Annotated in this window: 62 protein-coding genes and 4 tRNA genes (2 of these 66 cut by a window edge); 15 read left to right on the top strand and 51 right to left on the bottom strand. The window is 70.2% G+C overall.

All coding sequences use genetic code 11. The annotated features are described in order from the left end of the window. From HFP48_RS19450 to HFP48_RS19570, 25 genes are all read right to left on the bottom strand, one after another. Nucleotides 1–2,070, bottom strand: the 5' portion of a protein-coding gene (locus tag HFP48_RS19450; RefSeq protein ID WP_210432767.1) for a DNA-directed RNA polymerase subunit beta. The gene continues 1,437 nt to the left of window position 1, outside the view; only the first 2,070 of its 3,507 coding nucleotides appear in the window; it begins with the start codon at nucleotides 2,068–2,070; the stop codon falls past the left edge of the window. 341 nt (nucleotides 2,071–2,411) lie between these two features. Beyond that, on the bottom strand, nucleotides 2,412–3,389 hold the full coding sequence (locus HFP48_RS19455) for a hypothetical protein (protein WP_168579893.1): 978 nt from the start codon (nucleotides 3,387–3,389) through the stop codon (nucleotides 2,412–2,414). A gap of 20 nt (nucleotides 3,390–3,409) precedes the next feature. After that, nucleotides 3,410–4,003, bottom strand: a complete 594-nt coding sequence (locus tag HFP48_RS19460) for a hypothetical protein (RefSeq protein WP_006931296.1) — start codon at nucleotides 4,001–4,003, stop codon at nucleotides 3,410–3,412. Nucleotides 4,004–4,098: 95 nt separating this feature from the next. Beyond that, nucleotides 4,099–5,346, bottom strand: a complete 1,248-nt coding sequence (locus HFP48_RS19465) for an MlaD family protein (RefSeq protein ID WP_029545063.1) — start codon at nucleotides 5,344–5,346, stop codon at nucleotides 4,099–4,101. Beyond that, entirely contained in the window at nucleotides 5,346–6,626 is a 1,281-nt protein-coding gene (locus HFP48_RS19470; RefSeq protein WP_006931303.1) for an MCE family protein, read from the bottom strand. The genes HFP48_RS19465 and HFP48_RS19470 overlap by 1 nt, the downstream gene beginning before the upstream one ends. Beyond that, nucleotides 6,623–7,873: an MCE family protein gene (locus HFP48_RS19475; protein WP_006931305.1), complete on the bottom strand. Its 1,251-nt coding sequence runs from the start codon at nucleotides 7,871–7,873 to the stop codon at nucleotides 6,623–6,625. Before HFP48_RS19475 ends, HFP48_RS19470 begins: the two co-directional genes overlap by 4 nt. Then, nucleotides 7,873–8,868: an MCE family protein gene (locus HFP48_RS19480; protein ID WP_003937627.1), complete on the bottom strand. Its 996-nt coding sequence runs from the start codon at nucleotides 8,866–8,868 to the stop codon at nucleotides 7,873–7,875. Before HFP48_RS19480 ends, HFP48_RS19475 begins: the two co-directional genes overlap by 1 nt. Then, nucleotides 8,865–9,944 carry an MlaD family protein gene (locus HFP48_RS19485; RefSeq protein WP_006931307.1) on the bottom strand — a complete coding sequence of 360 codons (1,080 nt, stop codon included), beginning with the start codon at nucleotides 9,942–9,944 and terminating at the stop codon, nucleotides 8,865–8,867. The genes HFP48_RS19480 and HFP48_RS19485 overlap by 4 nt, the downstream gene beginning before the upstream one ends. Then, nucleotides 9,941–11,308 carry an MCE family protein gene (locus tag HFP48_RS19490; RefSeq protein ID WP_006931309.1) on the bottom strand — a complete coding sequence of 456 codons (1,368 nt, stop codon included), beginning with the start codon at nucleotides 11,306–11,308 and terminating at the stop codon, nucleotides 9,941–9,943. The genes HFP48_RS19485 and HFP48_RS19490 overlap by 4 nt, the downstream gene beginning before the upstream one ends. Then, nucleotides 11,305–12,165 (bottom strand): ABC transporter permease, encoded by an 861-nt coding sequence (locus HFP48_RS19495; RefSeq protein ID WP_029545068.1) that lies wholly within the window; start codon nucleotides 12,163–12,165, stop codon nucleotides 11,305–11,307. Before HFP48_RS19495 ends, HFP48_RS19490 begins: the two co-directional genes overlap by 4 nt. A gap of 4 nt (nucleotides 12,166–12,169) precedes the next feature. Continuing rightward, nucleotides 12,170–12,970 (bottom strand): ABC transporter permease, encoded by an 801-nt coding sequence (locus HFP48_RS19500; RefSeq protein WP_006931311.1) that lies wholly within the window; start codon nucleotides 12,968–12,970, stop codon nucleotides 12,170–12,172. An 8-nt stretch (nucleotides 12,971–12,978) separates the two neighbouring features. Then, complete coding sequence (locus tag HFP48_RS19505) at nucleotides 12,979–14,076, bottom strand: ABC transporter ATP-binding protein (RefSeq protein ID WP_029545069.1); 1,098 nt, start codon at nucleotides 14,074–14,076, stop codon at nucleotides 12,979–12,981. A gap of 318 nt (nucleotides 14,077–14,394) precedes the next feature. Continuing rightward, nucleotides 14,395–14,781, bottom strand: coding sequence for a 50S ribosomal protein L7/L12 (gene rplL, locus HFP48_RS19510; RefSeq protein WP_006940888.1), 387 nt, complete (start codon nucleotides 14,779–14,781; stop codon nucleotides 14,395–14,397). 105 nt (nucleotides 14,782–14,886) lie between these two features. Further along, nucleotides 14,887–15,420, bottom strand: coding sequence for a 50S ribosomal protein L10 (gene rplJ, locus HFP48_RS19515; protein WP_006940886.1), 534 nt, complete (start codon nucleotides 15,418–15,420; stop codon nucleotides 14,887–14,889). Between the two features lie 372 nt (nucleotides 15,421–15,792). Continuing rightward, a complete protein-coding gene (gene rplA, locus HFP48_RS19520) occupies nucleotides 15,793–16,506 on the bottom strand; it encodes a 50S ribosomal protein L1 (protein ID WP_006940876.1) in 714 nt (237 codons plus the stop codon). 127 nt (nucleotides 16,507–16,633) lie between these two features. Then, complete coding sequence (rplK, locus tag HFP48_RS19525; RefSeq protein ID WP_003937618.1) at nucleotides 16,634–17,068, bottom strand: 50S ribosomal protein L11; 435 nt, start codon at nucleotides 17,066–17,068, stop codon at nucleotides 16,634–16,636. Nucleotides 17,069–17,138: 70 nt separating this feature from the next. Further along, on the bottom strand, nucleotides 17,139–17,978 hold the full coding sequence (nusG, locus tag HFP48_RS19530) for a transcription termination/antitermination protein NusG (RefSeq protein WP_006940874.1): 840 nt from the start codon (nucleotides 17,976–17,978) through the stop codon (nucleotides 17,139–17,141). Nucleotides 17,979–18,024: 46 nt separating this feature from the next. Then, nucleotides 18,025–18,450 carry a preprotein translocase subunit SecE gene (gene secE, locus HFP48_RS19535; RefSeq protein ID WP_006940872.1) on the bottom strand — a complete coding sequence of 142 codons (426 nt, stop codon included), beginning with the start codon at nucleotides 18,448–18,450 and terminating at the stop codon, nucleotides 18,025–18,027. 32 nt (nucleotides 18,451–18,482) lie between these two features. Then, nucleotides 18,483–18,555: transfer RNA gene (locus HFP48_RS19540), tRNA-Trp, on the bottom strand. 174 nt (nucleotides 18,556–18,729) lie between these two features. Further along, complete coding sequence (gene hadB / locus HFP48_RS19545) at nucleotides 18,730–19,155, bottom strand: (3R)-hydroxyacyl-ACP dehydratase subunit HadB (protein ID WP_006940870.1); 426 nt, start codon at nucleotides 19,153–19,155, stop codon at nucleotides 18,730–18,732. Beyond that, nucleotides 19,142–19,717 (bottom strand): (3R)-hydroxyacyl-ACP dehydratase subunit HadA, encoded by a 576-nt coding sequence (gene hadA, locus HFP48_RS19550; RefSeq protein WP_006940869.1) that lies wholly within the window; start codon nucleotides 19,715–19,717, stop codon nucleotides 19,142–19,144. Before hadA ends, hadB begins: the two co-directional genes overlap by 14 nt. 87 nt (nucleotides 19,718–19,804) lie before the next feature. After that, nucleotides 19,805–19,972, bottom strand: coding sequence for a 50S ribosomal protein L33 (gene rpmG, locus HFP48_RS19555; protein ID WP_003937613.1), 168 nt, complete (start codon nucleotides 19,970–19,972; stop codon nucleotides 19,805–19,807). A 58-nt stretch (nucleotides 19,973–20,030) separates the two neighbouring features. Beyond that, nucleotides 20,031–20,106, bottom strand: a tRNA-Met gene (locus HFP48_RS19560). A gap of 44 nt (nucleotides 20,107–20,150) precedes the next feature. Further along, nucleotides 20,151–20,223, bottom strand: a tRNA-Thr gene (locus HFP48_RS19565). A gap of 258 nt (nucleotides 20,224–20,481) precedes the next feature. Further along, nucleotides 20,482–20,567: transfer RNA gene (locus HFP48_RS19570), tRNA-Tyr, on the bottom strand. 147 nt (nucleotides 20,568–20,714) lie between these two features. Here HFP48_RS19570 and HFP48_RS19575 point away from each other — a divergent pair. Next, a complete protein-coding gene (locus tag HFP48_RS19575) occupies nucleotides 20,715–21,206 on the top strand; it encodes a YajQ family cyclic di-GMP-binding protein (protein WP_006940864.1) in 492 nt (163 codons plus the stop codon). Nucleotides 21,207–21,218: 12 nt separating this feature from the next. On the opposite strand, the gene htpX is transcribed toward HFP48_RS19575, so the two are convergent. Further along, on the bottom strand, nucleotides 21,219–22,079 hold the full coding sequence (htpX, locus tag HFP48_RS19580; RefSeq protein ID WP_006940863.1) for a zinc metalloprotease HtpX: 861 nt from the start codon (nucleotides 22,077–22,079) through the stop codon (nucleotides 21,219–21,221). A 108-nt stretch (nucleotides 22,080–22,187) separates the two neighbouring features. Continuing rightward, on the bottom strand, nucleotides 22,188–23,234 hold the full coding sequence (locus tag HFP48_RS19585) for a polyprenyl synthetase family protein (protein ID WP_072635738.1): 1,047 nt from the start codon (nucleotides 23,232–23,234) through the stop codon (nucleotides 22,188–22,190). Nucleotides 23,235–23,371: 137 nt separating this feature from the next. On the opposite strand from HFP48_RS19585, the gene HFP48_RS19590 reads away from it, so the two are divergent. Continuing rightward, nucleotides 23,372–24,643 (top strand): geranylgeranyl reductase family protein, encoded by a 1,272-nt coding sequence (locus tag HFP48_RS19590; RefSeq protein ID WP_050035601.1) that lies wholly within the window; start codon nucleotides 23,372–23,374, stop codon nucleotides 24,641–24,643. Nucleotides 24,644–24,665: 22 nt separating this feature from the next. Here HFP48_RS19590 and HFP48_RS19595 read toward each other — a convergent pair whose 3' ends face one another. The 4 genes from HFP48_RS19595 to menD all read right to left on the bottom strand — a co-directional run bounded on the left by HFP48_RS19595 (nucleotide 24,666) and on the right by menD (nucleotide 28,639). Next, the gene (locus tag HFP48_RS19595) at nucleotides 24,666–25,364 is read right to left on the bottom strand and encodes a demethylmenaquinone methyltransferase (RefSeq protein ID WP_006940858.1); all 699 of its coding nucleotides are present in this window, start codon (nucleotides 25,362–25,364) and stop codon (nucleotides 24,666–24,668) included. 16 nt (nucleotides 25,365–25,380) lie between these two features. Further along, nucleotides 25,381–26,523 (bottom strand): glycosyltransferase family 1 protein, encoded by a 1,143-nt coding sequence (locus HFP48_RS19600; protein ID WP_168579894.1) that lies wholly within the window; start codon nucleotides 26,521–26,523, stop codon nucleotides 25,381–25,383. A gap of 75 nt (nucleotides 26,524–26,598) precedes the next feature. Next, nucleotides 26,599–27,012 (bottom strand): DUF3592 domain-containing protein, encoded by a 414-nt coding sequence (locus HFP48_RS19605; RefSeq protein ID WP_043802286.1) that lies wholly within the window; start codon nucleotides 27,010–27,012, stop codon nucleotides 26,599–26,601. 7 nt (nucleotides 27,013–27,019) lie between these two features. Further along, nucleotides 27,020–28,639, bottom strand: coding sequence for a 2-succinyl-5-enolpyruvyl-6-hydroxy-3-cyclohexene-1-carboxylic-acid synthase (gene menD, locus HFP48_RS19610; protein WP_006940852.1), 1,620 nt, complete (start codon nucleotides 28,637–28,639; stop codon nucleotides 27,020–27,022). A gap of 104 nt (nucleotides 28,640–28,743) precedes the next feature. Between menD and HFP48_RS19615 the strand changes: the two genes are divergently transcribed. Beyond that, nucleotides 28,744–29,331, top strand: a complete 588-nt coding sequence (locus HFP48_RS19615) for a flavin reductase family protein (protein ID WP_029545089.1) — start codon at nucleotides 28,744–28,746, stop codon at nucleotides 29,329–29,331. A 35-nt stretch (nucleotides 29,332–29,366) separates the two neighbouring features. Beyond that, entirely contained in the window at nucleotides 29,367–30,215 is an 849-nt protein-coding gene (locus tag HFP48_RS19620) for a siderophore-interacting protein (RefSeq protein ID WP_006940848.1), read from the top strand. Nucleotides 30,216–30,285: 70 nt separating this feature from the next. On the opposite strand, the gene HFP48_RS19625 is transcribed toward HFP48_RS19620, so the two are convergent. The 3 genes from HFP48_RS19625 to HFP48_RS19635 form a co-directional block, all read right to left on the bottom strand. Further along, nucleotides 30,286–30,726, bottom strand: coding sequence for a hypothetical protein (locus tag HFP48_RS19625; RefSeq protein WP_006940846.1), 441 nt, complete (start codon nucleotides 30,724–30,726; stop codon nucleotides 30,286–30,288). A gap of 70 nt (nucleotides 30,727–30,796) precedes the next feature. Beyond that, a complete protein-coding gene (locus tag HFP48_RS19630) occupies nucleotides 30,797–31,780 on the bottom strand; it encodes an o-succinylbenzoate synthase (RefSeq protein ID WP_006940844.1) in 984 nt (327 codons plus the stop codon). Further along, complete coding sequence (locus tag HFP48_RS19635; protein ID WP_006940842.1) at nucleotides 31,777–32,415, bottom strand: PaaI family thioesterase; 639 nt, start codon at nucleotides 32,413–32,415, stop codon at nucleotides 31,777–31,779. Before HFP48_RS19635 ends, HFP48_RS19630 begins: the two co-directional genes overlap by 4 nt. 71 nt (nucleotides 32,416–32,486) lie before the next feature. On the opposite strand from HFP48_RS19635, the gene HFP48_RS19640 reads away from it, so the two are divergent. From HFP48_RS19640 to HFP48_RS19650, 3 genes are all read left to right on the top strand, one after another. Next, a complete protein-coding gene (locus tag HFP48_RS19640; protein WP_029545095.1) occupies nucleotides 32,487–33,380 on the top strand; it encodes a 1,4-dihydroxy-2-naphthoyl-CoA synthase in 894 nt (297 codons plus the stop codon). A 117-nt stretch (nucleotides 33,381–33,497) separates the two neighbouring features. Further along, on the top strand, nucleotides 33,498–33,947 hold the full coding sequence (locus HFP48_RS19645) for a hypothetical protein (protein ID WP_102800518.1): 450 nt from the start codon (nucleotides 33,498–33,500) through the stop codon (nucleotides 33,945–33,947). Between the two features lies 1 nt (nucleotide 33,948). Beyond that, on the top strand, nucleotides 33,949–34,329 hold the full coding sequence (locus HFP48_RS19650; RefSeq protein ID WP_168579895.1) for a VOC family protein: 381 nt from the start codon (nucleotides 33,949–33,951) through the stop codon (nucleotides 34,327–34,329). Between the two features lie 51 nt (nucleotides 34,330–34,380). Here the strand turns inward: HFP48_RS19650 and HFP48_RS19655 are convergent, their stop codons facing one another. The 5 genes from HFP48_RS19655 to HFP48_RS19675 all read right to left on the bottom strand — a co-directional run bounded on the left by HFP48_RS19655 (nucleotide 34,381) and on the right by HFP48_RS19675 (nucleotide 39,999). After that, nucleotides 34,381–34,737: a hypothetical protein gene (locus HFP48_RS19655; protein WP_168579896.1), complete on the bottom strand. Its 357-nt coding sequence runs from the start codon at nucleotides 34,735–34,737 to the stop codon at nucleotides 34,381–34,383. 2 nt (nucleotides 34,738–34,739) lie between these two features. Then, nucleotides 34,740–35,483 carry an ABC transporter ATP-binding protein gene (locus tag HFP48_RS19660; protein ID WP_006935879.1) on the bottom strand — a complete coding sequence of 248 codons (744 nt, stop codon included), beginning with the start codon at nucleotides 35,481–35,483 and terminating at the stop codon, nucleotides 34,740–34,742. Further along, nucleotides 35,480–36,217, bottom strand: a complete 738-nt coding sequence (locus HFP48_RS19665) for an ABC transporter ATP-binding protein (RefSeq protein ID WP_006935881.1) — start codon at nucleotides 36,215–36,217, stop codon at nucleotides 35,480–35,482. Before HFP48_RS19665 ends, HFP48_RS19660 begins: the two co-directional genes overlap by 4 nt. Then, nucleotides 36,210–38,495, bottom strand: coding sequence for an ABC transporter permease (locus tag HFP48_RS19670; protein ID WP_168579897.1), 2,286 nt, complete (start codon nucleotides 38,493–38,495; stop codon nucleotides 36,210–36,212). The genes HFP48_RS19665 and HFP48_RS19670 overlap by 8 nt, the downstream gene beginning before the upstream one ends. An 85-nt stretch (nucleotides 38,496–38,580) precedes the next feature. Next, nucleotides 38,581–39,999 carry an ABC transporter substrate-binding protein gene (locus HFP48_RS19675; protein WP_006935884.1) on the bottom strand — a complete coding sequence of 473 codons (1,419 nt, stop codon included), beginning with the start codon at nucleotides 39,997–39,999 and terminating at the stop codon, nucleotides 38,581–38,583. 275 nt (nucleotides 40,000–40,274) lie between these two features. Between HFP48_RS19675 and HFP48_RS19680 the strand changes: the two genes are divergently transcribed. From HFP48_RS19680 to HFP48_RS19705, 6 genes are all read left to right on the top strand, one after another. Continuing rightward, nucleotides 40,275–41,513: an inorganic phosphate transporter gene (locus tag HFP48_RS19680; protein WP_168579898.1), complete on the top strand. Its 1,239-nt coding sequence runs from the start codon at nucleotides 40,275–40,277 to the stop codon at nucleotides 41,511–41,513. Then, complete coding sequence (locus HFP48_RS19685) at nucleotides 41,510–41,773, top strand: hypothetical protein (protein WP_006935886.1); 264 nt, start codon at nucleotides 41,510–41,512, stop codon at nucleotides 41,771–41,773. Before HFP48_RS19680 ends, HFP48_RS19685 begins: the two co-directional genes overlap by 4 nt. Before the next feature lie 40 nt (nucleotides 41,774–41,813). Further along, a complete protein-coding gene (locus HFP48_RS19690) occupies nucleotides 41,814–42,152 on the top strand; it encodes a DUF3349 domain-containing protein (RefSeq protein ID WP_168579899.1) in 339 nt (112 codons plus the stop codon). A 12-nt stretch (nucleotides 42,153–42,164) separates the two neighbouring features. Beyond that, entirely contained in the window at nucleotides 42,165–42,464 is a 300-nt protein-coding gene (locus tag HFP48_RS19695; protein ID WP_006935891.1) for a DUF3349 domain-containing protein, read from the top strand. Beyond that, entirely contained in the window at nucleotides 42,461–43,603 is a 1,143-nt protein-coding gene (gene menE, locus HFP48_RS19700; RefSeq protein ID WP_072635818.1) for an o-succinylbenzoate--CoA ligase, read from the top strand. The genes HFP48_RS19695 and menE overlap by 4 nt, the downstream gene beginning before the upstream one ends. 85 nt (nucleotides 43,604–43,688) lie before the next feature. Continuing rightward, the gene (locus HFP48_RS19705; RefSeq protein WP_029545112.1) at nucleotides 43,689–44,558 is read left to right on the top strand and encodes a 1,4-dihydroxy-2-naphthoate polyprenyltransferase; all 870 of its coding nucleotides are present in this window, start codon (nucleotides 43,689–43,691) and stop codon (nucleotides 44,556–44,558) included. Nucleotides 44,559–44,578: 20 nt separating this feature from the next. Here the strand turns inward: HFP48_RS19705 and HFP48_RS19710 are convergent, their stop codons facing one another. The 6 genes from HFP48_RS19710 to HFP48_RS19735 form a co-directional block, all read right to left on the bottom strand. Further along, entirely contained in the window at nucleotides 44,579–44,962 is a 384-nt protein-coding gene (locus HFP48_RS19710) for a phage holin family protein (RefSeq protein ID WP_006935897.1), read from the bottom strand. Between the two features lie 51 nt (nucleotides 44,963–45,013). Continuing rightward, complete coding sequence (locus HFP48_RS19715; RefSeq protein WP_050035610.1) at nucleotides 45,014–45,568, bottom strand: Clp protease N-terminal domain-containing protein; 555 nt, start codon at nucleotides 45,566–45,568, stop codon at nucleotides 45,014–45,016. Nucleotides 45,569–45,574: 6 nt separating this feature from the next. Next, complete coding sequence (locus HFP48_RS19720; RefSeq protein WP_003937583.1) at nucleotides 45,575–45,790, bottom strand: hypothetical protein; 216 nt, start codon at nucleotides 45,788–45,790, stop codon at nucleotides 45,575–45,577. A 71-nt stretch (nucleotides 45,791–45,861) separates the two neighbouring features. Continuing rightward, nucleotides 45,862–46,599 carry a 1-acyl-sn-glycerol-3-phosphate acyltransferase gene (locus HFP48_RS19725; protein ID WP_029545118.1) on the bottom strand — a complete coding sequence of 246 codons (738 nt, stop codon included), beginning with the start codon at nucleotides 46,597–46,599 and terminating at the stop codon, nucleotides 45,862–45,864. Nucleotides 46,600–46,673: 74 nt separating this feature from the next. Beyond that, entirely contained in the window at nucleotides 46,674–47,765 is a 1,092-nt protein-coding gene (locus tag HFP48_RS19730) for a PLP-dependent cysteine synthase family protein (protein ID WP_050035611.1), read from the bottom strand. Further along, the gene (locus HFP48_RS19735; protein WP_006935907.1) at nucleotides 47,762–48,097 is read right to left on the bottom strand and encodes a DUF4229 domain-containing protein; all 336 of its coding nucleotides are present in this window, start codon (nucleotides 48,095–48,097) and stop codon (nucleotides 47,762–47,764) included. Before HFP48_RS19735 ends, HFP48_RS19730 begins: the two co-directional genes overlap by 4 nt. Nucleotides 48,098–48,259: 162 nt before the next feature. Between HFP48_RS19735 and HFP48_RS19740 the strand changes: the two genes are divergently transcribed. Next, complete coding sequence (locus tag HFP48_RS19740) at nucleotides 48,260–48,469, top strand: BldC family transcriptional regulator (protein WP_006935908.1); 210 nt, start codon at nucleotides 48,260–48,262, stop codon at nucleotides 48,467–48,469. A 126-nt stretch (nucleotides 48,470–48,595) separates the two neighbouring features. Continuing rightward, complete coding sequence (locus tag HFP48_RS19745) at nucleotides 48,596–48,796, top strand: hypothetical protein (RefSeq protein WP_029545121.1); 201 nt, start codon at nucleotides 48,596–48,598, stop codon at nucleotides 48,794–48,796. Here HFP48_RS19745 and HFP48_RS19750 read toward each other — a convergent pair. The 6 genes in view from HFP48_RS19750 to HFP48_RS19775 are tightly spaced (at most 53 nt apart) and all read right to left on the bottom strand, a layout consistent with a single transcriptional unit that may run on beyond the window. Next, nucleotides 48,778–49,890: a MinD/ParA family protein gene (locus tag HFP48_RS19750; protein WP_348983350.1), complete on the bottom strand. Its 1,113-nt coding sequence runs from the start codon at nucleotides 49,888–49,890 to the stop codon at nucleotides 48,778–48,780. The two genes, HFP48_RS19745 and HFP48_RS19750, sit on opposite strands and share 19 nt — an antisense overlap. Nucleotides 49,891–49,943: 53 nt before the next feature. Further along, nucleotides 49,944–50,927: a c-type cytochrome biogenesis protein CcsB gene (gene ccsB, locus HFP48_RS19755; RefSeq protein ID WP_029545125.1), complete on the bottom strand. Its 984-nt coding sequence runs from the start codon at nucleotides 50,925–50,927 to the stop codon at nucleotides 49,944–49,946. Next, complete coding sequence (locus tag HFP48_RS19760; RefSeq protein ID WP_168579900.1) at nucleotides 50,924–52,606, bottom strand: cytochrome c biogenesis protein ResB; 1,683 nt, start codon at nucleotides 52,604–52,606, stop codon at nucleotides 50,924–50,926. The genes ccsB and HFP48_RS19760 overlap by 4 nt, the downstream gene beginning before the upstream one ends. Beyond that, nucleotides 52,603–53,463: a cytochrome c biogenesis CcdA family protein gene (locus tag HFP48_RS19765; RefSeq protein ID WP_168579901.1), complete on the bottom strand. Its 861-nt coding sequence runs from the start codon at nucleotides 53,461–53,463 to the stop codon at nucleotides 52,603–52,605. The genes HFP48_RS19760 and HFP48_RS19765 overlap by 4 nt, the downstream gene beginning before the upstream one ends. A gap of 35 nt (nucleotides 53,464–53,498) precedes the next feature. Beyond that, nucleotides 53,499–54,116 (bottom strand): TlpA disulfide reductase family protein, encoded by a 618-nt coding sequence (locus HFP48_RS19770; protein WP_006935930.1) that lies wholly within the window; start codon nucleotides 54,114–54,116, stop codon nucleotides 53,499–53,501. Next, nucleotides 54,113–54,702, bottom strand: the 3' portion of a protein-coding gene (locus tag HFP48_RS19775; RefSeq protein ID WP_006935931.1) for a histidine phosphatase family protein. The gene runs 61 nt beyond the window's last position; 590 of the gene's 651 nt are visible here — the last part of the coding sequence; its start codon lies off the right edge, out of view — the gene reads right to left on this strand; its stop codon occupies nucleotides 54,113–54,115. Before HFP48_RS19775 ends, HFP48_RS19770 begins: the two co-directional genes overlap by 4 nt.

Genomic DNA, 54,702 nt, shown 5'->3' on the forward strand with positions numbered 1-54,702 from the left:
GGCGAGGACCTGGCCGGACTCGACGCGCTGGCCCTCGTCCACGATCGGCCGCTGGTTCGAGCAGGTGCCCTGGTTCGAGCGGTCGAACTTGCGCAGCCGGTAGGTGCGACGGGTGCCGTCGTCGGCCATCACGGTGATGAAGTCGGCCGAGACCTCCTCGATCACGCCCGACTTCTCGGTGACGACGACGTCGCCGGCATCGACGGCGGCACGCAGCTCCATGCCGGTACCGACGACCGGGGCCTCGTTGCGCACCAGCGGCACGGCCTGACGCTGCATGTTCGCACCCATGAGGGCACGGTTGGCGTCGTCGTGCTCGAGGAACGGGATCATGGCCGTGGCCACCGACACCATCTGCCGCGGCGAGACGTCCATGTAGTCGACCTCGGTCGCCGCGACGAACTCGACCTCGCCGCCCTTCTTGCGGACGAGGACGCGCTCCTCGGTGAAGCGGCCGTCGGCGTCGACCGGCGAGTTGGCCTGCGCCACGACGTGGCGGTCCTCCTCGTCGGCGGTCAGGTAGTCGACCTGGTCGGTGACGATGCCGCCCTCGACCTTGCGGTACGGGGTCTCGATGAAACCGAACGGGTTGACCCGCGCGTACACCGACAGGGAGCCGATCAGGCCGATGTTCGGGCCTTCCGGCGTCTCGATCGGGCACATGCGGCCGTAGTGCGAGTGGTGGACGTCGCGGACCTCGAGGCCGGCCCGCTCACGGGACAGACCACCGGGGCCGAGCGCCGAGAGGCGGCGCTTGTGGGTCAGGCCCGACAGCGGGTTGTTCTGGTCCATGAACTGCGACAGCTGGGAGGTTCCGAAGAACTCCTTGATCGCGGCCACGACGGGACGGATGTTGATCAGCGTCTGCGGCGTGATGGCCTCGACGTCCTGGGTGGTCATCCGCTCGCGGACGACGCGCTCCATGCGGGACAGGCCGACGCGGATCTGGTTCTGGATGAGCTCGCCGACGGTGCGCAGGCGACGGTTGCCGAAGTGGTCGATGTCGTCGACCTCGACGGGAACCTCGACGCCGCCGGGCGCCGTCATGGTGGTCTCGCTCGCGTGCAGGCGCACCAGGTACTCGATCGTGGCGACGATGTCTTCCTCGGTGAGGGTCGACGCCTCGATCGGCTGGCCGGCGTTCAGGCCCAGCTTCTTGTTGATCTTGTAACGTCCCACGCGCGCCAGGTCGTAGCGCTTGTCCTTGAAGAAGAGGTTCTCCAGCAGGGTCTGCGCGCTCTCCTTGGTGGGCGGCTCGCCCGGGCGCAGCTTGCGGTAGATGTCGAGCAGCGCCTCGTCGGTGCCGGCCGTGTTGTCCTTCTCGAGGGTGGACATCATGATCTCGGAGAAGCCGAAGCGCTCGACGATCTGCTCGTTGGTCCAGCCGAGGGCCTTGAGCAGCACGGTGACCGGCTGGCGGCGCTTGCGGTCGATCCGCACGCCGACGGTGTCGCGCTTGTCGACGTCGAACTCGAGCCACGCGCCGCGGCCCGGGATCACCTTGACGCTGTGCAGGTCCTTCTCGGTGCTCTTGTCGACCGCGCGGTCGAAGTACACGCCCGGGGAGCGCACCAGCTGCGAGACGACGACCCGCTCGGTGCCGTTGATGATGAAGGTGCCCTTGTCGGTCATCATCGGGAAGTCACCCATGAAGACCGTCTGGCTCTTGATCTCGCCGGTGTTGTTGTTGATGAACTCGGCAGTGACGAACAGCGGCGCCGCGTACGTCATGTCCTTGTCCTTGCACTCCTCGACCGAGGCCTTGACCTCGTCGAAGCGCGGATCGGAGAAGGACAGGGACATCGACCCGGAGAAGTCCTCGATCGGAGAGAGCTCCGCCAGGATCTCCTCGAGGCCACCGACGGCGGGGCCGTCACCGCGCTCGGCAGCGAGCGCGCGCCAGCGCTCCGAGCCGATCAGCCATTCGAAGGAATCTGTCTGTAGATCGAGGAGCCCAGGGACTTCGAGAGGTTCGCGAATCTTCGCGAACGACACCCTCTTCGGGGCTCCGGGGATTCCGGCAACTGCCTTGGTCTGGCTAGAGACTGCCAAGATGCGTCCTTCCAGCACCTCACGCGGGCCGCTCCAACCGGTGCGACCGCCGCTGTACCTGCTTCTTCATGTGGGGCGTTATCGCTGGTCGCAACCCGAACGACAACCCCACCACGAAGTCGGCGGAACGAGCCCCGAAGGGCAACGCTCCCGGCGATGCGGTCGAAGGATGGACAGGAGGCAGCCAGCGCAAAGTCCGAACTTACACCCAAAAGTCGCAGATGTCGAGCGACGGCACGAAAAGAAGCGCCCGACCCCGGGCGCCCAGGACGCGTATTCGTGCGTGCGTACCGATAGAGTGACCGCTCACGCCGCCCGCGTCAAGAGCAACCAGGCCGATTGTCCCGTCGGAACGTCCGTCACCGGTCCCGGATCTCGGAGACCAGCCACTTGCCGTCGATCCTCTCCATCCGCACCAGCAGCGGCGCCGACGCACTGCCCTGGGCGACCGCGTCGCCCGTCGCGCTGACGCTGATGAACGCCGCGACCTCGGCGCGGTCGTCGTCGAGCATCGACGCACCGATGTGGTCGATCCGCACCTCCGTCGCGGTGTGCGTCTGCACCGCGGCCTGCTTGGTGACCTCCGCGGTCAGGTCGAACTCCTCCCGCATCGGCGGGGTGAGGACCTCGCGGATCTCGGCGAAGTCCTGGTCGATCGTCTCGTGGTTGTAGCCGTGCATCGTCTCGATCGCATGGCCGGCGGCAGCGGTGACCTCCGCCGTCGCGGCGCTGTCGACCCACGCCTCGTTGCTCACCGTCGCACCGGGACGGGCGGCAGCGACCGCGGCGAACGCACCGAGTGCGACCGCGGCACCGCCGAGGATCGCCACCGGGCGCCAGCTGCCGCGCGCGACGGTGCCGCCGGGCTGCTCCCCCGGCTCCCGCTCCGCTCCGGCGTCCTCGACCGGTGCCGGCGTGCGCAGGCCGGGAGCGCTCTTGCGGGCCGTCTCGGACCCGGAAGCTGTGGGGGCTTTCCCGGCCGGCTCCACCGGGGCCGGTGTGGGCGCCTGCGGCGCGGTGGTCGCGGTCGTCGCGGGCCCGGTGGTCGCGGGCCCGGTGGTCGCGGGCCCGGTCGTCGCGGGCCCGGTCACCGCGGGCCCGGTCGTCGCGGGCCCGGTCACCGCGGGCCCGGTCACCGCGGGCCCGGTGGTCGCGGGCCCGGTGGTCGCGGACTCGGTCGTCGCGGACTCGGTCGTCGCGGGCTCGGTCGTCGCGGGCTCGGGAGTCGCGGGGCGGGCGGCACCGCCCGGGGCCGGGGTCCGGCCCGTTCCCGCGATCTTGGGCCGCCGGCCCCTCGGGGGACCCATCGGATTGGGCTTGCGACGCTGCGGGGGCACTACACACTCTCCTTCATGGCTCACTCGCCTCCGGCGGATCCGGGATCGGCCGGTGCAGGCGCAGGAGCGCCCGGGGCGGGCGCGGGATCGGCCGGCGGCGCGGGTTGCTGCGCTCCTTCCACGGGCCCGCCGCCGAGCTGCACCGAGTCCAGCGGCTGGATCGTCTCCGCCTTCCAGATGTCGCCGTCCTTGCGCATCGCCACGTTCACGGTGACCTTGTTCTCGACGAAGTTGTCGGGCCAGGTGGTCTTCACCGCCAGGACGATCAGGGCGTTCGCCGTGTTCGCGTCCGTGTCCAGCGCCGTCAGGGAGCCGAACAGCACGTTCGCCGACATGCCCGTGCCCGTCTGTGCCACCTGCTGACGGATCTGCTGCTCCGTCGCGGCCAGGTCGTTGTTCAGGGCCTCACCGGTGATCGACGAACGCATGTTCTCGATCGACCGGTCGACGTCGGCGGCGTCGACGCTGTTGAGGTTGATCGCGGCCTGCATCGCCCCGGACAGGGCGGCGTCCCGCGCATCGGCCGTCGGGCGGTCGGCGAGCAGGGCCCGCCCCCATCCGAAGCCGAACCAGGCGGCCGCCACGAGGGCGATCACCGCCAGCACGCTCACCACTGCCAGGACGATCCTGCGTATCTTGTCGCCGCCCGCCCCCGCCGTCTGCGGGGGACGGGACGTCGTGTCTGCGGTCACTGCACCAACCTACTTACCTACTTCGGGGTGACTCCGAGCAACGGCGCGAGCTGCGTCGCGATCGGATTCAGATTGAGCTTGTCCGGATCCTGCTTCGGCGTGAAGTCCCACGGCTGGATCGTCGCCGGGTCGGCGAACACGATCCGGTTCGCGCTCCGCACGCCGGTGACGCTGCCCTGCGGGGCCTCACAGGACGCCTCCGTGTTGAACGGAAAGTCCTGTTGGGTGTCGTCGAAGTTGGGATCCCGGCGCTGCATCTCGTCGAGGATCGCCTGAGTGCCCTCGTACCCGAGGGTGCACGACGGCGGGTTGTTCGTCTCGAGCAGGATGCCCTGCCGGACCGTGCCGTCGCCGGGCGCCACCGTCCCGGCGCTGGCCGCCACGGCCGGCAGGAACGCGAGCAGCGGCTGCAACGCGACCGCCTGCGGGCCGAGCTTGTCGCCGAGCAGCGCCAGGTTCGTCAGGTTCGCCGTCAGGCCGGGGCCCGAGTCCGCGACCAGCTGCGTGAGCTCCTCGCTCGCCGCCGTCCCGGTCTCGAGGAGGCGACGGACGTCCGGGTCGCTGTCGCGCAGCTGCGCGGTCACCAGGTCCAGATCCGCGCTGAACTGCCGGATCGCCGACGCCTGCACCGACTGGGTGTCGAGCACCGTTTGGCTGTCGCGGATCAGCGACACCGTCTGCGGCAGGTACTGCACTCCGGCGTCGCTGAGCTGGGCCAGGGAGTCCACGAGGGTCTGCAGCTGGCCACCGCGGCCGTCGAACGCCGCCCCCAGCTCGGTCACCACCGTGCGCAGCGAGTCCACCGGCACCGACCGGACGAGCGCGTTCGTGCTCACCAGCAGGTCCTGCACGGGCACGGGCACGTCGGTGGCGTCCTGGCCGATGACCGATCCCGCTTCGAGGTAGGGACCCTCGTCGGTATCCGGTTGCAGATCGACGTACTGCTCGCCGATCGCCGACCGGTTCGCCACCACGGCACGGGTGGACGCGGGGATCTGCGGCCCGCCGTTGTCGAGGAGCAGCGTGACGTCGATGCCGTCCTCGGTCAGGCCGAGCTCGCCGACCCGCCCCACCGGCACGCCCCGGTAGGTGACCTCGGCGTTGGTGAAGATGCCGCCCGAATCGGCGAACCGTGCGTGGACGGTGTACTGCCCGAACCCGAGCAGGTTGTCGAGGCGGACGTACCGCGCGCCGACGAACACCACCCCGAGCAGCGCGATCACCACGAACGCGACCAGCTGTATCCGCAGCATTCGCGATCTCATCATCGCCCTCCCCCGACTCCGAGCTGGTTCAACAGGCCCTCCAGCGGATTGGCCGGCGCCGGGTCGTCGCCGGTGTCCGCCGCCGCGGCCGGCTGACCGGGCAGCGTCACCCCCGGCGGCAGTTCGAGTCCCACGGGCAGCTTCGGCGCCGGCAGCACCGGCAGCAGCGAGACCGTCGGCCAGCCCGGCCTCGGCCCGTTGCCGTTGTAGTACGGGTTCGACGGATCCACGACGGGCTTGGGCTCGCCGAACTTCGGCTGCCGGTAGACCGGCTCGCCCTGACCGACGCCGAGCGAGGCCAGCGCGTCCCCGATCTGCAGGTCCACGGCGAGGAACAGGTTGACCGAGCCACCGAGGGCGATCTTCTCGACCCCGTCGGGGAACGGCACCGTCGGGATGAACGGCAGCGCCTTCACCAGATCGTCGCCGGAAGCGGCGAGCTGCTGCAGGGTGGGGCGCAGGGCCAGCAGGTCGGCGATGAGGTCCTCCTTGGACTGGTCGAGCACGTCGGTGCCCACCGTCCCCAGGCGGTCGAGCTGACCGAGCAGTTCGGTCAGCTGGGGCCGCTGCTGTTCGAGCACCGCGGTGGCCACCGGCAGGTCGTCGAGGATCGCCGCGATGCGGTCGTTCTGTTCCGCGACCCGGACGGTGAGCACATCGAGGCCGTCGAGGGCGCGGGTGATGTCGTCGCGCTGCTGGTTGAGACCGTCGATGAGCCGATCCGCCTGTTGCAGAAGGCTCTTCGTGGTGCCTTCCCGGCCCTCGAACGCGGTGGACAGCTCCTCGACCACCGGCTGCAGCTGGCCGACGCCGCCGCCGTTGAGCAGCAGCGAGAGGGCGCCGAGCACGGGCTCGAGTTCCGTGGCGTGCCGGGTCCGGTCCAGCGGAATGACGTCGCCGTCGGCGAGCAGTTCGCGCGACGGGTCGCTCGGCGGCGGACTGAGCTGGACGAACTTCTCGCCCAGCAGACTGGTCTGTTCCACCGCGGCATACGCGTTGGCCGGCAGCTCCACTGCCGAGTCGACCACGATCCCGACGTCGGCGGTCCACCCGTCGGGACCGACGGAGACCGTCTCCACCCGGCCGACGGGCACGCCGTCCACCTTGACGGTGGACTGCGGCACGAGGTCGAGCACGTCGTCGAACTGCACGGTCACGTGGATCGGGTCGGACCCGACGTCCGCACCACCGGGCAGGGGGAGGCTCGCGGCCCCGCCGCACCCCGACACCGCCAGGGCCGTCACGCAGGCCCCGGCACCGAGAATCGCCGAGCGTCTCACTGTCCGCCCCTCTCCAGGTCCAGGCGCGGTGACTCGACACCGGGCACCGTGCCGGGAACCACCCGGCGCTGGATGTTCTCGCCGCTCAGGACGCCGAACGGCAGGATCAGATCCGGCGTCCGGACGTCGTTGGTGATCTGCTCGGCGAGGCCGGAACACTGATCGATCAGCGGCTGCATCTGCCGGCCGAGCTGCTCGAACCTCGGGTCACCCGGCACGAGCCGACCGAGGTCGATGAGCTTGCACATCACGCCCGCCGGATCCTGCAGATCGGTCACCACCAGGCGGGAGGCGAGCGACCCGGACTCCGCGTCGTAGGAGTTGACGAGGTTGCTCACCGCCAGGGGCAGCAGGGTCAGCGAGTTCACCAGTGAATCCCGGTTGGCGGCAAGGTTGTTCGTCACCGGGACCAGAGCGTCCACGTTGTCCTTCAACGCCGCCTGATTGTCGTTGACGAACTGCGCGACCACCCCGAGCGACTCCGACAGCTGGTTCAGCGCTAGCCCGAGATTCTCCCGCTCGCCGGCCAGATAGCCCGACAGGTCCGACAACTGCGCGTTGAACTCGCGCACCTGCTGATCGTTGGCCGCCAGCGCGGACACGAAGATCTGCAGGTTCTCGATGGTGCCGAACAGGTCGCCGCGCGACTCGTTGAGCGTGCGCGACGCGGCGGAGAGCTGCTCGATGGTCTGGCCGAGCGCGGCACCGTTGCCTTCGAGATTCTCGGCGCCGGTCTCCACGAAGCGCGTCAGGGCGCCGTCCTTGTTGGCACCCTCGGGACCGAGCGCCCGCGACAGCTCGTCGACGCTGGCGTACAGCTGATCCACCTCCACCGGGGTGGCGGTCCGTTCCCGCGGGATGACGGCGCCGTCGGCCATCGTCTCGCCGCCGGTGTACACCGGGGCGAGCTGCACGTAGCGGTCCGCGACGACCGACGGGGTGATCTGCACGGCCTTGGCGTCGGCGGGGATGTCGACGCCGCGGTCGACCCGCATGTCCACCCGCACCTGGTCCCCTTCGGGGACGACCGCGGTGACCTTGCCGACCTCGACGCCGAGGACCCGGACACCGGACCCCTCGTACACCCCGACGGCCTTGTCGAAGTAGGCCGTGATCTCGGTGGTTCCCATGCGGTTGAAGACCCACCACAGCACACCGGCGATCAGTACCACGGCCGCGGTGATCGCGGCGATCAGCAGCACCATCGGGCCGCGCCGTGAGCCGCCACCGGACTCGGCATGCGACATCAGTTCTCTCCCAACGTGCGAACCGGATCGCGGTATCCGGGGATCTCCGGCAATCCGGGCGGAATGAGGTTCACGACGACCTGGTCGAACCAGCGGCCGTTGCCGACGACATTCGAGTACAGCCGGACGAACGGCTCGTACAGCTTCATCGCGCGGTCCAGATCGTCGTTGCGGTCCTGCAGGATCTGCACCACTCCCCGGAGCTGGTCGAGCGCCGGGCCGATCGTCGCCTCGTTGTCGCGGACCAGACCGGTCAGCTCGGCAGACAGCCGCTGCGTGCCCGTCAGCAGCTGCGAGATGGCCTGCTGCCGGTTGTTGAGTTCTGCGATCAGCAGGGCGCCGTCGCTGATCAGCCGGTTGAACTCCGCGTTGCGGTCGGCGAGGATCTGCGAGGTCCGGCCGGTCGCCTCGAGCAGCCGTTTGAGCTCCTGGTCCCGGCTCGCAACGGTCTGCGAGAGCCGGGTGACTCCGTCGAGCGAGGCCCGGATGTCGTCCGGTGTCTGCGAGAACGCCTCCGAGAGCGTGTCGAAGCTCGTGGCCAGCTGTTCCGAGTCGATCTCGCCCAGGGTGGTGGCCGCGGACGAGAACGCCTCGATCACGTCGTACGGGGCTACGGTGCGCGACAACGGGATCCGATCATCCGGGTCGAGCACCTCGGTGCCCCGCGGCTCGAGGGCGAGGTACTTCTGGCCGAGGATCGTCTTGATCTGGATCGAGGCCGAGGTGTCGTTGCCGAGCCAGGCGTCCTTGACCTTGAACGACACGAGCACCCGGTCCCCGTCGAGCTCGATGTCGGTGACCTGACCGACCTTGACTCCGGCGATGCGCACCTCGTTGGTGGGCTTGAGGCCGGCCGCCTCGGTGAACTCCGCGCGGTAGGTGGCGCCGGCCCCGATGATCGGCAGCGAATCCAGGAAGAACGCCGACAGGGTGGCCAGCAGGACCACGAGAATCCCGAGGGCGCCGGACACGGCCGGACTGCGACGTCTGCTCATCGTCCCTGCAACTCCTGCATCCCGTCCTGCGTGCACCGCTTGGCGGCGTTGGTGTAGATCGGCTGGTTCACCGTGGGCAGGCCGGTCGGCAGGTTCAGGTACGGAACCGAACCCGGGCCGGCGATCACGTCGATGCCGCACAGGTAGAACTGGAACCACGACCCGTAGCTCGCGACCCGGCCCAGCTTCTCGAGCTTGACCGGAAGGGTGGCGAGGACCTCGTCGACCGCGTCGCGGTTGCTGTTCAGGTTCGCCCCGAGCTGCTGCACCGCCGTGACGGAGCCGGCGATGGCCGGCCGGGTCGGCTCGAGCAGATCGGCCGTCGCGTCCGTCAGCCCGGCCAGCGACTGCACGGCCGCACCCACCGTGTCGCGGTCGGCGGCCAGCCCGCTGACCAGCGCCTGCGTGTTGACGAGCAACGAGTCGAGCTGATCGTCCCGCTCGTTGATGTTGGTGAGCACCGAGTTCAGGTTGTCGATGACCGCACCGATGACCCGGTCCTTGTCTGCGATCGTGTTGGTCAGGCTCGCCGTCGTGCGCACCAGGTCGTCGATGGTTCCGGCCTCGCCCTGGAACACCTGGACTATCTGCGACGACAGCGTGTTGACGTCCTCGGCGCTCAGGGTCTGGAACAGGGGCCGGAACCCGTTGAACAGGGTGGTCAGGTTCACGGCCGGCTTGGTGCGCTCCAGCGGGATGGTGTCGCCGCCGGTCAGCTTCATCCCCTGCATGCCCTCGCCCTGGTCGAGGGCGATGTAGCGCTGGCCGACGAGCGTCCGGTAGCGGATCGTCGCGGTCGTCGCGGCGGGCAGCCAGTCCCGGTCGGACATCGAGAACGTCACGCGCGCCTCGCGCCGGTCGACGATCTCGATCTTCTCGACCTGACCGACGCGGACGCCGGCGATTCGGATGTCGTCGCCCTCGTTGAGCGACGTCACGTCCGTGAAGATCGCGTGGAATTTCGTGCCTCCGCCGCCGCCGAGGCTCGCGATGGTCGCCGCGAGCATTCCGGTGGCGAGGATCGTGACCACGGCGAAGACGATCAGCTTGATCAGCGGTGCTGCCAGGCCTCTCATCGGAAGCTCACCTCCGTTCCACGCAGGGCGGGCGCGCCCAGGCGCGTCGTCCAGGTCGGCACGTCCTCGGGCGCGATGCCCGTCGCCTCCGCGTACACGACGCCGAGGGCGTCCTGCTCGGCCCGCGACCCGGTGTACGAGACCTGCGTCGTCGCCGGGGTCGTCCCGATCAGCTCGCCGACGTCGTCCGGCACCCCGGACCCCTCGGGGGCCGGGAAGTACGACATGGTCTCCGGGCCCGGGTTGCGGGACGGCACCTGGTAGGAGCCGTCGTTGATCGAACCGCCGGGGTACTGCGGGAAGAACCGGCCCGGGGCCGTGACGTTGTCGTAGCAGGTGGGGCCGCGGACGTCGAGCAGGCGCGGCTCGTCCTGGTTCGGCAGGTACCGGCCCTTCGGATTGACGAACTGGACGCTCGCCCGCACGCCGGGGAACGGGTCGTCGGCCGCGAGCACCCCCGCAGCCGCGGGTGCCGCGTCGGCGAAGCCCTTCAGCATGCACGGGTACGACGGCGAGTACCGGGCCAGCAACTGCAGGGCCTGCTTGGAGTCGGCGGCGATGCTGATGATCGAGCCGGCGTTCTGCTCGAGCAGCCCGGCGGTCGCCGACGACGCCCCCGTCGCCGTGACCAGCAGAGTCTCGAGCTGGTTCTCCTGTTCCACCACGGTGTTGCCGGTGGTGCGCAGGTTGTCGAGGGCGCTGATCAGATCGGGCGCGGCGTCGGAGTAGGTCTGGGAGAAGTCCGCGAGCCCGCGCAGGTCCTCCTGCACGGCCGGGAGCTCCACGTTCACCTCGCGGAACACCTGCTCGAGCCGGTCCACGGTCTGCCCGAGGGTCTCGCCGCGGCCGCTCAGGCCCTGGGCCAGGGCGCCGAGGGTGTTCGCGAGATCCTGCGGTGGGATGGCCTCGAGCAGGGGCAGCAGCCCGTCGAGCACCTCGCCGAGTTCGACGGTCTCGGCGCTCGTGTCCTGCATCAGGGTGTCCCCCGCCTGGATCGGGCGCGCCGGCCGGTCCGGGAGGATCAGCGAGACGTAACGCTCCCCGAACAACGTCTTCGGCAGCAGCTGTGCGGTCGCGTTCGCGGGGATCAGGCCGGCCTTGTCCGGTTCGAGCGCGAGATGTGCGGTCACCGTCCCGCTCTCGGCCGACGTGCCGCGGACCTCGCCGACGATCAGTCCGCGCACCTTCACGTCCGCGTTCATCGGCAGCGCGTTGCCGACCTCGTCGGTCACGAGGTCCACCTCGACGACCTTCTTGAACGTCTTGTTGTACATCGCGATGGTGACGAACAGGAACAGACCCAGCACGACGAAGAACAGCAGGCCGAGAACCCTCCGCTTGAGGGTCGAGGGAGTCGGGTTCATCCGGCCACCCTCACGGTCGTGGTGGTGCCCCAGATGGCGAGGCTGAGGAAGAAGTCGAGCACGGCGATCGTGACGATCGCGGTGCGCACCGCACGGCCGACGGCCACGCCGACGCCCGCGGGTCCCCCGCTGGCGTTGAAGCCGTAGTAGCAGTGGATGAGGATCAGGAAGAAGGCGAAGACGAGGACCTTCCCGAAGGAGTACAGCACGTCCTCGGGCGGCAGGAACAGATTGAAGTAGTGGTCGTACGAACCCGACGACTGCCCGTTGAACAGGGTGCTGATCACGCGTGTCGCGAGGTACGCGGCGAGCAGGCCGATGATGTACAGCGGGATGACGGCGACGAAACCGGCGATCATCCGGGAGGTGACGAGGAACGGCACCGACGGCACCGCCATCACCTCGAGCGCGTCGATCTCCTCGCTGATCCGCATCGCACCGAGCTGGGCGGTGAAGCCACAGCCCACCGTCGCCGACAGCGCCAGGGCCGCGACGATCGGGGCGAGTTCACGCGTGTTGACGTACGCCGACAGGAAGCCGGTGAGCACCGAGGAGCCGAGCTGCTCGAGGGCGGCGTAGCCCTGCAGACCCACGACGACGCCGGTGAAACCGGACATCATGGCGATGACACCGATGGTGCCGCCGATGACGGCGAGCGCGCCGCTGCCGAAGGTGACCTCGGCGAGCAGCCGCAGCACCTCCTTGCGGTAGTGGACGAGGGTGCGCGGGGTCCACGCGATGGCCCGCGCGTAGAACGACATCTGGTCGCCTGCCCGATCCAGCATGTCGAGAGGAGCGCGCACGATTCTGCGCCCGCGGAGCCAGATGACGTCTCCGCGGCCCTTTGCGATTGTCATCGAGTCAGGATCCCTTCGCCGGAACGATCTGCAGGTACACCATCGTCAGGATCAGGTTCGCGAAGAACAACAGAAGGAAGGTGATGACGACGGTCTGGTTGACGGCCTCGCCGACCCCCTTCGGTCCGGCACCGGGGTGCAGGCCCTTGTAGGCCGCGACGACGCCGGCGATGACACCGAAGATCGCCGCCTTGATCTCGGCCACGTAGAGGTCGGGCAACTGGGCGAGGGCCGAGAAGGACGCCAGGTAGGCGCCCGGGGTACCGCCCTGCAGGATCACGTTGAAGAAGTAGCCGCCGGCGATGCCGACGACGGAGACGAGTCCGTTGAGCAGCAGCGCGATGAGAACCATCGCGAGCACGCGCGGGACCACCAGGCGTTGCACGGGGTTGATGCCGAGCACCTCCATGGCATCGATCTCCTCGCGGATGGTGCGCGATCCGAGATCGGCGGTGACCGCGGAGCCGGCCGCGCCGGCGATCAGCAGCGCGGTCACGATGGGACTGCCCTGCTGGATCACGGCCAGCACGCTGGCGGCGCCGGTGAACGACTCCGCGCCGAGCTGCTTGATCAGCGACCCGGTCTGCAGCGAGACCACAGCGCCGAACGGGATTGCCACGAGGGCGGTGGGCAGGATCGTGACGCTCGCGATGAACCACGCCTGCTCGATGAACTCGCGGAACTGGAACGGCCGGCGGAAGGTGTTCCGCACGACGTCGACGAACAACTCGACGATGTTTCCGGCCTGGGTGAGTGCACCGTGTATCGGACGCACGAACGAGCTGGTGCCCGATCCGACCCCCATGTGTGCTCCTAGCTTCTGTGGCGGGCGGACTCGTCGTACCCGTGACCGGGGTACGCCGGGATGACCTGCGTGTCGTCGTCGCGGAAGGAATGCTCGGGGTAGGCCGGCGCGGCGTGCGTCCCGCCGGTCTCCTCGAAGGACTCGAGGATGGCCTGCTGGGCGGCCTCGGGCAGGGTGTGCAGGATGTGCCGCACCCGCTCCTGCCGGCGGGCGACGGCCTGCCGCTCGGGCATCCCCGGGGTGGCCTTCATCTGCGGCACGATGCCCTCGACGTCCTCCACCCCACCGGCGTGGTGCCCGGCGTCGACGAGGGCCTGCTCCTGCGCCATCGTCGCCTCGTCCTTCTCCTCCGACATCCCGATCGGCCCGATCATCGTGCCGTTGAGGAACTGCTTGACCACCGGCTCGTCGCTGGTGAGCAGCACCTCGCGCGGACCGAACATCACCAGCTCCCGGCGGAACAGCATCCCGATGTTGTCCGGCACCGTCCGCGCCAGGTTGATGTTGTGCGAGACGATCAGGATCGTCGCGTCGATCTCGGCGTTGATGTCGATCAGGGTCTGGCTGATGTAGGTGGTGCGCACCGGATCCAGCCCCGAGTCCGGCTCGTCGACCAGGATGATCTGCGGATCGAGCACCAGCGCCCGCGCCAGCCCGGCCCGCTTGCGCATGCCGCCGGAGATCTCGCCCGGCAGCTTGTCCTCGGCGCCGAGCAGACCGACGAGCTCGAGCTTCTCCATCACGATCTTGCGGATCTCGGACTCGGACTTCTTCGTGTGCTCGCGCAGCGGGAACGCCACGTTGTCGTAGAGGTTCATCGACCCGAACAGCGCACCGTCCTGGAACAGCACCCCGAACAGCTTGCGGATCTCGTAGAGCTCCTTCGAGGAGCACTGCAGGATGTCGGTGCCGTCGATGACGATCGAGCCCCGCTCCGGTCGCAGCAGACCGATCAGCGACTTGAGGAACACCGACTTGCCCGTACCCGACGGGCCCAGCAGCGCCGACACCTCACCCGCCGGCAGCGTCAACGTCACGTCCTGCCAGATCCGCTGAGACCCGAAGGACTTCGTCAACCCCTCGACAGCTACTTCGACTCCCACCATTACCTCCGCACGGCTCGATGCTGTTCCCCACTGTGGATTGCGTCACTGTAGCGCATCGAAGTGTTACCTGTGACACGGGATCCTACTAGCGAGTAAGAACACAGGTCAACTCGGGCATAACCCCCTTCGATCAGGGGTATGACCTGCGCTTATGCCGTCCCCGTGCGGCACCGACGTCAACTTAGCGCGGATGGTTTCCGCGCGCTCGGCAAACCGGTCACGAATGCGCGAAAAGGCCGCTGCCCACGGACGTGAGTCCGTGGGCAGCGGCCTTGCCGAAGCGCTCGACCGCGGTGCGGTCGGGCAGCCGGGTTCGTCTTACTTGACGGCGACCTTGGCGCCGGCCTCTTCGAGCTTCGCCTTGGCAGCCTCGGCGGCATCCTTGGCGACCTTCTCCAGGATCGGCTTCGGAGCACCCTCGACGAGGTCCTTGGCCTCCTTCAGGCCGAGGCCCGAGACGATCTCACGGACGACCTTGATGACCTGGATCTTCTTGTCGCCGGCACCCTCGAGGATGACGTCGAACTCGTCCTGCTCGGACTCGGCCTCGGCGGCGGCGGCCGGGGCACCGGCAGCGGCGACGGCGACCGGAGCGGCAGCGGTGACCTCGAAGGTCTCCTCGAAGGCCTTCACGAACTCCGAGAGCTCGAGGAGGGTCAGTTCCTTGAACGCGTCGAGCAGCTCTTCGGTGGTGAGCTTCGCCATGGTGGCGGTCCTTCCTTGTGGATCCCATGTCGCTGATCCGCGACCGGATGGGATGCGCGCCGGGGCGCGCGGGGTGGGTGGGTCAGTGATTCGCGATGGTGCGGATCAGCTTGCGGCAGACTCCTGGTCCGCCATCTTCTCCTGCAGAGCGGCCGCGAGACGGGCCACCTGCGAGGCAGGAGCGTTGAACAGGCCGGCGGCCTTTGCCAAGTTGCCCTTCATCGCGCCGGCGAGCTTGGCCAACAGCACCTCGCGGGACTCGAGGTCCGCGATCTGGTTGACCTGATCCACGGACAGCGCAGCGCCGTCCATGTAGCCGCCCTTGATGACGAGCGCCTTGTTGTCCTTCGCGAAGGTCTTCAGGGCCTTCGCAGCGTCGACCGGCTCGCCCTTGATGAACGCAATGGCGGTCGGTCCGACGAACAGGTCGTCAAGGCCCTCGACGCCCGCCTCTGCGGCGGCGCGCTTGACCAGGGTGTTCTTGGCGACGGAGTAGGTGGCACCCTCTCCGAGAGCGCGTCGCAGCTGCGTCAGACTGGTCACCGACAGACCACGGAACTCCGTGATCACGGCGGCCGTCGAGTCCTTGAACTGCTCGGTGATCTCCGCAACCGCAGAAACCTTCTCAGGCTTTGCCATACTTCGCCTCCTCTCAGTAACAGTCGTTTTCCCGCTCGGGAAGTTCCACTCGAAATCCGCAAAATGCAAAACGCCCCGGTGCAGGGCACACGGGGCGTACAGAGAGAAAGACGGCATCGCAACCGATGTCGTATCTCCCCTACCTCGTCCTCCTGCGTGGGCCGCCGGGCAATCCCGGACCTTCAACCGAGTCCGCGAGCGGATCCGGTGACCAACGGTCTTGGGTAGAACATGATCGGGGTGAAGATCGGCACGCGCCGAACTCCGCAGGCAAGCGTACCCGACCGGATGTGCGGACGCAAAACGGCCGGCACGGAGCAGTTCCGTGCCGGCCGTTTCGTGCGCTGACCGCGAAGACTGGAGACCAGCCTCCTACTCGGCGTCCTCCAGGAGGTTGCGAGTGCGCGACGGGTCCACCGGGATGCCCGGTCCGGTGGTGGTCGCGATCGTCACCTTCTTGACGTAACGCCCCTTCGCGGTGGACGGCTTCGCGCGCAGGACCTCGTCCAGGGCGGCACCGTAGTTCTCCACCAGCTTCGCGTCGTCGAACGACGCCTTGCCGATCACGAAGTGCAGGTTCGAGTTCTTGTCGACGCGGAAGTTGATCTTGCCGCCCTTGATGTCGGCGACAGCCTTGGCGACAGCCGGGGTGACCGTACCCGTCTTCGGGTTCGGCATCAGGCCGCGCGGACCGAGGACACGCGCGATGCGGCCGACCTTGGCCATCTGGTCCGGGGTCGCGATCGCGGCGTCGAAGTCCAGCCAACCGCCCTGGATCCGCTCGATCAGGTCCTCCGCGCCGACGGCGTCCGCACCCGCGGCCTCGGCCTCGGCGGCCTTCTCGCCGACCGCGAACACGATGACGCGGGCGGTCTTACCGGTGCCGTGCGGCAGGTTGACCGTGCCGCGGACCATCTGGTCCGCCTTGCGGGGGTCCACACCGAGGCGCATGGCGACCTCGACGGTGGCGTCGTAGTTCTTCGACGAGGTCTCCTTCGCGAGCCGAGCGGCCGCGAGGGGGCTGTAGAGCGTCGAGGCGTCGATCTTCTCAGCGGCGGCGAGGTACGCCTTGCTGCGCTTTGCCATTGTTCTGTCCTAACTTGTCACCGGAAGGTGAATGGTTCGGTCGTGGTTGTCGAGCCTGGCCGGCCCTCCCACGGGTTCCTGCTCCGGGGCTTCGTCAGCCCTGCGGTGTCACAACGCGTCGCGGCGCTCAGCCCTCGACCGTGATGCCCATCGAACGCGCGGTGCCGGCGATGATCTTCGCGGCAGCCTCGACGTCGTTGGCGTTCAGGTCTTCCTGCTTGGTCTTGGCGATCTCGCGCACCTGGTCCATGGTGACCTTGGCGACCTTGGTCTTGTGCGGCTCGCCGGAGCCCTTCTGCACGCCCGCGGCCTTCAGCAGCAGCTTGGCGGCCGGCGGGGTCTTCAGCTTGAAGTCGAACGAGCGGTCCTCGTAGACCGTGATCTCGACCGGCACGACGTTGCCGCGCTGCGACTCGGTCGCGGCGTTGTACGCCTTGCAGAACTCCATGATGTTGACGCCGTGCTGACCCAGGGCGGGGCCGACCGGCGGAGCCGGGTTGGCCTGACCTGCCTGGATCTGGAGCTTGATGAGCCCGGCAATCTTCTTCTTCTTCGGGGGCATCTCTATTCCTAGTTTCTTGCTCGGTGTGGTTCTTGCGTACTGCTATCGCAAGCTTGAGTGGGTCGGACCCTCAGATCTTCGACACCTGGTTGAAGGACAGCTCCACCGGGGTCTCACGACCGAAGATCGACACCAGGACCTTGAGCTTCTGCTGCTCGGCGTTGACCTCGCTGATCGAAGCCGGCAGCGTCGCGAACGGTCCGTCCATCACGGTGACGGACTCGCCGACCTCGAAGTCCACCTCGATGGCAGGCTTGACGGCGGTCGCGGCGCCCTCGGCGGTCGTGGCGGCGGCTGCGGCGGGCTTCTTCTTCGCCTGCTGCGGCAGCAGGAACTTCACGACCTCTTTGATCGTCAGCGGCGACGGGCGCGAGGTGGCACCCACGAACCCGGTGACGCCGGGGGTGTTGCGCACCGCGCCCCACGACTCGTCGTTCAGCTCCATGCGCACCAGGATGTAGCCCGGCAGGACCTTGCGGTTGACCTGCTTGCGCTGGCCGTTCTTGATCTCGGTGACCTCTTCGGTGGGCACCTCGACCTGGAAGATGTACTCGCTCAGGTCCAGGTTCTGCACGCGGGTCTCGAGGTTGGCCTTGACCTTGTTCTCGTAGCCGGCGTAGGAGTGCACGACGTACCAGTCGCCGGGCTCGAGCCGCAGCTGCTTCTCGAGGGCCTCCGCCGGATCGACCTCCTCGGCCGGTGCCTCTTCGGCCGGTGCCTCTTCGGCCACCTCGTCGGCCTGTGCCTCCACGGGCGCTTCGGGCTCGTCGCCGGACGTCTCGTCGGTTTCGATGCCCGCCTCTGCCGACTCGTCGGCCGCGTCCGCGGTCACGGAGTCGTCAACAAAGACCTCGTCCGAAACGCGCTCTTCGGCCGAGGGCTCGTAGGAGTCGTTCTCGGGGGTGCTCACCGGGCACTTTCCTCTCGTCGATCACATTCGCCGGCACGCTGACGCGCTAACCGAACAACCAGCTGACGCCCTTCACGAACGCCAGATCCAATCCAAAGATGAGCGCGGTCATGACCGCCACGAAGACCACGACGACGGTCGTGTACGTGACCAGCTGCTTGCGATTCGGCCAGATCACCTTGCGGAGCTCGGCGAGGACCTCACGGAAGAAGCGCCGCAGGCGCTTGAAGATGTTCTCCGTGCCTTGGGCACCGGAGCGGGAGGCGGACTTGGCTGCCGCCTTCGAATCGGGCCGCCGGGTGGCAGCCACCGCGGTCGACGCAGGAGCGGCCGAACGCCGCTGGGACCTCTTGCCGGTGGGAGCAGCGGACGCGGAGGAAACGTCGGGGGTCGCGTCGGTCGCCGATCCGGCGTCGACAGGGTTGGAAGTCCCTGCAGTACCGCCGTCGCGCTTACCGCGCTCCTCGCTCACATCGTTCCTCTCGGTCGCTGGCCGTCCGGGGGCAGGGGCGACAGGACTTGAACCTGCAACCTGCGGTTTTGGAGACCGCTGCTCTGCCAATTGAGCTACGCCCCTTTGGTCGATGCCTCCGCCGGGAACCGGCGTTTCGATCGACCCATCTGCGACCACATGACATGCGCGCCACCCCGCGGACCGTGGAGGTCCTCGAGAGCAGCGCGCTGCGCTATGCGATCCCAGAAGTCTTAGTGTACTTCATAGCCCCGGGACAAACCCAATCCGCCCGGCCGGTCAGGCCAGACGGACCGTTGCCGTGGCCCGCCCGAAGATCTTACGCCCTTCGGACTTTGCCACGATCGCGACCACTGCTGTCTTGCTGTCCGCGTCCACCGACTTGACCTTGCCGGAGAACTCCACCTCGGCGGCCCGATGGGCCTCGACGTAGACCGGACTGGTGAACCGAACGTTGTACTCGGTCACCGCTCCTGGGTCACCGAGCCAGTCGGTGACGAAGCCGGCCGCGATGCCCATGGAGAGCATGCCGTGGCCGACCACATCGCGCAAGCCGGCGAGCTTGGCGACCTCGTCGCTCCAGTGGATCGGGTTGGGATCACCCGACACACCCGCGTAGTTCACGAGGTTGCCGCGGGTGAGCGTGACCACCCGCGCGGGCAGCTCCTCCCCGACCGAGACGTCCTCGAACCTACGGAGCGACATGCATCATCACATCCTTGACTGCGTGGGCGATGTTCTCGTCCACCTCGCCACCGGTGCGGCCCACCAGGGTGGTCCACGTGGTCATCACGACGTTGTCGTGCTGATCCGTGATGATGTTCTTGGTGGTGATGATGTCGCTGCCGGCGGCCTGACGGAAGTCGTCGAGGTACACGTCGCAGAACAGTCGATCGCCCACCTGGATGGGCCGGTGGAACACCAGCCGCTGGTCCGTCTGCATGATCTGGCTGAGGTCGTATCCGGTGACGACCTCGTCGAACAGCTTGCGCTGGGCGATCATGCCGACGATGGAGACGAAGGTCAGCGGAGCGACGAGGCCGTCGTAGCCGAGGCCCTTGGCCGCTTCCTCGTCGTGGTGCGCCGGATTGTTGTCCAGCACGGCACGCGCGTACTCGCGGACCTTCTCGCGCCCGACCTCGTAGAAGTCCTCGACACGATAGTGATGGCCGACCATCGAGGCCGCATGTGCCGCTGCATCGAACTGGATCCCGGCCTGTTCGGTGCCGTCCACGACCGATTCTTCACTCACGGATATGCCCGTCATACGCAAAACTCCCGCAAATTCGCCCGGACGCCGGCCGGCGTGGGCGAGTTTGCGGAGAGCTCACGCGTCGACGTCGACCCTGTACGACTACTTCGACTCGCGGTGGGCGCGATGAGTGCCGCAGTTGGGGCAGAACTTCTTCAGCTCCAACCGGTCGGGGTCGTTGCGACGGTTCTTCTTCGTGATGTAGTTGCGGTGCTTGCACACCTCGCAGGCCAGGGTGATCTTCGGCCGAACGTCGGTTGAGGAGGCCACGGGATGCCTTCTTTCGCGTCAATCTGATCAACGACGATCAGGGTGGTTCATTCAACTTTGGTAGCGGTGACCGGACTTGAACCGGCGACGCAACGATTATGAGTCGTTTGCTCTACCAACTGAGCTACACCGCCTCGGTGTCGAGTGTCGCGAACAACGGCGGCACCACAATCCAGCGAGCCCCCTGACGGAATCGAACCGTCGACCTTTTCCTTACCATGGAAACGCTCTGCCGACTGAGCTAAGGGGGCGCGACCACCGTGAGCATCTCTGCTCGCTGCGGCCTCCAAAAGATTACACACACTCCTCTGCAGGAACAAAATCAGCAGCTCAGGGGCCATAAATCGGCTTTCCGGCGGCTTCCGCGCGCATCCGGCGAGGTGCTCCCCTGCCCCGCCCCGGCACGGGCCCTGCCCTCGAGCGCCGGCGGGACCCGGCACGGACGACGTCCCGGTACCCGAACGGCTGCAATGCAGAACGGCCCCGATCCGTTCGGATCGGGGCCGTTCTGGTGGCAGGTGTAGGATTCGAACCTACGTAGGCGTAAGCCGACGGATTTACAGTCCGCTCCCATTGGCCGCTCGGGCAACCTGCCGGGCGCGATCGGGACCGTGTCCCTGGCGCGTTTGAAACAATACAACGCACACCCCCCTGTTGTGCAAACCGGGTGGACAGCGGCACTGCGCCACCCGATAGCGTCGGGGCGGCAACCCGTACAGAACCGATCCGAAGTGGAGTGCTCGTGGCTGATTCGTCGTTCGATGTGGTGAGCAAGGTCGACCGGCAGGAGGTGGACAACGCGCTGAACCAGGCCGCCAAGGAACTCGGCACCCGCTTCGACTTCCGCAACACCGGGGCGAGCATCGAGTGGAGCGGCGAGGAGTCCGTCACCCTGACCGCCGACACGGAGGAGCGCGTCAATGCCGCCCTCGAGGTGTTCAAGGAGAAGCTGATCCGCCGCAATCTCTCCCTCAAGTCATTCGACGCCGGCGAGCCCACCCAGTCCGGCAAGGTCTACAAGATCAGCGGATCCCTGGTGCAGGGCATCAGCACCGAGAACGCCAAGAAGATCTCCAAGCTGATCCGCGACGAGGGCCCGAAGGGTGTCAAGGCGCAGATCCAGGGCGAGGAGCTGCGCGTGAGCAGCAAGAAGCGCGACGACCTGCAGGCCGTGATCGCACTGCTCAAGAACGCCGACCTCGACATCGCGCTGCAGTTCGTCAACTACCGGTAGGCCCCCGGGGCGCTACCCGCCGCGGGCCATGCGCTCGAGCCGGTCGATGCGCTCGGCCATGGGCGGGTGGGTCGAGAACAACCGGCTCACCCGCTCCCCCGCCCGGAACGGGTTGGCGATCATCATGTGCGACTGCGCGGCGATCCGGGGTTCGGGCGGCAGCGGCGCCGCCTGGGTGCCCCGCTCGAGCTTGCGCAGCGCCGACGCCAGCGCCAGCGGATCGCCGGTGAGTTCGGCGCCGGACTGATCCGCCTGATACTCGCGCGAGCGCGACACGGCGAGCCGGACGACCGTGGCCGCGATGGGCCCGAGCAGCGACACCAGCAGCAGAGCCAGCGGATTGGTGCCCTGGTCGCGGTTGCCGAACATGTTCGCGAACAGTGCGAGATTCGCCAGCCCCGAGATCACCGCCGCCATCGCCCCGGCCACCGACGAGATCAGGATGTCCCGGTTGTAGACGTGCGACAGCTCGTGCCCGAGCACGGCGCGCAGCTCCCGCTCGTTCAGGATCTGCAGGATTCCGGTGGTGCAGCACACCGCCGCGTGGCGGGGATCGCGGCCCGTCGCGAACGCGTTGGGCGCATTGGTCGGGCTGATGTACAGCCGGGGCATCGGCTGATGGGCCGTGGTCGCGAGCTCGCGCACGATCCGGTACACCACCGGCGCCTCCACCTCGGTGATCGGTTGGGCGTGCATCGCACGCAGCGCCAGCTTGTCGCTGTTGAAGTACGCGTAGGCGTTCATCCCGACGGCGAGAACGATCGAGCCGATCAGGATCGTCGGGTTCCGGAACAGGGCGCCGATGAACACGATGAGGGCGGACATCCCGATGAGGAGCCCCGCCGTCTTCAGCCGGTTCGCATACCCGTGCACGTCACGCCTCTTCCCGATTCGTCGATCTTGCTCGAATGTTCAACGAAACAGGGCGGGGAGCGGGTTCCCCACCGTCACTCCCCGCAACGGCCGTCCCGGCTTCCGGGTCTACCCCACGCGCGCAATCGTGTAGTCGACGAGCCGTCGCAGGGCCTCGTTCGCCGGTCCCGGCGGCAGCGACGCCAGCTCCGCGCGGGCCTTGTCCGCGTACTCGCCCAGCGTCCGCTTCGCGGCGGCCATCCCCGGCGACCGTGCCAGCAGCATCAGGGCCTCGTCGACGGCGGCCTCGTCCTCCACCGGCCCGGCCAGCAGTTCCCGCAGCCGGTCGGCCTCGGGTCCGGACTCGCGGAAGGCGTAGAGCACCGGAAGGGTGTGGACCCCCTCACGCAGGTCCGTTCCCGGAGTCTTGCCGGACTCCACCGAGGCCGACGAGATGTCGATGATGTCGTCGGCGATCTGGAACGCGGTGCCGACGGCGTCGCCGAGCCGTTCCAGTTGTGCGATCTGTTTCGCATCCGCGCCGGAGAACGTCCCGCCGAACCGCCCGCTCGTCGCGATCAGCGAGCCGGTCTTCTCCCACACCACCTTGAGGTAGTGCTCGACCGGGTCGCGTTCCTTCCCGGTGCCGATGGTCTCTCGCATCTGCCCGGTCACGAGTTCGGCGAACGTCTCGGCGATGGTCCGCACGGCGTCGGGGCCGAGGGTCGACACCAGCCGCGACGCGTGGGCGAACAGGAAGTCCCCGGCGAGGATGGCGACGCTGTTGCTCCACCGCGCGTTGGCGCTGGGCGCCCCCCGGCGCATGGTGGCCTCGTCCATCACGTCGTCGTGGTACAGCGTGGCCAGGTGCACCAGTTCGACCGCGGTCGCCGCCGTGACGACCGCCGCATCGTCCGGCTCCGGCCCGAGCTGGGCGGTGAGGAGCGTGAACAGCGGACGGAACCGCTTGCCGCCTGCCTTGGCGAGATGCAGCGCGACCTCGGTCAGGAAGTCCTCGCCGTCGGACAGCTCCGAGATCAGCAGTTCCTCGACCCGGGCGAGGCCGTCCCGGACGGCGGCCGCCAGGACCGGATCGCCGAGGTCCACCCCGGCCACCACCGTGTCCGACGTCGCGCCGGACGGACCGGCGGACTGCGCCGCCCCTTCAGTGCTCACGATGAGATACCCATCCTGTTCTGTCGACCCGGCTGTTGCTGTCCGCTGTCGAATCGGCTCCACGGTAGTGAACCTAGCCGCTCCGCCGGGCGGCTACCTCCCCGAGGCACCGAAGCCGTGCCTGGAAAGATGGAGCCGTGGTGGCAGAACACGCTGCGTCCGAACCGCGGCACAACCTTTCCGAGATCCCCGACCGTACCGACGTGCTCGTCGTCGGCGCAGGTCCCGCAGGGTCGGCAGCCGCCGCCTGGGCGGCCCGCGCCGGGCGCGACGTGCTGCTCGTCGACGCCGCGACCTTCCCCCGGGACAAGACGTGCGGCGACGGCCTGACGCCGCGGGCGGTGGCCGAGCTCGACCGGCTCGGCCTCGGCGACTGGGTGCGCACGCGCACCGTCAACCGCGGCCTGCGGCTCGAGGGTTTCGGCCGCAGCCTCGAGCTGCCGTGGCCGTCGGGTTCCTTCCCGGCGCAGGGCAGCGCCGTGCCGCGCACCGAACTCGACGACCGGATCCGCCGGGCCGCCGTCGAGTCGGGCGCCGGTATGGCCGAGGGCGCCAAGGCCGTCGCCGTCGAGCGCGACGAGTCGCGGGTGACCGGTGTGACCTTCGCGACCGCGGGCGGTCGGCGCACCGTCGCGTGCGAGCGGCTCGTCGTGGCGGACGGGGTCCGGTCCCCGCTGGGCAAGCTGCTCGGCCGGCAGTGGCACCGCGACACGGCGTACGGTGTCGCGGCCCGCGCCTACGCCACCTCCCCCCGCAGCGACGACCCGTGGATCACGTCGCACCTGGAGTTACGCGACGACGCAGGCGCGCTGCACCCGGGCTACGGCTGGGTGTTCCCACTGGGTACCGGCGAGGTCAACATCGGCGTGGGTACTCTCGCGACCGCGAAGCGACCGGCCGCCGGATCGCTGCGGCCGCTGATCGAGCTCTACGCGTCGCGGCGCCGCGGCGAGTGGGGCCTCGGCGAGACCACCCGCGTGGCGTCGGCGCTGCTGCCGATGGGCGGTGCGGTGTCCGGGGTGGCGGGCCGGAACTGGGCCCTGATCGGTGATGCCGCGGCGTGCGTGAACCCGCTCAACGGCGAGGGCATCGATTACGGCCTCGAGGGTGGGCGGCTCGTCGCCGGCGTCCTCGGCGCGGACGACCTCACGCAGCTGTGGCCGGCTCTGCTGCGCGAACGCTACGGCCGGGCGTTCTCCGCGGCCCGGCGGCTGGCCGGCCTGCTGACGCTGCCGCGGTTCCTGCCGGCCACCGGGCCCGTCGGGATGGGCTCGACGGCGCTGATGACGGTGGCCGTCCGGGTCATGGGCAACCTGGTCACCGAGCGCGACGAGGATCTCGTCGCGCGCGCGTGGCGGGCCGGGGGCGGCGCGTCGCTGCGGTGGGACCGCCGGCCGCTCTTCGCCTGACCCCGCCGGCCGAACGGTGCGGTCAGCGCACCGCCCGGTGCAGGGCCACGATCCCGCCGGTGAGGTTGCGCCATTGCACCGACCGCCAGCCGGCGGTCTGGATCCGCTCGGCGAGCTCGGCCTGCGTGGGCCACGCGCGGATCGACTCGGCGAGGTAGACGTAGGCGTCGGGGTTGCTGCTGACGGTCCGCGCGACCCGCGGCAGTGCCCGCATCAGGTACTCGAGATAGAGCACGCGCAGCGGGGCCGAGACGGGCGTGGCGAACTCGCACACCACGAGGCGGCCTCCGGGCTTGGTCACCCGCGCGATCTCCCGCAGGCCGGCGTCGAAGTCGGAGACGTTGCGCAGGCCGAACGAGATCGTGGCGGCGTCGAACACCGCGTCGGCGAAGGGCAGGCGCATCGCGTCGCCCGCGACCATCGGCACCTGCCGGAACGCGCCCGCCTGCAGCATGCCCTTGGAGAAGTCGGTGGCCACCACCCAGGCGCCGGACCGGCCGAGCTCCACCGTCGACACCCCGGTGCCGGCGGCGAGGTCGAGGACCCGCTCCCCCGGCTGCAGGTCCAGTGCCGCCCGGGTGGCGCGCCGCCAGCTGCGGTCCTGCCCGAAGGACAGCACGGTGTTGGTGATGTCGTATCGCTGGGCGACGCCGTCGAACATCGACGCGACCTCGCGCGGATCCTTCGCGAGCGAGGCCCGCGACCCGTGAGTAGTTGCCACGGTCGAAACGTTACCGCTACGCGCTGCGCCGCAGCGTGCCCGGCCGGACCGAGCAGACCTGTTCGTAGTGCCCGAGCAGTTCGTGGCACACCGCGGGCCAGGTGCGGCCGAGGACGCTGCGTCGCGCGGCCGCGCCGAACCGGTCCCGCAGCATCGGATCGGCGAGCGCGCCCACCGCGCCCGGCAGCAGCTCGGCGAACCCGTCGACCGGCAGCCGGTACCCGTTGCGGCAGTGGGCGACGAGATCGCGCGGGCCGCCCGCGTCGGGTGCGATCACCGGAACGCCGCTGGCGAGCGCCTCCTGCACGGCCTGGCAGAACGTCTCGTGCTCGCCCGGGTGGACGAACACGTCGAGGCTCGCGTAGGCGTCGGCCAGCGCGTCGCCGCCGAGGTGACCGGTGAACACCGCCCCGGGCAGGAGCGGTTCGAGACGGGCGCGCTCGGGGCCGTCGCCGACGACGACGAGCCGGTAGCGGGGGTCGGCTGCCAGGCCCGCGAGTCGTTCGACGTGCTTCTCCGGGGCGAGCCGCCCCACGAAGCCCACCACGAGCCGGCCGTCGGGCGACCATGTCCGGCGCAGGGCGGCGCTGCGCCGGGCCGGGGTGAAACGCACGGTGTCGACGCCCCGCGCCCAGCGGTGTACCCGCGGGACGCCGTGTGCGGCGAGGTCCGCGGCGGCCGCCGTCGAGGGTGCGAGGGTGCGGTCGCACGCGCGGTGGATTCGGCGCGTCCACTGCCAGGCGGCGCGGGCCGCGAGCCCGAGCCCGTAGCTGGACGCGAATCCGGCGACGTCGGTCTGGTAGACCGCGACGGTGGGCAGGTCGAGCCGGCGAGCGGCGCCGAGGCCGCCGGCGCCGAGCAGGAACGGCGACGCCAGGTGCACGACGTCGGGGGCGAAGCCGCGCAGGATGCCGGTGAGCGCCGGCTGCGGCAGGCCCACGGGCAGGGAGCTGACCCTCGGGACGTGCACCGCCGGCACGCGGTGCACCGGGATCCCGTCGTGCTGGGTGGGGGCCGGGGGCTGTCCGGCGACGGTGTCGGGAGCGACGACCAGGGCCTCGTGGCCGTGGCGGTCGAGGTGCTCGAGCACGCGCAACACCGAGTTGGTGACGCCGTTGACGTTCGGGAGGAAGGATTCCGCGACGATGGCTACTCGCACCGGTCCAGCATCGCGGCGCGGCCGGTCGGTGGGAAGTGGCCGAGGTGTCCGCCGGGCGAAGTTCCGGCGAATCTTCTAGGCCGCGGCGGCGCTGCGCCGGCGGAGGTAGGTCAGCACGGGGGTCGCGATCAGCCAGGTCACCACGATCACCGAGGCCGCGGGTACGAGTGCGACGCGCACGTCACGGCCGGTGACCCGCACGAGGTCCGGGTCGGCGCGGGAGTATTCGACGGCGATCCGCTGGCCCGCGGTCAGACCCGTGGGGTACAGCACGCCGAGTTCGGGGTTGTGGGTGACGCCGTCGGGGGTGACGAAGCTGATCGCCGAGCGCAGCGAGCCCGCGGAGAGCACCTCGGCGGTGGCGGTGCCCATGTCGGAGCCGATGAGGTGATCGTTGCGCCACGCGCCGAGCACCAGGATCGCGGTGAGCACCGAGATGCCGACGGCGACGGCGAGTACCGCACGACGTGCCTTGTCGATCCCGCTCATGCGTCCGTCACAGCTGGGCACGCACGGCCGCGTGCAGTTCCCGCAGGCCGGAGCGGTCGGTGATCACCTCGAGCACCCGGATGCCGCCGGTGGGCGCGGTCCGGTCGGCCAGCGCGGCCGTCAGCGCGGACAGGTCCACCCGCTCGTGCGGCACCCGGTAGGCGGCGCACAGCGCGGCGAGATCCATGCCGTGCGGAGTGCCGAACACGCGCTCGAACACGCCGGCGTACTGCGGGTCGCCCTGCTCGAGCAGCTCGAAGATGCCGCCGCCGTCGTCGTTGGCGACGACGACGGTCAGGTTCTGCGGGCGCGGTTCGGCGGTGCCGATCAGCAGGCCGGACGCGTCGTGCAGGAACGTCAGGTCGCCCATCAGGGCGACGGTGCGGCCCTGCTGGTAGGCCAGGGCGGCGCCGACGGCGGTCGACACGGTGCCGTCGATGCCGGCGACGCCGCGGTTGGAGAGCACCTTCACCCCGTCGCGGGGGTAGCTCACCAGCGCCGCGTCGCGCACCGGGTTGGAGGCGCCGAGCAGCAGCTGGTCCCCGTCGCGCAGCGCGTCGGTGACCGCCGCCGCGACGTGCAGTCCGGTCGGCTTCGGGTGGGCGTCGAGCTGGGCGCGCACCGCCTTGTCGGTGTGGGCGGACAGGTTCCGGCAGCGGTCCAGCCAGGCCGGGTCGGGACTGCCGGTGACGACGGCGCGCGTGCCGGTGGCGAGGACGTTGCCGGACACGTCGGGCCAGCGGGGGCCGGTGGTGAGCGCGTATACGGCCACCGCCGGGTCGGCGAGCAGCTTGGACACCGGCCGGTGCAGGGTGGGCCGGCCGGTGATGATCGCCTGCCGCGGCTTCAGCTGCGGCAGCGCCATCGGGTGCAGGGGGACACCGTGGAGCGGCGCGGTGGGTTCGGCCACGGTGGGCAATTCCGACAGCTCGGGCCGGTAGGCGGAGCCGTGGCCGGAGATCACCACGGTGTCGGCGGTGATGTCGAGCTCCATCGGCACGTCGAGGGTGGCGTGCACGGTGGTGGTCCAGGCGCTGCCGTCGGGGCGGCCCTCGGGGACCGGGCCCTGGGGGTGGACGTCCGGGACGAGCGGCTCGCGCAGCGGGATGTCGAAGTGGACGGGCCCGGCGTTGCCGGAGCGGGTGCCGCGGGCGGCGGCGAGGACGCGGCTGACCGCGGAGCGCCACTCGCTGTTCTGCTCGATCCCTTCGGCCAGGCCGAGGCTGATGGTGGCGCGGACCTGGGTGCCGAACATGCCGAGCTGTTCGACGGTCTGGTTGGCGCCGGTGCCGAGGAGCTCGTAGGGGCGGTTGGCGCTGAGCACCACGAGCGGCACCCGAGCGTAGTTGGCCTCGAGCACGGCCGGCGCGAGGTTGGCGACGGCGGTGCCGGAGGTCATCACGACGGGCACCGGCCGGCCGGAGGCGACGGACAGCCCGATCGCGAGGAAGCCGGCGGTGCGTTCGTCGATGCGCATGTGCAGCCGCAGCCGGCCCGCATTGTCGGCGGCCTGCAGCGCGAAGGCCAGCGGCGCGTTGCGCGAGCCGGGGCACAGCACGACGTCGCGGACGCCGCCTCGGGCGAGTTCGTCGACGACGGCGGTCGCCTGGGCGGTGGACGGGTTCACGGCACCCAGAGTAGTGCCCCGGGCGGTACGCCCCCGATGCCCCGGGCGGTACGCCCCCGATGCCCCGGGCGGTGCGGGACGAGGGTCACAGCAAGAATGGGGCGATGCGCACCGTCTTCGATCCCACCGAGCTGGGCACCGGCCGCTTCTACCGACTGATGACCGCCACGATCGTGCCGCGGCCGATCGCATGGGTGTCCACCGTGTCGGCGGACGGAGTGCCCAACGTCGCGCCGTACAGCTTCTTCACCGTCGCCGCGGTCACGCCGCCGGTGGTGCAGTTCACCTCGGTCGGGCGCAAGGACAGCCTCCGCAACATCGAGGAGACCGGCGAGTTCGTGATCAACGTCGCAACCGTGCCGCTGATGGAACGGGTCAACGCGACGTCGGCGGGCTTTGCGCACGACGTGGACGAGTTCGCGGCGGTGGGCTTGCGGCCCGAGCGCAGCGAACGGGTCCATCCGCCCCGGGTCGCGGAAGCGCCGGCGGCGATCGAGTGCACCCTGCACCGGGTGATCGAAGTCGGGGACTGCTTCGTGGTGATGGGCGACGTGGTGGCCGTGTCGGTCCGGACCGACGTGCTGGCCGAGGACGGGATGCCGGACTTCGCGGCCCTGGCGCCGGCGAGCCGGCTGGGTCGCAACGAATGGGGCCTCACCCCCGCGGTGCGTCACCTCGACCGCCCCGAATGATAGGTTAGCCTCCGCTAATTCCGACGGAGGTTCGTATGGCCGTGCGCACCAAGACCACCCGCATCGCCCCGGCGAGCCGCGAGATCGTCACCGGCCGGGTGCTCGCCACCGAACGAATCGGGCCGAGCTTCGTGCGGGTGACCGTGGGCGGCGCGAACGTCGGGCGGATCGCACCCATGGGGTTCGACCAGTGGTTCCGGCTGTTCTTCCCGGCCCCCGGCCAACGGTCGCTGACACTGCCGGCCACGGCGGGCCCGCAGTGGTGGCCCGAGATGCGAGCCATGCCCGAGGCCGTCCAGCCGATCCTGCGCAACTACACGATCCGTCGCTACCGGGAGGCGGGCGCGGGCCGGTACGGCGACACGGCCGAACTGGACATCGACTTCGCCACCCACGGCGACACGGGACCGGCATCGCAGTGGGCGCGCACCGCGCAGCCGGGCGCCGAACTGGCGCTGCTGGACGAGGGCATCATGTACCACCGCCCCACCGAGGCGCGCTGGCAGATCCTCGTCGCCGACGAGAGCGCGCTGCCCGCGATCGCGGGGATCCTCGCGTCGTCCGCCGGGCGGCACCACGCGGTGCCCACCGAGGTGTTCGTGGAGGTGGACGATGCCGGCGACGTCGCCGCCCAGGAGATCGTCCCCGGTCCGGGCGTCCGGCTGCACACGGTGGTGCGGCCCGGGCGGCACGCGCCGCCCGGGCCGCACGTGCTCGAGGCCGTGCGGGCCGGCGCGCTGCCCGACGGGCCGGGATACGCGTTCCTGGCGGGCGAATCGGGACTCGTGACGTCGCTGCGCCGGCACCTGGTGCGGGAGCGGGGCCTCGCGAAGTCCGCCGTGACGTTCACCGGCTACTGGAAGTTCGGCGCCGCCAGTTATTGAGGGTGCGCCGCCAGTTATTGAGGGTGGTGTCTTTCCGGACCGCGACCGGTCCGGAAAGACACCGGGTGTCTCAGCCGGCGTGCTTCTGCACCAGCGCGCCCACGCGCGGCAGGGCCTCGACGACGTGCTTCTGCGCCGACGGGCGCAGCTTCTCGTAGACCTTCTTGATCGCCGTGCGCGACGAGGCCTCGATGCGCGCGTCCGTCACACCGAGCAGCGCGTCCGCCACCGTCTCACCGCGGGCGGTGAGGTAGTCGGCGAACGCACCGTTGCCCGCGTAGTCCTGCCAGAACGGCTGGATCTTGGCGACGAACTCCGGCAGCAGCCCCTCGACGGCGCTGGGCACGATCGACGGGCCGAGCTTCGTCACCGCCGCGTAGCCGGCCTTGAGCGCGAGACCCGACGCGCCCTTCTTGTCCGACACCTCGGCGTCGATCAGCGCCTCGACATCGGCGACAACCGCCGGGACCTTGTCGGCGCCGAGCAGGGCATCATCCAGAGCTGCAACCACTTCCACTGCCTCCGTAATGTGACTCGTGAGTACGAACGCCCGGAACGATATACGACGACCCGAGCCGCACCTAGTCGAGCGCGGCGCGGCAGCGCCGGACCCGGTCGAACCACCAGCGCACCCGTTCCGGGTCGGCCCGCACGGCCTCGAGGAGCGCCGGATCCGGCGTCACCTCCCCCACCGGGAGCGCCCCGCCGGCCATCGTCCGCGGCGCCCCCACGTCGACGGTGAAGAACCCGCCCGTGCCCAGTCCGCACGCGTACGGCAGCTCGGGCAGCGCGGCCGCCGCGGCCAGTCCGGCACCCATGCCCACGGCCGAGTCGAGCGCGCTCGACACCACCACCGGCACGCCGTGGCCGGCCAACTCGTCGGCCAGCGCCAGCAGCCGTCGCACCCCGCCGAGCGGGGCCACCTTGACCACCGCCACGTCGGCGCCGCCGGCCCGCACCACCCGCAAGGGATCCTCGGCGCGCCGGATGCTCTCGTCCGCCGCCACCGGCACGTCGGGCATCCGGCGGCGCACCTCGACCAGTTCCGGCACCGTCGCACAGGGCTGCTCGGCGTACTCGAGCGGGCCGTCGGCGACGAGCGCCGTCAGCGCAGCGACGGCCTCGTCCGCGCTCCACCCGCCGTTCGCATCGATCCGCACGTGCGGGACGAGCTCGCGCACCGCCCGCACCCGCGCGACGTCCTGCGCCAGGTCCTGCCCGGGTTCGGCGACCTTGACCTTGGCGGTGCGGGCCCCCGGGAACCGGGCGAGGACGGCCGGCACGTCGCCGGGGCCGACGGCCGGGACGGTGGCGTTGACGGGCACGGTGTCCCGGCGCGGCGCCGGGTGCCCGAGCCACGCGGATTCGAGGGCCGAACGCAGCCAGTGCGCCGCCTCGTCGTCGGCGTACTCGGGGAACGGCCCGAATTCTCCCCACCCGGCGGGACCGCGCACGAGCACGAGTTCACGTTCGGTGATGCCGCGGAACCGCACCCGCATGGGCAGCGACACCACGACGGCCGCGGCGAGGATCTCGTCGACGGCGGGCAGGGCCGCGGCGGTCACGGCTGGCCGGGCAGCAGCTGGATCATCAGGGCCTCGCAGTCGGCGAGCAGCGTGCCGTCGAAGTCGTGCAGCTCGGCCGAGCAGAAGAGCTTGCGCCCCTCGACCCGGTCGACCCGCCCCTCCACGACGAGCTCGGTCTCGAGCGGGGTGATCTTGCGGTAGTTCACATGCAGGTAGCCGGTGCGGGCGATGGGATGGCCGGCCGCGTGGACCACCATGCCGAACAGGTCGTCGAACAGCAGTGGCAGGGTGCCACCGTGCGCCGCGCTGTTGCCGCCGCGGTGGTAGAGCCGGAACGTGCCGCGCGAGCGGACCGACTCCGCGTCGAACTTCTCGATCATCCACGGCGGCATCAGCAGGCTGCCGCGACCGGGCAGGTCGATGTTGAAGCCGGCCGGCGACCTGCCCTCGGGCACGACGTGCGGCTCGAGCAGGTCCCCGAGGGCCTCGGCCTGCTCGATGGCCCGGTCGACGACGTCGTCGGGGATGTGGGTGGAGACGGCGAGATCCTGCAGCCGCCGCAGCGCCTCGACGAAGCGACCGTAGTTCGGTCCCGCCTTCACCGGCGTGTACACCGGAAACCCGCCGTGGTGCTCGTAGTCCGCGTCGACCGTACGGTCTGTCTGCTCGCTCATAGCTGCACGGTATCGCCCGGCGACCGTCGCGTCGGCGCAGAGGGCCGCGACCGGAGTTCTATGGTCGACAGGTGACTTTCAATCCTGAGCTGTGGCGGCCCGTACCCGGGTTCGAGAACCTCACCGACATCACCTACCACCGGCACGTCACGCAGGGCACCGTCCGCGTGGCGTTCGACCGGCCGGAGGTGCGCAACGCGTTCCGGCCGCACACCGTCGACGAGTTGTACCGCGCGCTGGACCACGCCCGCATGACGTCCGACGTCGGCGCGGTGCTCCTCACCGGCAACGGCCCCAGTCCGAAGGACGGCGGCTGGGCCTTCTGCTCGGGCGGCGACCAGCGGATCCGTGGGCGCAGCGGCTACCAGTACGCGAGCGGCGAAACCGCCGACACGGTGGACAGGGCCCGCGCGGGCCGGCTGCACATCCTCGAGGTGCAGCGGCTGATCCGGTTCATGCCGAAGGTCGTGATCGCCCTCGTCAACGGCTGGGCCGCCGGCGGCGGGCACAGCCTGCACGTCACGTGCGATCTGACCCTCGCCTCCCGCGAGCACGCCCGGTTCAAGCAGACCGACGCCGACGTGGGCAGCTTCGACGGCGGCTACGGCAGCGCCTACCTGGCGAAGATGGTGGGCCAGAAGTTCGCCCGCGAGATCTTCTTCCTCGGCGACACCTACACCGCCGAGGAGATGCACCACATGGGTGCGGTCAACCGCGTCGTCGACCACGCCGAGCTCGAGAACGTCGCGCTGGAGTGGGCCGCGAAGATCAACGGCAAGTCGCCGCAGGCCCAGCGGATGCTCAAGTACGCCTTCAACCTCGCCGACGACGGGCTCGTCGGCCAGCAACTGTTCGCGGGCGAGGCGACGCGGCTCGCGTACATGACCGACGAGGCGGTCGAGGGCCGGGACGCGTTCCTGCAGAAGCGGGACCCGGACTGGTCGCCCTACCCCTGGTACTACTAGGGCCTTCTCGCGCCGAGGGGGAGGTTGTCGCGACATCGCGCGAGTAGCTCCCGCGACAACCTCCCCCTCGGCGCCACAACCTCCCGATTGAAACGGCCCGAATCGGGCACACTCCTGATCATGACGGATCGCGAGCAACCACTTCCCGACCACATCCGGCCCGACGGCGTGTCCGACGAGACGGTGGCGGCGGCCGGCAAACTCTCCGAAGCGCTCGAAACGGTGGAGCAGGCCCGCGGGAACCTGTACGCCTTCCACCAGCTGATGGGCCGCGCCGACCTGCTGCTCGGCGACGCTGTGGACAAGCTCGCCGAGGCCGGTCACCGCGAACTCGCCGACCGGGTGCAGACGGAGATCGTCGGACGCAACGTCCTCGAGGGACGGTGGACGTTCCAGATCGTGGAGGACTTCGACGACGGGTACTGGACGGAGTTCCGTGAGCTCGAGCGACAGGTGCGCGACGAACTGGTCCGCGGCCGCCGGCATCTGTTCGAGGCCGAGATGAAGGAGCAGCGCCGCACCCACGGGCGACGGGGGCACGAGGCGCGCCCGGCCGAGGAGGGCTGAGATGGAGATCCTCGGCAGCCGGACGATCCTGCGGCCGGGCGACTACGACGCCGCCCTGCGGTTCTACGGTGACGTCCTGGGCCTGGCGATCTACCGCGAATATCCCGGCGGGACGGTGTTCTTCGCCGGGCAGTCACTGATCGAGGTGGCCGCGCACGGCAACACCGGGCGGCCCCAGCACTTCGAGGGTGCGCTGTGGCTGCAGGTGCGCGACGTCTACGACGTCGAGGCCGAGCTGGTGACGAGGGGCGTCCCGATCGTGCGGGGCGCGCGGCAGGAGCCGTGGGGCCTGCACGAGCTGTGGATCGCCGATCCCGACGGCATCCCCATCGCGCTGGTGCAGATCCCGCCGGACCACCCGCTGCGCCGCGACACTCGCTGACCGGTGCGTCCTTCGGGCTGCTGGGACAGCCCAAAGGACACACCGGCCGCGTCAGCGGCCCGTCAGCGCGGCCGCGATCTGCTCGGTGTGCGCCTGCGACTCGTAGAGCTGGCGCAGCAGCCACAGCCGCAGCACCCGCGCGATCGCGCCCGCCAGAAACAGCGCGGCGCCGAGGATCGCGACGATCAGCAGCGCCGTGGCGAGGATCTGGTACGACGCGATGTTGCGCAGGTCCGCCTGGGTGAGCGAGGCGAAGTAGACGACGAACGCCGCGACGGCACCGCCGATCATCAGCACGAGCCCGCAGATGCGCGCGGGACCGTCGCCCTTCGCCGCTCCGGTGTCGAGCTTCAGGTCTGCCGCGTCCTGCCGGAACTTGGCGCGCCGCTCCTCGGTGAGTGCGGTCATGGTCATCCTCCTAGGTAGCTGGTCGAAAGTTCGTGTTCGATGTCTGCGGGATCCCCGACCCGCACGACGCGGCCCTGCAGCATCAGCGCGGCCGACGTCGCGATGGGCAGCACCGCCCGCGCGAACTGCTCGGCGACGAGGATCGACAGCCCGTCGTCGACGAGCCGGCCGACGATGTCGTACATCTCGGTGACGATCCGGGGGGCGAGCCCCATGGACAGTTCGTCGAGCAAAAGCACCGTGGGGTCGGTGCCGAGGGCCCGGGACAGGGCGAGCATCTGCTGCTCGCCGCCCGACATCGAGCCCGCGAGCTGGCCCCGTCGCTTCCCGAGGATCGGGAAGCGCTCGTAGGCGACGGCCTCGAGATCCTTCAGCGACACGCCGGTTCCGGTGGCGACCCACAGGTTCTCCCGGACGGTGAGGTTGGGGAAGATGCCCCGCCCCTCCGGAATGGTGCAGACGCCGAGCCGGGCGAGCGCCGCGGCGTCGACACCGTTGACGACGCGGCCGGCAACGCGCAGCTCGCCGTGCTCGACGGGCAGCACGCCCGAGCACACCCGCAGCGTCGTGGTCTTGCCGCCGCCGTTGGGCCCGAGCAGGGCGACCACCGAGCCCGGCTGCAGCGCCAGGTTCACCCCGTGCAGCACCTCGATGGGTCCGTAGCTCGCCCGCACGTCGACCAGTTCGAGCAGCGGGGCCGGTTCGTCGCCGGGGACGTCGACGAGATCGGTGACCGGTGCGTTCATGCGACCTCCTCGGTTCCGATGTACGCGGCGATCACCGCTGGGTCGTTGCGGATCTGCTCGGGGCTGCCCGAGGCGATGAGGGCGCCGTAGTCGAGGACGTGGATGCGCGAGCACACCCGCATCACGAGCGGCAGGTCGTGCTCGACGAGGCAGATCCCGAGACCGTCGCCCGCGAGGCGGCACAGCAGGTCCGCGAAATCGTCGGTCTCCCGCTCCGTCTGCCCGGACGCGGGTTCGTCGAGCAACAGCACGCGCGGCCGGGTCATCAGCGCCCGCGCGACCTCGACGACGCGGGCGCGGCCGGTGGGGATGTCGGAGACGTCCCGGTCGGCGACGTCCGTGAGCCCGGTCAGCTCGAGCAGCCGGTCGGTCTCGGCGTCGATGTCGTGGCGGGCGCGGGTCGCGGTGCGGTGCATGTCGCCCGCGACCCGCAGGTTGTCGCGCACCGACAGCGACAGGAACAGCTCGAGCCGCTGGAAGGTGCGGGCCAGCCCGCGCCGGGCACGCTTGTAGGGCGCCGCGCGGGTGACGTCGACACCGTCGAGGAACACCTGCCCGGAGGTCGGTTTCTGCAGCCCGGTGACGGTGTTGAACAGGGTGGTCTTGCCGGCGCCGTTGGGCCCGATCAGGCCGGTCACGGCGCCCGCGGTGACGGCGATGCTCACGTCGTCGACGGCGGTGTGACCACCGAACCGGACGGTGACGCCCCGGGTCTCGAGCAGGGTGTCAGACATGCGCGCTCAGCTCCTTCGCGACGGTCGCGGGCGGTTCGGCCGCCGGATGGGTGGGCCGTGCCGCGGGCAGCCCCAGTTCGCGGTCGAGGCGGTAGCGGCCCTCGGCGGTGTACGGCTCGTCGAGGCCGACGAGTTCCGGCGGGGTGGTTCGCCGGCGGGCCAGCTCCTCGGGGTCCAGAACCGCGCCGGGCATCAGCCATTCGCCGATCACCGGGAGCAGGAACACGATCGTGATGGTCAGCGCCGCGAACCACCAGTTGCCCAGGACGCCCGTCAGGGCCAGGACGTAGAGCACCGCGATCACGGCGCCGCCGCCGTAGAGGACCGGCCGGGCGGACAGCAGACGGCGGTAGCCCTCCACCATCTGGTGCACGCTGCCCGACGGGTTGTGACCCACCCCGATGCCGATGAGCGCGGGGCTGACCGCGGCGATGTTGCCGAGCAGCAGGTACAGGCCCTCGAGCTCGGGCTGCGTCTTCGCGAGGTTGTTGAACGAGACCATGATGACCGCGAACCCGACGCCGGCCATGAGGCCGCCGAACAAGGCCCCGCTGACGTAGCCGATGCCGGCCACCACGGTGAGCATGAGCAGGGTGAGGCCCACGATGATGCTGAAGTTCTCGCCCGCGACCGCGCCGGTGGCACTGGACATGAGGACGCCGCCGAGACCGGCGATGGCGGCCGAGAGCATGAAGACGCTCAGCTTCAGGGTCACCAGGTTCTGCCCGAGCATGGCCGACGCGGCGGGGCTGTCCTTCATCGCCGCCAGGCGACGTCCGTAGCCGCCGTTGCGCAGGGCGACGACGCCGACACCGAGCAGCGCGAACAGGACCGTCGCGGTCATGAGGAACGTCGTCTCGTCCTGCAGGTCCAGCGGCCCGATCCGCAGCGGCGGGATCACGAATGAGCCCCCGGTGAAGATCGAGAACTTCACGCCGAACAGTTCGTGCTCGGTGGTGTCGCGCAGCACCATGTTGGAAACGAAGACGCCGAACGCCATGGTGGCGAGCGCGAGGTAGAGACCGCGCAGCCGCAGGGCCGGAAGCGCGACGAGCCCGCCGACGAGCGCGGTGACGGCCACGGCCAGCAGCACCCCCCACACGGTCAGACGCTGGTCGAGACCGGTGCCGGTGATCCCGAAGTGGAACACGACGATCGTGGCGATGGCCCCGAACGACAGGGGTGCGAGGTTCATCTCGCCCGCGTATCCGGTGAGCAGGGTCAGCGACAGCGCGACGATCGCGAAGGTCATGCCCAGCGTGAACGTGGTGATCGCGGATTCCACCATGAGCAGGCGGACGAGAGAGACGACGGCGACGAGCGCAACCGCCCACACGACGGCCTTGCGCACGCTCGGCACGTGGTAACGCTCGCGGGTACGCATCGCCGCGCCGCGCAGCCGGTCCTGGGGCAGGACGATCAGCACCACGAACAGCGCCACCATCGGCAGCGAGACCCGCAGGTTCGACGTCCAGGCCCAGGACGAGGGTGCGTAGCCGATCAGGTAGGCGCCGGCGAGGCCGAGCACGAGGGCGCCGACGAACGTGCGCGGGATCGAGCTGAGCCGGCCGAACATCGCGGCCGCGAACGCGTCGATGACGAGCAGGGTGAGCATGTTCGCCTCGAGGCTGCCGCCACTGATCGGGGTGATCAGCACCCCGGCGAGGACGGCGAGGGTGGAGCCGAGCGCCCACGAGAACGCGGCGATCCGTTCGGGGTTGTGGCCGTTGAGCCGCAGCAGGTCGGGGTCGTCGACGACGCCGCGCATGGTGGCGCCCATCCGGGTGCGCTGGAAGAGCATGCGCAGGCCGACCGCGATCCCGATGGCCGCGACCACGCACAGGATCTCGTGGACGCGGACGAACGCGCCGAGCACGCTGATCCCGGCGTCGTCGCCGAAGAACATGCCGAGCGAGCGGGGCTTCTCGGGATGCCAGAACCACTGGGACAGGAACAGCATCCCCAGCATGACCGAGACGGTCACGACGATCTTGGTGACCTCGGCGGTGTCCCGCAGGCCCCGCATGATCACGACGTACAGCGCCAGGCCCATGAGCGGCCCCGCGAGGAACAGCACCACGAGCAGGGCCAACGGGACGGGCAGCCCCCAGCCGGCCGTGAGCTGCCAGTAGAGGAACGCACCGAGCATGGCCTGGGCGCCGTGCGCGAAGTTGAAGATTCCGGAGGTGTTGTAGGTCAGAACGAGCCCGGAGGCCGCGATCGCGTACACGGACCCGAGCACGAGGCCCAGGATCGTGAACGTCACGAATGTGTCCATGGTGAAGCCCTGTCGGTAGAGAACCGGTCGTGGGGAGGCGGGGCAGTGCCGTGCGGGCACCGCCCCGCCGGTCGGTGCAGGCCGGTCAGTCCTGCGGCTTGATCACGTTCGGGTTCATGAACTTGGTGGCGATCCGGTCGGGTCCGAGTTCGGTGCCCCACGTCTCCGGGGCGGTCTTGACGAGGTACGCGTCGTTGCACTCGAACTCGGCGGCGGTCTGCGGGAACGCCTGCGTGTACGTCTCGCCCGTCAGCGTGACCGTCAGACCGCAGCTGGCCGGCATGTTGGCGCCCGGGTCGGTCACGGCGTGCAGTCCGCCGCCGTCCCACTCGTGGATCTGCGACAGCTCGTCGATCATGCACTGCCGGGTCAGGTCGGAGCCGCACTCCTTCGCCGCGGTCGCCCACAGCAGGAACGACGAGGTGGCCTGCATGCCGAGCAGCGCGGTCTTGCCGCCCTTCTCCCCGACGAGGTCGAGGTACTGCTGCACCGCCGGCACCTTGTCCGCGTTCTCGAGCATCTGGAAGGTCATGCCCGCGTGCAGGTTGTCGAGCAGACCGCCGGCGTTCGCCTCCTCGACGGTCTGGCCGTACCAGGTCGCCTCACCCATCAGGACGGGATCGATGCCCACCTGGTCGAGCGCCTTGAAGAAGTTCAGCTCGTTCGGCACGGGCGACCGGGAGGTCCACAGGCCCTCGACGCCGCACTCCTTGAACTTCTCGGCGAACGGGACGTAGCTGGCCTCGCCGTCGTAGTTGATGGTGACGCCGCAGTTCTTCAGCTCGAACCCGGCGGCCTCGGCGATCGAGCGCACCTTGGTCAGCGACGTGATGATGGTCGGCATCGTGCTGCCGACCAGGTCGAACTTGTCCTTCAGGTCCGGCCGCAGCTGCGCCATCTGGAACCATGCCGAGCCGTTGGCGTAGTCCACCGGGAACGGCACCCCCTGATAGGTCATGGGGCCGTTGGCCGCCTCCGGCGACACCGTGAAGCCGGGCACCGCCGCGAGGTTGCAGGCCACGCGGGTCTGCTCGGCGGTCTGGTCCATCGCGAAGCCGTGACCGACCATCATGAACTCGGAGCGGCACGCGTCCTGCATGACGGAGTTGGCCTGGGTCATCGCTGCGTCGTAGTCGGTGCCGACGATCGTGCGCCCATTGATGCCGCCCTGGGCGTTGCACCAGTCGATCATCGCGGAGACGGCGTCCGACATCTCCTTGTTCAGGCCCGGGCTCTTGGCGTAGCCGCGGTCGTCGCCGTAGCCGATGCGGATCTCGGTGTCGGTCACGCCCTGGTCGGTGGCGCCCGCGGCGTCCCCCTCCCCGCACGGTGAGTCCAGGGTGCCGAATTTGTCCACCGCGACGGTATCGGCCGCGGCGGCCCCGGTCCCGGTCGCGCCGGCCCCGCCCGACGGGTCGGCGCCGCGTTCGCCGGCACAGGCCGAGAGCAGCGCCGCGGACGCCGTCAGCGCCAGCACGGTCCTGGCGAGTGTGTGCTTGTTCAAGGTCGGGTGTCTCCTTCGTCGCGGGGCTCCGTCCGGCGGAAGCTCCGGGGCGGTGTACTGCGGCGAAAGCTAGCCAGGGCCGGGAAGGGCGGGACGAGAGATTCCCGTTCAGTGAGACCTGCCGTGAAGCCGGTCACACGCTCCGCGCCGAGTGAAACTCCACACAGCGGGGAACCGGCGCACGCGGGCTGCCACCACCGGAAGGAGCCGGGGTGTCCGCGTTCACCTCGCCGTCGCTGTACTTTTACCCACCGGCTACCTCACAATCGGCAGATGTGACCGCAGAGCTTGTCGTCCTCCTGGTGGTGGTAGTCACTGCCCTCGCATTCGACTTCACCAACGGCTTCCACGACACCGGGAACGCGATGGCGACATCGATCGCCACCGGTGCCCTGAAACCGAAGGTGGCGGTCGCCCTCTCCGCCTCGCTCAACCTCGTCGGCGCGTTCCTGTCCGTCGAGGTCGCCGCGACGGTCGCCAAGGGGGTGGTCAACCTGGGCAGCACCGGCGGCGAGGCACTGCTGCTCATCGTGTTCGCCGGTCTCGTCGGCGGCATCCTGTGGAACCTGGCGACGTGGCTGTTCGGCCTGCCGTCGAGCTCGTCGCACGCACTGTTCGGCGGCCTCATCGGCGCCGCCCTCGCCTCCCTCGGGATCGACGGCGTGGTGTGGGACGGAGTGATCGGCAAGGTGATCATCCCGGCGCTGCTGGCGCCGGTGGTGGCGGCACTCGTCGCCACGGTCGGCACCTGGTCGGTGCACCGCATCACCCGCACGGTGCCCGACGAGACCCGCGGTCACGGCTTCCGCATCGGCCAGATCGGTTCCGCCTCCCTGGTGTCGCTGGCGCACGGCACCAACGACGCGCAGAAGACGATGGGCGTGATCTTCCTGGCGCTCGTCGCGCACGGCAGCCTCACCGCCGACGCGGAGATGCCGTTCTGGGTGAAGCTCTCCTGCGCCGTCGCGATCGCCCTGGGCACCTATCTCGGTGGCTGGCGCATCATCCGCACCCTCGGCAAGGGACTGGTCGAGATCGCACCGCCGCAGGGCATGGCGGCGGAGTCGTCGTCGGCCGCGATCATCCTCACCTCGAGCCACTTCGGTCTGCCCCTGTCGACCACCCACGTGGCGACCGGTTCGATCCTGGGGTCCGGACTCGGCACCCGCTCCGCGAACGTGCGCTGGGGCGTCGCCGGCCGCATGGCCGTCGCCTGGCTGATCACGCTGCCGTCCGCGGCGCTCGTCGGCGCGGTGTGCTGGGGTCTGGCCCACCTGATCGGCGGCCTGCCGGGCGTGATCGTGGTGTTCGCGGTGCTGTGCGCGCTGTCGCTGCTGATGTACCTGCGGTCACGCCGGCAGCCGATCGACGCCTCCAACGTCACCGCGGAATGGGACGGCAAGCTGGCTCCGGCTCCGGCTCCGGCTCCGGCCCCGGCCCCGGCCCCGACCCCGGCGCCGGCCCCCGAGGACGTGCCGGCCGCACCGACCACTCCCACGGAGGGACGCCCGTGAACCTGTTGACGAACACCCTGAGCTCGCTGTGGCAGGTCGTCCTCGTCGGCCTCTTCTTCGGAGCGGGCCTGCCGGCCGTCTTCGCGCTCGGCATGCGATCGCTCGTCGCGGGGCGCGCCGGAGAGCAGGCCCGGCCGAACCCGCTCGGCATCGCCGGCGCCGTCGTCTGCTTCGCCGTCGTGCTGATCGCAATCGTCGCGGGGATACTGTTGCTGGCTTCGGACTTCCTGTCGAGCACCTTCGGCATCGACGTCTTCTGAGCCACCGCTGTCCCGCCGTCCGACCCACGAAAGAACCGCATTGCCCAAGTACTCGCTCCGTTCGGTCCTCGACTGGCTGCGCGCCGGTTATCCGGAAGGCATCCCGGCCAAGGATCACTTCGCGCTGCTTGCCGTGCTGCGGCGGCGCCTGACGGACGAGGAGATCGCCGAGGTGTGCGAGATGTCGATCGCCACGGCGCACGAGCACCCGGAGCGCCATGTCGACTACGACACGCTCGAGCAGATCATCGCCGGGGTGCTGAACGAGGAACCGGCGGAGGAGGACCTCGAACGGGTCGCCGGGCGCCTCGCCGCGGGAGGCTGGCCGGTGGTCGCCGAGGACGGGACCGTGGTGACCGGCGACGACGGGACGGACTGAGGAGGTGCCCCCGTGACGCTTCCGCCGTTCCTCACCTCGATCATCGAGTGGCTGCGGGCCGGCTACCCGGAGGGCGTGCCGGAACAGGACTACGTGCCCCTGTTCGCGCTGCTCAGCCGGCGGTTGTCGGAGGACGAGGTCGACCAGGTGGCGCACACCCTCGTCGACGACGGGGACCTGCCCATCTCGAAGACGGACATCGCCGTGCTGATCACGAAGATCACCAACGAGATGCCGCTCGAACAGGACATCGATCGGGTGCGCCGGCACCTCGAGACCGGAGGGTGGCCGCTCACCGGCCCCGCCACATGAATCTCGAGGTGCTGCCCGTCCCCCCCGGCGACGCCGTGCGGGAGGTGCTGCCCGCACTACGGCGCATGCTCGACGGCGACGGACCGGCCCTGCTCCCCGTGCCGGTCGCCGACGACCGGGAAATCCGGAGACTGACCGAAGCGCTGCGCCCGGGCGAACCCGTCGACGACGGCATCGGCCTGGTCGTCGCCACCTCGGGCACCACGGGCACCCCGAAGGGCGCCCAGCTGACCGCCGGGGCGCTGCGGGCCAGCGGTGACGCCACCCACGAGCGCCTCGGCGGACCCGGCTCGTGGCTGCTGGCGCTGCCGGCCCACCACATCGCCGGGATGCAGGTGCTGCTGCGGGGCCTGCTCGCGGGAGCCGGGCCCGTCGTGATCGACGTCGCCGGCGGCTTCGATCCGGCTCGGCTGCCGGCGGCGGTCGCCGCCATGCCCGGTGGGCGGCGCTACACGTCGCTGGTGCCCACGCAGCTGATCAAGGCCCTGGACCACCCGGGTGCCGTCGCGGCCCTCGCCGACCTGGACGCGGTCCTGCTGGGCGGGGCCGCCACGCCCGCCCCGATCCTGCGCCGTGCGCAGGACGCCGGGATCACCGTCGTCCGCACCTACGGGATGAGCGAGACGTGCGGCGGGTGCGTGTACGACGGGGTCCCACTGGCCGGGACCACGGTCCGGGTCGACGCGCAGTCGCGGGTGTGGCTCGGCGGGGCCACACTCGCGCGCGGCTATCGCGGTCTGCCCGATCATCCGGCGTTCGCCGAACCCGGCTGGTTCCGCACCGACGACGCGGGCGAGCTCGCCGACGGCGTCCTCCGCATCCTGGGGCGCCTGGACGAGGCCATCTCGACGGGCGGCCTCACCGTCGTGCCGCAGGTCGTCGAGGCCGTCCTGCTCGAGCACCCCGCGGTACGCGAATGCGCCGTGATCGGGCTGCCCGACCCCCGGCTCGGTCAACGGGTGGCGGCCGTCGTCGTCCCGGAGGGCGGCGCTTCCCCCACCCTCGACGACCTGCGAGCCTGGACCAGCGCGTCGCTGGACGTCACGGCGGCGCCGCGGGCGCTGCACGTCGTGCCGGCCCTGCCGTTACGCGGCCCCGGCAAGGTGGACCGGCGGGCACTGGTCGCTCGGTTCTCGTAGGCCGACCGGGTTCGGGCGAGCGAATGTATCGCTCATCTCCTCGGGCCGACGGCATGGCACATTCGCTCGATGGCAGGATCGACGCATGGCAACCGCTGGTCAATGGCTCGAAGGCGCCCGTCCGCGCACCCTTCCCAACGCGATCGCGCCCGTCGTCGCCGGCACGGGGGCGGCGGCCGCGCTCGACGGCGTGGTGTGGGGGAAGGCTCTCCTGGCGTTGGTGGTCGCCCTGGCGCTGATCATCGGGGTCAACCTCGCCAACGACTACTCCGACGGCATCCGCGGGACCGACGACGACCGCGTCGGGCCGCTGCGGCTGGTGGGATCCGGGGCGGCGTCGCCGGCGTCGGTCAAGCGGGCCGCGTTCGCGTGTTTCGGAGTGGGCGCGGTGGCCGGGATCGCCCTGGCGATCACGAGCGCGTGGTGGCTGCTCCTGGTGGGCGCGGTGTGCATCGCAGGCGCCTGGTACTACACGGGTGGCCGCAACCCCTACGGCTACAGCGGGTTCGGCGAGATCGCCGTGTTCGTGTTCTTCGGGCTCGTCGCCGTGCTGGGCACGCAGTTCGTGCAGGCCGGCAGGGCCGACTGGGTCGGGCTGGCGTGTGCGGTGGCGGTGGGCTCGTTCTCGAGCGCGGTGCTGGTGGCGAACAACCTGCGCGACATCCCCACCGACACCGTCTCGGGCAAGCGCACGCTCGCGGTGCGGCTGGGCGACCCGCGGACCCGGACGCTGCATCTGATGCTGCTGGCCGTGCCGTTCGCGGCGTCGCTGGCACTGGTGGCGCGCACGCCGTGGGCGCTGGCGGGCCTGCTGGCGCTGCCGTTCGCGGTGCGCGCCCACGCACCCGTGCGGTCCGGCAGCCTGGGGTTGAGCCTGATCCCCGCGCTGCGGGATTCGGGCCTGGCGATGCTGGTGTGGGCCGTTGCGACCGCAGCCGCCCTGTTCCTGGCCTGAGGCGTCCCGCGCCCGGAACTTCAGTCCCGGTCGGGCACCAGCACGCCGAGCACCCAGTTGACGATCGAGATGATCAGCGCGCCCCAGAACGCGGTCCAGAAGCCCTCGACGGTCAGGCCGTAGTCGGTGAACTCGCTCAGCCATGCGGTGAGCAGGAGCATCAGGGCGTTCACGACGAGGGTGAACAGCCCCAGCGTCAGGATCAGCAGCGGCAGCGACAGCAGCTGCACGAGCGGCTTGACGAAGGCGTTGACGACGGTGAAGACGAGCGCGATCACCAGCAGGGAGATGATCTCGTTGGCGGCGCCGGTGCCGGAGCCGGTGAAGTCGATGCCGGAGACCCACTGGGCCGCCAGCCAGATGGCGACGGCGTTGAGGACCAGCCGGACCAGGAAGTTGATCATGCCGCCACTGTCGCATATTCCGGCCCCGGGGCGCGGTCGGGAACCGGTCGGTCAGGCGGCGCGACCCGGGTAGTCGCGCAGGCGGTCGCGGAGCGCCCTGCGGGACACGTGGGACTCGACGAGCGTGCAGGCGCGGTCGTCGTCGGAGCGCAGTATCCCGAGCAGGAGGTGCTCGCAGCCGATGACGCGGTCGCGGCGCGCGAGGGCTTCCCGCAGGGCGAGCTGCAGGGACTTCTTCGCGGCAGGATCGAACGGAAGGTGGCCGGCGAACGGCCCCCGCCGGTTCCGGCCGGGTCCGCGGTCGAGGACGCCCTCCCCGAAGGTCTCCTCGAGCCGGGCCCGGACCGAATCGAGGTCGATTCCGATGGCACCGAGCGCGGCGGCGTCCTCGTCGCCGAGCACCTCGGTGTCCCGGGCGAGTTCGCTGCGCACGGCCTCGGCCGTGAGGCCGACGTCGGCGAGCAGGTGCCGCAGCGTCACGTCCGCGGTGACGAGGAGGCCGAGCAGCAGGTGGGCCGGCTCGATGCGGGGAGCGTTCAGCTCCCGGGCCTCCGCCTGCGCGGTGACGACGGCGGCTCGTGCGCCGGCGGTGAATCGTTCGAACACGGCGGATCACCCACGCTTCCGGTTGTACTTCTGGTGGACGGCCTGCCTGCTCACCTCGAGCGCATCGGCGATCGCCTGCCACGACCAGCCCTGCCGGCGGGCGTTGTCGACCTGGATCGCCTCGAGTCGTTCGAGCAACCGTCGCAGGGCCCGCACGGCCCGCAATCCCTCTGCGGGGTCGGGGCTTCCGGCGGCGGCGGCGAGTGTGGTGGCCTCGGTCATACCGTCAATTTACGTTGACAAGCGGGCGGACGTCAAGAAAAGTTGACGCGCCGGGGCGGGGCGCGACCGGTTCAGTACCGCGCGACGGCGCCGTCCACCGCACGCTGCAGCTCGTCCTGCACCAAGCGCGTGACGTCGCGGACCTTGCCGTCGAGGTCGGTGACCGGCTCGGTGAGGAACACGCTCGCCGGGCGTGACGGGTCCTTGCCGGGCCCGTAGCCGATGCCGACGCACACCAGCGCGGGCCGCGCCCCCAGATCGCGCGAGCGGCGGACGATGTGCCCGATGCCGGTCCCGAGCGGCTGCAACCGGGTCGGGTCCCCCTCGTTGCAGGTGCCCTCGGGGAAGATCGCGACGCTGTCGCCGTGATGCAGCCGCGCGGCGGAGACGTCCATCATCCGGCGCCCGGCGTCGGAGACCGCCCGCAGGCCGTGGTTCTTGGCCCGGAAGACCGGGATCCCGCCCATCATGTCGATCTTGCGGCGCTGCGACTCGTCGGCGAACAGCTCGTCCTTCGCCAGCACCCGCGTGCTGCCGATCACCGGGCGCAGCGGGGAACGCCACGCCGTCGCCGCGAGGACGTACTGATCGCTGTGGGTGAGGTGGTTGGCGACGATCAGGAGGGGCGTGCGAGCCCGGATGAGTTCGCGGAGGCGATCGCGGACCCCGTCGTCGCAGCGCACCCGGGGGCGGTACCGGGCGGCGAGCAGGGCGTAGGCCGCCCGGGCGACGGGCCGGCTCTGCCGGTGCTCGAGGTAGAAGTCGTAGACGGCTTCGTAGTTGTCCAGGGCCACGACGGGGCGTTCCATGCCCCCACGATACTCAACCTACGACACCGTAGGCTACGGCCTCGTAGGGTCGGGTGCGGCCGGGCCGCGACGGCTCAGGCCTCCCACCTGCCGGTGTCCGCGAACTTCTCGAGCGTCGCGGTCGGGCCGGCCAGATCCATGCCCTCACCGGCCACCCAGCCGTCGTCGAAGTAGGTGCCCGCGTAGCGTTCCCCGCCGTCGCACAGGAGGGTGACGACGCTGCCGCGCCGGCCGTCGGCGATCATCTCGGCGATCAGGCCGAACGCACCCCACAGGTTGGTCCCGGTCGAGCCCCCGACGCGGCGGCCCAGGCTCTCGCTCGCGTGCCGCATGGCGGCGATCGACGCGGCATCGGGCACCCGGATCATCCGGTCCACCACCTGGCCGACGAACGACGGCTCCACCCGGGGCCTGCCGATGCCCTCGATCCGCGACGGCATGCCGGTGGTGTAGTCCACCGAGCCCGTCTCGTACCCGCCGTAGAACGCGGAGTTCTCGGGGTCGACGACGGCCAGCCGGGTGCGGTGGCGGCGGTACCGGATGTACCGACCGACGGTCGCGCTGGTGCCGCCGGTGCCCGCGCCGACGACGATCCACTCCGGAATCGGATGCTCCTCGAGCTGCAACTGGGTGAAGATCGATTCGGCGATGTTGTTGTTGCCGCGCCAGTCGGTGGCCCGCTCGGCGTGGGTGAACTGGTCCATGAAGTGACCGCCCAGCTCGACGGCGAGCCGGCGTGCCTCGGCGTAGATCTCCGGCGGCCGGTCGATGTAGTGGCACCGCCCGCCCTGCGCCTCGATGAGCGCAATCTTGGCGGGGCTGGTGTTGCGCGGCATCACCGCGACGAAGTCGAGGCCGAGCAGCTTCGCGAAGTATGCCTCGCTGACGGCGGTGGAACCGGACGACGCCTCGACGATCGGGGTGTCCTCGCGCACCCAGCCGTTGCAGAGGGCATAGAGGAACAGCGACCGCGCGAGCCGGTGCTTCAGGCTGCCGGTGATGTGCGTGGACTCGTCCTTCAGGTACAGCTGGACACCCCACCCGGGAGGCAGCGGATAGCGCAGCAGGTGCGTGTCGGCGCTGCGCTGGGCGTCGGCCTCGATCAGCTGGACGGCACGGTCCACCCAGTCCCGCGACGCGCTGCGATCGACGACGCCGTCGCTCACCTACGATCCTCGCCGCGCAGGCGGGCCTGCAGGTCGGCCCGGTCGGCGCGGCGGCGCGCGTCGACGGACGCGATACTCTCGTTCACCCGGCGGCGCAGCGGCGCGAACACGACGAGCGAGAGCGGCAGCGCGATCAGCACCGCGAAGAGCGCGGCGACCAGCAGGGGGATCTCCACTCCGAACAGGCGGGGCACGTAGAGGATCACCACAGCGAGCACGAGGACGAGAGCCAGCCGGGCCAGCGAGTAGAGGGCGACGTCCCGGGCCAGGGTGCCCTTGCCGGTGCCGGTGTTGCCGGGCTGGTCAGGACGGTTCTGCGATGCTTCACTCACCCGTCCAGGGTAACCGCCGCGCGCGGGCACCCTGCTGGTCGACCGTCCGTTTTGTCTATTACTTCCGCTTTACCAACCGTAGACCGTTCGAGCAACCGGGGTATTCGGTGTCAACATGGCCACGTCGATCCGAACGAGACGAAACACCCGGAAGGACCATCGATGAGCGCACCCGCATTCAACGGCGCGAAGGAATCGCTGCTGACCCCCGGCCAGGTCGCGGCCCTGTTCCACGTGGACCCGAAGACGGTCACCCGCTGGGCCCACGCCGGCCGGCTCGGCTCGCTGCGCACCCCCGGCGGTCACCGCCGCTTCCGGGAGTCTGAGGTACTCGCGCTGCTGCGCTCCCTCACCACCGAAGCCACCCGCTGATCCGAGGAGACGGAGGCATCGGGACCCAGGCCACATCTGCACTCCCGCCACTACGAATAGACTGAAGGAGCAGGCCCGGCCGGCTGCGGAAACGCCGGCGGACTGCTCGCGGCGAGGAGGTGCGTGGTGCTCTACCTGTTGGCCATAGTCGGTGCCCTCACGATTGCGGTGCTGCTGTGGAAGGCGTTCGGTCCCGACCTTCGCTCCCGGCCGACCCGCGTGATCGGACCCGACGACGACCCGGACTTCCTGTGGAAGGTCGACCGGGAGTTCCGGCGCAGGTCCGCCGACGGCACCCCCGGACCCGATCAGGACCCCGGAGACTGATCTCCGGCCGAGTGACCTGTCCCCTCGCTGCGCTCGCCCCGGTGACCTGTCCCGTCGCTGCGCTCGCCCCGGTGACCTGTCCCGTCGCTGCGCTCGCCCCGGTGACCTGTCCCGTCGCTGCGCTCGCCCCGGTGACCGCGACGGGGGAAGTCCGCGGCGACCCCCGCCGCGAGTTCCAGCAGGGCTCGCCGGGTGCGTGGCTGCAGCCGGGCCAGGTCCACCTCCGCACCCTCCTCGAGGTGCGGATCGAACGGAAGCACGTGGACGGCGCGGCAGCGCCGCGCGAAGTGCTCGACCAGCCGCTCCACGTCCACCTTGCCGGACCGGGGCCGCACGGCGTTGACCACCGCCACCGAGCGGGCCACCAGGTCCCGGTAACCGTGGGCGTCGAGCCAGTCCAGCGTCGCCGAGGCGCTCCGCGCGCCGTCCACCGATCCGGAGCTGACAACCACCAGCGTGTCCGCGTTCTCGAGAATCGCGCGCATCGCCGAGTGCATCAGTCCCGTGCCGCAGTCGGTGAGCACGATGTTGTGGAACCGTTCGAGGAGTGCCAGTGCCCGCTCGTAGTCCCGCGCGCTGAACGCCTCCGAGACGGCCGGGTCGCTGTCCGAGGCCAGCACCTCGAGGCGATGCCGGTTCTGTGAGGTGTGGGCCCGGACGTCGCCGTAACGGTGGATGTGCGCCTCGTCGCGCAGCAGCGTGCGCACCGTGCCGGACGCTCGGTCGGCGACCTTCTGGCTCAGTGTCCCCCGGTCGGGGTTGGCGTCCACCGCAACCACCCGGTCGCCCCGCAACGACGCGAACGTCGACCCGAGCGTGACCGTGGTGGTGGTCTTGCCGACCCCACCCTTCAGGCTCAGCAGCGCGATCCGGTAGCAGCCGTGCAGCGGTCCGCGCACCTGCTCGACCAGTTCGCGGCGCTGCCGGCCCCGCCGGCTGTCGCCGGGATCGATGCGCCCGCCGGTGCCGCGGTACACGGCCCGGCGCCACCCCCGCGCGGGCGCCGGCTGCACCCGGCTCACGAGAAGCGATGCGTCCAGATCCCGCGCCGACGGCTGCGCCGTCCCCGTCCGCTCGCCGTCCTCCGGCACCACGTCGTCCCCCGTCCCCGGTCCCCCACGGCCCGGCCGACGCGGACGATAACAGATCAGGTCAGGCCGGCGTACGAGTGCAGACCGGAGACGACCATGTTGATGATGAAGAGGTTGAACAGCATGGCGACGAAGCCGGCGACGTTGATCCAGGCCGCGCGCGTGTTGCGCCAGCCCGACGTCGCGCGGGCGTGCAGGTACGCCGCGTACATCACCCAGGTGATGAACGAGACGGTCTCCTTGGGATCCCAGCCCCAGAACCGGCCCCAGGCGGCCTCGGCCCAGATCGCGCCGAGGATGATGCCGGCACCGAACAGCGGGAACCCGATGATGGTGGTGCGGTACGCGAGACGGTCCAGGGTCTGCGCGTCCGGCAGGCGCTCGGCGATCCGGCCGAACACGCCGCGACCCTCCTCGCCCTTCGGGAACCGGATGCGCAGCAGGAACAGCAGGCTGGCGACGCCGGAGACCAGGAAGATGCCGCTGCCGACGCTGATGATGGTCACATGGATGGGCAGCCAGAACGACTGCAGGGCGGGCACGACGGGCGCGGCGTCGGCGTACAGCACGGTCGCCGCGAGGAACATCAGGATCAGCACCGGCACGAGAAGGTAGACCCACATGATCCGGTAGGCCGGCCGGCGCAGCACCACCAGGCCGAACAGCACCGCCGCGGCGCACGCCATCGACACGAACTCGTACATGTTGCCGAGCGGGAAGCGCTCGGTGGACAGCCCGCGCAGCACGATCGACGTGACCTGCAGGGCGGCCACCACGACGACGAGCGCGCGCCCCATGTTGCCGAGACGCTCGGACAGCGTCCGGCCCCGCGGCTCCTCCACCCGGCCCGGACCGTCCGGCGCCGAGGGCGGCTCGCCGGCCGCGCCGACGGCGACGAGCGTGCGCTCACGCTCGGCGACGAGATCGGCCCGGTGCGAGGCGTACTCGGCGATCAGCAACACCAGCGCGAGCACCAGCACCGCGAACGCCGATTCGAATGCCCAGTCGCTGTACTGCGCGAGGGTCTCGTTGAGGGTCATGCCTTCTTCTCCTGTGCTGCCTTCGCACGTGCGGTCGTGTCGTCGCCGAGCAATCGGCCGGTCAGACGCTCGAACTCGTCACCCCATCCGGCCTGGTCGGTCCGGGCGAGACCACCGAGTTCTACTACGGTACGTCGTTCCCCGTCGGCCACTGTACCGGCCGGGTAGGCCCGCACCCAGATCCGGCGGCGCTTGATCAGCAACGACACCAGTAGCCCCACCATCATCGTGATCGCCGAAACCAGCACCCAGGTCTGCGCCGGGTCGTGCGAGACCTGCAGGTTCACGAAATCGGTCGCGCCGTCGAAGCGGATCTGTGTCCCGTCGGGGAGCGTCACGCTCTCCCCCGCGAACAGGTTCACCCGGTCCTGCTTGACCAGCCGGCCCTGGTTGATCAGCTCACCGTTGAGGGAGAACAGCGACTGCGGGGTGCCGGTGTCGAGACCCGTGTCGCCCTTGTAGATGTCGATCGCGACGGCGGGATCGGTCAGCGCCGGGTAACCGGAGGACAACAGGTTGCCGTGGAACACCGCGGTGGGCGCGAACAGGCCCTCTATCGCGATCTGGTTGCGCCGCCGCTCGTCGGGATCCGGGTACATCCCGCCCGGCGGGTCGAACCGCATCGCGCCGCTGCTGAGGAAGGTGGTCGCGTCGTCGGGCCGCCACTGCAGCGTCTCGGTGCGGGTCTCGCCGTCGGGCCACGTCACCGTGAAGGACGGCGCGAAGCCGTGGCCCTGCAGGTAGACGCGGTCGCTACCGACCCGCAGCGGGTGGTTGACCCGCAGCTGCGCGTCGCGCCAGGTGTTCGTCGCCAGGTCGGCCCCCGCCTGGTAGTCGATGTTCGAGGTGAACATCTCGGCCTGCCCGTTGTCGAGATAGTCCGCGGAGAAGTCCTTCACGCGGATGCACATCGGAGTCAGGCCCGTGCCGTCGAGGGTGTTGCCCGCGCGGAACGAGTCGAACGCCGCCGGCGAGCTCGTGCAGAACTCCTCACCGTTGGCGACCAGGATGCGCTGGCCCTCGTAGCCGAACAGCTTGCCCACCGCGACCGCGGCGAGCAGACCCACCAGCGCGAGGTGGAACAGCAGGTTGCCGGCCTCGCGCAGGTACCCCTTCTCCGCGGAGAGCGTGAGCTCGCCGTCGCGCGCGCCGCGCCCCGCGGTCGTCTCCACGCCGCGCTCGGCGATGCGCCAGCCCCGCAGCTGACCGCGCACCCGGGCGAGCACCTCCTCGGGCGAGGCGTCGACCGTGGTCTCGAGGTGGTGCGGCAGCCGCGACAGGTTGCGCGGCGCCGGCACGGGCCGGGTGCGCAGCGCCCGGTAGTACTCCGTGCAGCGCGGCAGGATGCAGCCGATCAGGGAGACGAACAGCAGCACGTAGATCGCGGTGAACCAGAAGCTGCCGAACACGTCGAACAACTCGAGCCGGTCCAGGAGCGGCCCGAGGGTCGGGCGCGCGGCGATGTACTCGTCGACCTTGCCGGAATTGAGGCTGCGCTGCGGCAGCAGCGCGCCGGGGATCGCCGCCAGCGCGAGCAGGAACAGCAGCACCAGCGCGGTGCGCATCGACGTCAGGCCGCGCCAGGTGTTGCGGACGAACGCCGCGGCGCGACCGGCCGGGCCCTGCCGCGGCGGCGGGGTCGGCGACGTTGGGGCGGTGGGGGTGTCGGTGGCCGTCATATTGGCATCGTGACCTCGGAAATAAAGGCGTCCCGGATCCAGGAGACGAACACGTCCCAGGCGCCGGTGACGAGGGCGATTCCGACGGCCACGAGCATGAAGCCGCCGACGAGTTGGACGGTGCGGGCGTGGGCACGCAGCCAGCCCACCCCGCGCAGGGCCCGCGCCGAGCCCAGCGCGAGAACGACGAAGGGCAGCCCGAGGCCGAGGCAGTACGCCACGATCAACGCGACGCCCCGCGCGGCGGTGGTGCCCTCGGTGCCCGCGGCCAGGGAGATCACCCCGGCGAGTGTGGGACCGAGGCACGGCGTCCACCCGAGGGCGAAGACGCCGCCGAGCAGCGGCGCGCCTGCCAGTCCGGAGATGCGCCGGGGTTCAGGGCGGGTGTCGCGTTGCAACGCCGGGATCAGCCCGACGAACACCAGGCCCATCACGATGGTGACCACTCCGCCGATCCGCATCAGCACCTCGCGGTTGACGGAAAGCACGGAGATCGCGCCGAACACCGACGCGGTGGCGAGGACGAACACGACCGTGAATCCGGTGACGAACAGCGCGGCGGCCCCGGCGACGCGCAGGCGCCCGTCGTCGCGGACGGTGGTGGTGCGCCCGCGCGCCTCGGCGGCGGTCACCGCGGGGGCCTCGGCACCCACGACACCGGCCAGATAGGACAGGTAACCGGGCACGAGCGGCACCACGCAGGGCGATGCGAAGGACACGAGTCCGGCCAGCAGGCACGCCCCGAGGGCCAGCAGCAGCGGGCCGGACGAGGCGACCGACTGGAAGGTGTCCCCGATGCCCGCGGCGAGGACGGCCTCGCTCACCAGCGGATCACTGCTCACCACTGCACCACCCATGCCACTGCACCACCCATGTCACTGCACCACCCATGTCACTGCTCGGACGGACTTTCCGCGGCCACGCGCTCGACGACCGGCTGCAGATCGCTCGCGAGCAGTTCGGTCAGGAACACGGCGGCGACGCGGTGGTCACGGTCGAGGACGACCGTGGTCGGTACGACCGAGGTCGGGTAGTTCGCCCCCAGGGCGAGCAGCGAGCGCATCGACGGGTCGTAGATCGACGGGTAGCCCACCCGGTTGTCGACGACGAAATCCTGGGCCTTGTCGCGCTGGTTGTCGCGGACGTTGATGCCGAGGAACTGCACGCCCTGATCCTTGGTGGCCTCGTAGACCTGCTCGAGGTCGTCGGCCTCGCTGCGGCACGGGGCGCACCACTGGCCCCACACGTTGAGCACCACCACCTGGCCGGCGTAGTCGTCGAGCGAGAGGGTCTGCCCCTCGTTCATCAGGTCCTCACCCGACAGTGCACCGAGGGTGCCGCGGTCCGTGGGCGGGTCGTAGAAGATCCGGGTCTGGCCCCCGGGCGAGACGAAGTCGAAGGTGCCGCCGGTGGCGACGGCGTCGTCACCGGTGGCGCACGACGTGAGAGTGAGGCCGCAGGCCAGCGCCGCCGCCGCCAGCGCCGCCCGTCGCGTGGCCCGGCGCCTCATGCGCCGTGGACGGTCGGGTCCGAAGCCCCGGCCGGTTCGGAGTAGACGATGTCGACGAGGGTGTCGCCCTGGTACACCAGCGAGGTCAGCGATGCGAGGCTGCACTGACGGTGCTGCGGGTTGTGCCACAGCCGCTCGCCCTCGAGGAAGCGGCGCAGCGTCCACACCGGCAGCTGGTGGCTGACGCACACCGCCTCCCGGCCGACCGCGGCGATGCGGGCGGCGTTGACGGCGGCGAGCATGCGGTGCGCGATCTGCAGGTAGGGCTCTCCCCACGACGGGGTGAAGGGGTCGCGCAGCTTCCACCAGTGCCGCGGCCGGCTCAACGCCCCGTCGCCGACGGCGACCCGCAGGCCCTCGAACTGGTTGCCCGCCTCGATGAGGTTGTCGTCCGTCGCCACCGGCAGGCCGTGCTTGTCCGCGATCGGCTGGGCGGTCTGCTGGGCCCGCTCGAGCGGGGAGGCGACGATGTGCGCGACGTCGTGGTCGGCGAGCGCCGAGGCCACCGACCGGGCCTGTGCCTCCCCGGTCACGGACAGCCGGAAGCCGGGCAGACGGCCGTAGAGGATGCCGCTGGGGTTGTGCA

This window comes from Rhodococcus sp. DMU1 (genome assembly GCF_012272955.1).
GTDB classification, from domain to species: domain Bacteria; phylum Actinomycetota; class Actinomycetes; order Mycobacteriales; family Mycobacteriaceae; genus Rhodococcus; species Rhodococcus aetherivorans.

What these genes read in the sequence shown, in the direction of transcription:
- HFP48_RS19765 (WP_168579901.1), bottom strand. Translation starts at nt 53,463, where the DNA reads ATGGGTGGTGCAGTGGTGAGCAGTGATCCGCTGGTGAGCGAGGCCGTC.
- hadA (WP_006940869.1), bottom strand. Translation starts at nt 19,717, where the DNA reads ATGACGGGCATATCCGTGAGTGAAGAATCGGTCGTGGACGGCACCGAA.
- HFP48_RS19710 (WP_006935897.1), bottom strand. Translation starts at nt 44,962, where the DNA reads ATGATCAACTTCCTGGTCCGGCTGGTCCTCAACGCCGTCGCCATCTGG.
- ccsB (WP_029545125.1), bottom strand. Translation starts at nt 50,927, where the DNA reads ATGACCCTCAACGAGACCCTCGCGCAGTACAGCGACTGGGCATTCGAA.
- rplK (WP_003937618.1), bottom strand. Translation starts at nt 17,068, where the DNA reads ATGCCCCCGAAGAAGAAGAAGATTGCCGGGCTCATCAAGCTCCAGATC.
- HFP48_RS19490 (WP_006931309.1), bottom strand. Translation starts at nt 11,308, where the DNA reads ATGAACCCGACTCCCTCGACCCTCAAGCGGAGGGTTCTCGGCCTGCTG.
- hadB (WP_006940870.1), bottom strand. Translation starts at nt 19,155, where the DNA reads ATGTCGCTCCGTAGGTTCGAGGACGTCTCGGTCGGGGAGGAGCTGCCC.
- HFP48_RS19660 (WP_006935879.1), bottom strand. Translation starts at nt 35,483, where the DNA reads ATGAACGCACCGGTCACCGATCTCGTCGACGTCCCCGGCGACGAACCG.
- HFP48_RS19670 (WP_168579897.1), bottom strand. Translation starts at nt 38,495, where the DNA reads ATGGACACATTCGTGACGTTCACGATCCTGGGCCTCGTGCTCGGGTCC.
- HFP48_RS19505 (WP_029545069.1), bottom strand. Translation starts at nt 14,076, where the DNA reads ATGGTGGGAGTCGAAGTAGCTGTCGAGGGGTTGACGAAGTCCTTCGGG.
- HFP48_RS19615 (WP_029545089.1), top strand. Translation starts at nt 28,744, where the DNA reads ATGCGCACCGTCTTCGATCCCACCGAGCTGGGCACCGGCCGCTTCTAC.
- HFP48_RS19495 (WP_029545068.1), bottom strand. Translation starts at nt 12,165, where the DNA reads ATGACAATCGCAAAGGGCCGCGGAGACGTCATCTGGCTCCGCGGGCGC.
- HFP48_RS19655 (WP_168579896.1), bottom strand. Translation starts at nt 34,737, where the DNA reads ATGACCGCACTCACCGAGGAGCGGCGCGCCAAGTTCCGGCAGGACGCG.
- HFP48_RS19620 (WP_006940848.1), top strand. Translation starts at nt 29,367, where the DNA reads ATGGCCGTGCGCACCAAGACCACCCGCATCGCCCCGGCGAGCCGCGAG.
- HFP48_RS19635 (WP_006940842.1), bottom strand. Translation starts at nt 32,415, where the DNA reads ATGAGCGAGCAGACAGACCGTACGGTCGACGCGGACTACGAGCACCAC.
- HFP48_RS19665 (WP_006935881.1), bottom strand. Translation starts at nt 36,217, where the DNA reads ATGTCTGACACCCTGCTCGAGACCCGGGGCGTCACCGTCCGGTTCGGT.
- HFP48_RS19480 (WP_003937627.1), bottom strand. Translation starts at nt 8,868, where the DNA reads ATGAGCAGACGTCGCAGTCCGGCCGTGTCCGGCGCCCTCGGGATTCTC.
- rplJ (WP_006940886.1), bottom strand. Translation starts at nt 15,420, where the DNA reads ATGGCAAAGCCTGAGAAGGTTTCTGCGGTTGCGGAGATCACCGAGCAG.
- HFP48_RS19705 (WP_029545112.1), top strand. Translation starts at nt 43,689, where the DNA reads ATGGCAACCGCTGGTCAATGGCTCGAAGGCGCCCGTCCGCGCACCCTT.
- rplA (WP_006940876.1), bottom strand. Translation starts at nt 16,506, where the DNA reads ATGGCAAAGCGCAGCAAGGCGTACCTCGCCGCCGCTGAGAAGATCGAC.
- HFP48_RS19725 (WP_029545118.1), bottom strand. Translation starts at nt 46,599, where the DNA reads ATGGAACGCCCCGTCGTGGCCCTGGACAACTACGAAGCCGTCTACGAC.
- HFP48_RS19465 (WP_029545063.1), bottom strand. Translation starts at nt 5,346, where the DNA reads ATGAGATCGCGAATGCTGCGGATACAGCTGGTCGCGTTCGTGGTGATC.
- HFP48_RS19475 (WP_006931305.1), bottom strand. Translation starts at nt 7,873, where the DNA reads ATGTCGCATGCCGAGTCCGGTGGCGGCTCACGGCGCGGCCCGATGGTG.
- HFP48_RS19500 (WP_006931311.1), bottom strand. Translation starts at nt 12,970, where the DNA reads ATGGGGGTCGGATCGGGCACCAGCTCGTTCGTGCGTCCGATACACGGT.
- HFP48_RS19740 (WP_006935908.1), top strand. Translation starts at nt 48,260, where the DNA reads ATGAGCGCACCCGCATTCAACGGCGCGAAGGAATCGCTGCTGACCCCC.
- HFP48_RS19485 (WP_006931307.1), bottom strand. Translation starts at nt 9,944, where the DNA reads ATGAGAGGCCTGGCAGCACCGCTGATCAAGCTGATCGTCTTCGCCGTG.
- HFP48_RS19605 (WP_043802286.1), bottom strand. Translation starts at nt 27,012, where the DNA reads ATGAGCGGGATCGACAAGGCACGTCGTGCGGTACTCGCCGTCGCCGTC.
- menE (WP_072635818.1), top strand. Translation starts at nt 42,461, where the DNA reads ATGAATCTCGAGGTGCTGCCCGTCCCCCCCGGCGACGCCGTGCGGGAG.
- HFP48_RS19720 (WP_003937583.1), bottom strand. Translation starts at nt 45,790, where the DNA reads ATGACCGAGGCCACCACACTCGCCGCCGCCGCCGGAAGCCCCGACCCC.
- HFP48_RS19770 (WP_006935930.1), bottom strand. Translation starts at nt 54,116, where the DNA reads ATGAGGCGCCGGGCCACGCGACGGGCGGCGCTGGCGGCGGCGGCGCTG.
- HFP48_RS19760 (WP_168579900.1), bottom strand. Translation starts at nt 52,606, where the DNA reads ATGACGGCCACCGACACCCCCACCGCCCCAACGTCGCCGACCCCGCCG.
- HFP48_RS19650 (WP_168579895.1), top strand. Translation starts at nt 33,949, where the DNA reads ATGGAGATCCTCGGCAGCCGGACGATCCTGCGGCCGGGCGACTACGAC.
- rplL (WP_006940888.1), bottom strand. Translation starts at nt 14,781, where the DNA reads ATGGCGAAGCTCACCACCGAAGAGCTGCTCGACGCGTTCAAGGAACTG.